Source organism: Streptomyces caeni (assembly GCF_042678285.1).
Taxonomy (GTDB): domain Bacteria; phylum Actinomycetota; class Actinomycetes; order Streptomycetales; family Streptomycetaceae; genus Streptomyces; species Streptomyces caeni.
Genome location: NZ_JBHUDX010000085.1, coordinates 13,065 through 63,574, shown reverse-complemented (window position 1 = coordinate 63,574; position 50,510 = coordinate 13,065). Strand labels below are relative to the sequence as shown.

The 50,510-nt window shown below is 71.3% G+C and carries 46 protein-coding genes and 3 pseudogenes; 23 read left to right on the top strand and 26 right to left on the bottom strand.

The features are described 5' to 3' along the window. Positions 1-178: 178 nt before the first annotated feature. From ACFSL4_RS28635 to ACFSL4_RS28620, 4 genes and pseudogenes are all read left to right on the top strand, one after another. Positions 179-467: pseudogene (locus ACFSL4_RS28635) on the top strand (ArsR/SmtB family transcription factor). After that, positions 464-856 (top strand): annotated as a pseudogene (locus ACFSL4_RS28630) (VOC family protein). Before ACFSL4_RS28635 ends, ACFSL4_RS28630 begins: the two co-directional pseudogenes overlap by 4 nt. A gap of 372 nt (positions 857-1,228) precedes the next feature. Then, the gene (locus ACFSL4_RS28625; protein ID WP_381088991.1) at positions 1,229-1,750 is read left to right on the top strand and encodes a hypothetical protein; all 522 of its coding nucleotides are present in this window, start codon (positions 1,229-1,231) and stop codon (positions 1,748-1,750) included. A gap of 422 nt (positions 1,751-2,172) precedes the next feature. Next, positions 2,173-2,253, top strand: a pseudogene (locus ACFSL4_RS28620) (transposase); the annotation flags it as partial. A gap of 25 nt (positions 2,254-2,278) precedes the next feature. Here ACFSL4_RS28620 and ACFSL4_RS28615 read toward each other — a convergent pair. The 8 genes from ACFSL4_RS28615 to ACFSL4_RS28580 form a co-directional block, all read right to left on the bottom strand. Then, entirely contained in the window at positions 2,279-2,668 is a 390-nt protein-coding gene (locus ACFSL4_RS28615) for a GntR family transcriptional regulator (RefSeq protein ID WP_381088988.1), read from the bottom strand. After that, complete coding sequence (locus ACFSL4_RS28610) at positions 2,665-3,423, bottom strand: hypothetical protein (protein ID WP_381088985.1); 759 nt, start codon at positions 3,421-3,423, stop codon at positions 2,665-2,667. The genes ACFSL4_RS28615 and ACFSL4_RS28610 overlap by 4 nt, the downstream gene beginning before the upstream one ends. Before the next feature lie 340 nt (positions 3,424-3,763). Continuing rightward, a complete protein-coding gene (locus tag ACFSL4_RS28605; RefSeq protein WP_381088983.1) occupies positions 3,764-4,795 on the bottom strand; it encodes a BMP family lipoprotein in 1,032 nt (343 codons plus the stop codon). A 307-nt stretch (positions 4,796-5,102) separates the two neighbouring features. Continuing rightward, complete coding sequence (locus ACFSL4_RS28600) at positions 5,103-6,323, bottom strand: amidohydrolase (RefSeq protein WP_381089109.1); 1,221 nt, start codon at positions 6,321-6,323, stop codon at positions 5,103-5,105. A 608-nt stretch (positions 6,324-6,931) separates the two neighbouring features. Next, positions 6,932-8,128 carry a hypothetical protein gene (locus ACFSL4_RS28595; RefSeq protein ID WP_381088980.1) on the bottom strand — a complete coding sequence of 399 codons (1,197 nt, stop codon included), beginning with the start codon at positions 8,126-8,128 and terminating at the stop codon, positions 6,932-6,934. Positions 8,129-8,154: 26 nt separating this feature from the next. Beyond that, a complete protein-coding gene (locus ACFSL4_RS28590) occupies positions 8,155-9,093 on the bottom strand; it encodes an N-acetylneuraminate synthase family protein (protein ID WP_381088977.1) in 939 nt (312 codons plus the stop codon). A 14-nt stretch (positions 9,094-9,107) separates the two neighbouring features. Next, the gene (locus tag ACFSL4_RS28585) at positions 9,108-10,415 is read right to left on the bottom strand and encodes a cytidylyltransferase domain-containing protein (protein WP_381088974.1); all 1,308 of its coding nucleotides are present in this window, start codon (positions 10,413-10,415) and stop codon (positions 9,108-9,110) included. 41 nt (positions 10,416-10,456) lie between these two features. Continuing rightward, entirely contained in the window at positions 10,457-11,800 is a 1,344-nt protein-coding gene (locus ACFSL4_RS28580) for a DUF6716 putative glycosyltransferase (RefSeq protein ID WP_381088971.1), read from the bottom strand. A gap of 198 nt (positions 11,801-11,998) precedes the next feature. Between ACFSL4_RS28580 and ACFSL4_RS28575 the strand changes: the two genes are divergently transcribed. The 3 genes from ACFSL4_RS28575 to ACFSL4_RS28565 all read left to right on the top strand — a co-directional run bounded on the left by ACFSL4_RS28575 (position 11,999) and on the right by ACFSL4_RS28565 (position 15,740). Next, positions 11,999-12,979, top strand: a complete 981-nt coding sequence (locus ACFSL4_RS28575; protein WP_381089107.1) for a glycosyltransferase family 2 protein — start codon at positions 11,999-12,001, stop codon at positions 12,977-12,979. Beyond that, on the top strand, positions 12,979-14,319 hold the full coding sequence (locus ACFSL4_RS28570) for a polysialyltransferase family glycosyltransferase (RefSeq protein WP_381088968.1): 1,341 nt from the start codon (positions 12,979-12,981) through the stop codon (positions 14,317-14,319). The genes ACFSL4_RS28575 and ACFSL4_RS28570 overlap by 1 nt, the downstream gene beginning before the upstream one ends. A 224-nt stretch (positions 14,320-14,543) precedes the next feature. Next, positions 14,544-15,740: an acyltransferase family protein gene (locus ACFSL4_RS28565; RefSeq protein WP_381088965.1), complete on the top strand. Its 1,197-nt coding sequence runs from the start codon at positions 14,544-14,546 to the stop codon at positions 15,738-15,740. A gap of 80 nt (positions 15,741-15,820) precedes the next feature. Here the strand turns inward: ACFSL4_RS28565 and ACFSL4_RS28560 are convergent, their stop codons facing one another. Both ACFSL4_RS28560 and ACFSL4_RS28555 read right to left on the bottom strand, forming a co-directional pair. Then, positions 15,821-17,161 (bottom strand): polysialyltransferase family glycosyltransferase, encoded by a 1,341-nt coding sequence (locus ACFSL4_RS28560; RefSeq protein WP_381088962.1) that lies wholly within the window; start codon positions 17,159-17,161, stop codon positions 15,821-15,823. Next, on the bottom strand, positions 17,158-18,144 hold the full coding sequence (locus ACFSL4_RS28555; protein WP_381088959.1) for a glycosyltransferase family 2 protein: 987 nt from the start codon (positions 18,142-18,144) through the stop codon (positions 17,158-17,160). Before ACFSL4_RS28555 ends, ACFSL4_RS28560 begins: the two co-directional genes overlap by 4 nt. A 561-nt stretch (positions 18,145-18,705) precedes the next feature. Between ACFSL4_RS28555 and ACFSL4_RS28550 the strand changes: the two genes are divergently transcribed. Continuing rightward, positions 18,706-19,803, top strand: coding sequence for a S1 family peptidase (locus ACFSL4_RS28550; RefSeq protein WP_381088956.1), 1,098 nt, complete (start codon positions 18,706-18,708; stop codon positions 19,801-19,803). Between the two features lie 219 nt (positions 19,804-20,022). Here ACFSL4_RS28550 and leuE read toward each other — a convergent pair whose 3' ends face one another. Continuing rightward, positions 20,023-20,679 carry a leucine efflux protein LeuE gene (gene leuE / locus ACFSL4_RS28545; protein WP_381088953.1) on the bottom strand — a complete coding sequence of 219 codons (657 nt, stop codon included), beginning with the start codon at positions 20,677-20,679 and terminating at the stop codon, positions 20,023-20,025. Positions 20,680-20,743: 64 nt separating this feature from the next. Beyond that, positions 20,744-22,324, bottom strand: coding sequence for an acyl-CoA mutase large subunit family protein (locus ACFSL4_RS28540; protein WP_381088950.1), 1,581 nt, complete (start codon positions 22,322-22,324; stop codon positions 20,744-20,746). Between the two features lie 246 nt (positions 22,325-22,570). Here ACFSL4_RS28540 and ACFSL4_RS28535 point away from each other — a divergent pair, with 246 nt between their 5' ends. Continuing rightward, positions 22,571-23,395 carry a L,D-transpeptidase family protein gene (locus ACFSL4_RS28535; protein WP_381088947.1) on the top strand — a complete coding sequence of 275 codons (825 nt, stop codon included), beginning with the start codon at positions 22,571-22,573 and terminating at the stop codon, positions 23,393-23,395. A 235-nt stretch (positions 23,396-23,630) separates the two neighbouring features. Here the strand turns inward: ACFSL4_RS28535 and ACFSL4_RS28530 are convergent, their stop codons facing one another. The 5 genes from ACFSL4_RS28530 to ACFSL4_RS28510 form a co-directional block, all read right to left on the bottom strand. Continuing rightward, complete coding sequence (locus ACFSL4_RS28530; RefSeq protein WP_381088944.1) at positions 23,631-24,713, bottom strand: hypothetical protein; 1,083 nt, start codon at positions 24,711-24,713, stop codon at positions 23,631-23,633. Then, positions 24,713-25,387: an RNA polymerase sigma factor gene (locus tag ACFSL4_RS28525; RefSeq protein WP_381088941.1), complete on the bottom strand. Its 675-nt coding sequence runs from the start codon at positions 25,385-25,387 to the stop codon at positions 24,713-24,715. Before ACFSL4_RS28525 ends, ACFSL4_RS28530 begins: the two co-directional genes overlap by 1 nt. A 518-nt stretch (positions 25,388-25,905) precedes the next feature. Further along, positions 25,906-26,748 carry a hypothetical protein gene (locus ACFSL4_RS28520; protein ID WP_381088938.1) on the bottom strand — a complete coding sequence of 281 codons (843 nt, stop codon included), beginning with the start codon at positions 26,746-26,748 and terminating at the stop codon, positions 25,906-25,908. After that, positions 26,745-27,377, bottom strand: a complete 633-nt coding sequence (locus ACFSL4_RS28515; protein WP_381088936.1) for an RNA polymerase sigma factor — start codon at positions 27,375-27,377, stop codon at positions 26,745-26,747. The genes ACFSL4_RS28520 and ACFSL4_RS28515 overlap by 4 nt, the downstream gene beginning before the upstream one ends. A gap of 124 nt (positions 27,378-27,501) precedes the next feature. Continuing rightward, complete coding sequence (locus ACFSL4_RS28510; RefSeq protein ID WP_381088933.1) at positions 27,502-27,897, bottom strand: hypothetical protein; 396 nt, start codon at positions 27,895-27,897, stop codon at positions 27,502-27,504. Positions 27,898-28,068: 171 nt separating this feature from the next. Between ACFSL4_RS28510 and ACFSL4_RS28505 the strand changes: the two genes are divergently transcribed. Further along, the gene (locus ACFSL4_RS28505) at positions 28,069-28,557 is read left to right on the top strand and encodes a DUF1877 family protein (protein ID WP_381088930.1); all 489 of its coding nucleotides are present in this window, start codon (positions 28,069-28,071) and stop codon (positions 28,555-28,557) included. A gap of 13 nt (positions 28,558-28,570) precedes the next feature. Here the strand turns inward: ACFSL4_RS28505 and ACFSL4_RS28500 are convergent, their stop codons facing one another. Further along, positions 28,571-29,140: a hypothetical protein gene (locus tag ACFSL4_RS28500; protein ID WP_381088927.1), complete on the bottom strand. Its 570-nt coding sequence runs from the start codon at positions 29,138-29,140 to the stop codon at positions 28,571-28,573. Between the two features lie 161 nt (positions 29,141-29,301). Then, positions 29,302-30,957 carry a beta-N-acetylhexosaminidase gene (locus ACFSL4_RS28495; protein ID WP_381088924.1) on the bottom strand — a complete coding sequence of 552 codons (1,656 nt, stop codon included), beginning with the start codon at positions 30,955-30,957 and terminating at the stop codon, positions 29,302-29,304. Positions 30,958-31,338: 381 nt separating this feature from the next. On the opposite strand from ACFSL4_RS28495, the gene ACFSL4_RS28490 reads away from it, so the two are divergent. The 7 genes from ACFSL4_RS28490 (at position 31,339) to ACFSL4_RS28460 (ending at position 36,534) form a co-directional block, all read left to right on the top strand. After that, positions 31,339-31,851, top strand: a complete 513-nt coding sequence (locus ACFSL4_RS28490; RefSeq protein ID WP_381088921.1) for a 2-oxo-4-hydroxy-4-carboxy-5-ureidoimidazoline decarboxylase — start codon at positions 31,339-31,341, stop codon at positions 31,849-31,851. Positions 31,852-32,109: 258 nt separating this feature from the next. Next, the gene (gene sdhC, locus ACFSL4_RS28485) at positions 32,110-32,490 is read left to right on the top strand and encodes a succinate dehydrogenase, cytochrome b556 subunit (protein WP_381088918.1); all 381 of its coding nucleotides are present in this window, start codon (positions 32,110-32,112) and stop codon (positions 32,488-32,490) included. A gap of 5 nt (positions 32,491-32,495) precedes the next feature. After that, positions 32,496-32,978, top strand: coding sequence for a succinate dehydrogenase hydrophobic membrane anchor subunit (locus ACFSL4_RS28480; protein ID WP_381088915.1), 483 nt, complete (start codon positions 32,496-32,498; stop codon positions 32,976-32,978). A gap of 19 nt (positions 32,979-32,997) precedes the next feature. Then, positions 32,998-34,752, top strand: a complete 1,755-nt coding sequence (gene sdhA / locus ACFSL4_RS28475) for a succinate dehydrogenase flavoprotein subunit (RefSeq protein WP_381088912.1) — start codon at positions 32,998-33,000, stop codon at positions 34,750-34,752. Then, a complete protein-coding gene (locus tag ACFSL4_RS28470; protein WP_381088908.1) occupies positions 34,752-35,522 on the top strand; it encodes a succinate dehydrogenase iron-sulfur subunit in 771 nt (256 codons plus the stop codon). The genes sdhA and ACFSL4_RS28470 overlap by 1 nt, the downstream gene beginning before the upstream one ends. A gap of 86 nt (positions 35,523-35,608) precedes the next feature. Further along, on the top strand, positions 35,609-35,740 hold the full coding sequence (locus ACFSL4_RS28465; RefSeq protein WP_381088905.1) for a hypothetical protein: 132 nt from the start codon (positions 35,609-35,611) through the stop codon (positions 35,738-35,740). A 110-nt stretch (positions 35,741-35,850) separates the two neighbouring features. Next, positions 35,851-36,534, top strand: coding sequence for a TetR family transcriptional regulator (locus tag ACFSL4_RS28460; protein WP_381089104.1), 684 nt, complete (start codon positions 35,851-35,853; stop codon positions 36,532-36,534). A gap of 16 nt (positions 36,535-36,550) precedes the next feature. Here ACFSL4_RS28460 and ACFSL4_RS28455 read toward each other — a convergent pair whose 3' ends face one another. Continuing rightward, positions 36,551-38,965 carry an MMPL family transporter gene (locus tag ACFSL4_RS28455; RefSeq protein ID WP_381089101.1) on the bottom strand — a complete coding sequence of 805 codons (2,415 nt, stop codon included), beginning with the start codon at positions 38,963-38,965 and terminating at the stop codon, positions 36,551-36,553. A gap of 157 nt (positions 38,966-39,122) precedes the next feature. On the opposite strand from ACFSL4_RS28455, the gene ACFSL4_RS28450 reads away from it, so the two are divergent. Both ACFSL4_RS28450 and ACFSL4_RS28445 read left to right on the top strand, forming a co-directional pair. Beyond that, complete coding sequence (locus tag ACFSL4_RS28450; protein ID WP_381088902.1) at positions 39,123-39,890, top strand: response regulator transcription factor; 768 nt, start codon at positions 39,123-39,125, stop codon at positions 39,888-39,890. Next, positions 39,887-41,350 (top strand): sensor histidine kinase, encoded by a 1,464-nt coding sequence (locus tag ACFSL4_RS28445; protein WP_381088899.1) that lies wholly within the window; start codon positions 39,887-39,889, stop codon positions 41,348-41,350. The genes ACFSL4_RS28450 and ACFSL4_RS28445 overlap by 4 nt, the downstream gene beginning before the upstream one ends. A gap of 7 nt (positions 41,351-41,357) precedes the next feature. Here ACFSL4_RS28445 and ACFSL4_RS28440 read toward each other — a convergent pair whose 3' ends face one another. Beyond that, positions 41,358-42,914: an ABC transporter substrate-binding protein gene (locus ACFSL4_RS28440; protein WP_381088896.1), complete on the bottom strand. Its 1,557-nt coding sequence runs from the start codon at positions 42,912-42,914 to the stop codon at positions 41,358-41,360. Positions 42,915-42,953: 39 nt separating this feature from the next. On the opposite strand from ACFSL4_RS28440, the gene ACFSL4_RS28435 reads away from it, so the two are divergent. Then, positions 42,954-43,265, top strand: a complete 312-nt coding sequence (locus tag ACFSL4_RS28435; protein ID WP_381088893.1) for a DUF397 domain-containing protein — start codon at positions 42,954-42,956, stop codon at positions 43,263-43,265. 12 nt (positions 43,266-43,277) lie between these two features. Here ACFSL4_RS28435 and ACFSL4_RS28430 read toward each other — a convergent pair whose 3' ends face one another. Both ACFSL4_RS28430 and ACFSL4_RS28425 read right to left on the bottom strand, forming a co-directional pair. After that, positions 43,278-44,603, bottom strand: coding sequence for a metallophosphoesterase (locus ACFSL4_RS28430; protein WP_381088890.1), 1,326 nt, complete (start codon positions 44,601-44,603; stop codon positions 43,278-43,280). Between the two features lie 21 nt (positions 44,604-44,624). Further along, positions 44,625-44,867 (bottom strand): SCO4848 family membrane protein, encoded by a 243-nt coding sequence (locus ACFSL4_RS28425; protein ID WP_381089098.1) that lies wholly within the window; start codon positions 44,865-44,867, stop codon positions 44,625-44,627. Between the two features lie 148 nt (positions 44,868-45,015). Here ACFSL4_RS28425 and ACFSL4_RS28420 point away from each other — a divergent pair, with 148 nt between their 5' ends. Then, positions 45,016-46,278 carry a D-alanyl-D-alanine carboxypeptidase family protein gene (locus ACFSL4_RS28420; RefSeq protein WP_381088887.1) on the top strand — a complete coding sequence of 421 codons (1,263 nt, stop codon included), beginning with the start codon at positions 45,016-45,018 and terminating at the stop codon, positions 46,276-46,278. Here the strand turns inward: ACFSL4_RS28420 and ACFSL4_RS28415 are convergent. Next, positions 46,226-47,134, bottom strand: a complete 909-nt coding sequence (locus ACFSL4_RS28415; protein WP_381088884.1) for a YihY/virulence factor BrkB family protein — start codon at positions 47,132-47,134, stop codon at positions 46,226-46,228. The two genes, ACFSL4_RS28420 and ACFSL4_RS28415, sit on opposite strands and share 53 nt — an antisense overlap. A 196-nt stretch (positions 47,135-47,330) precedes the next feature. Here ACFSL4_RS28415 and ACFSL4_RS28410 point away from each other — a divergent pair, with 196 nt between their 5' ends. Continuing rightward, the gene (locus ACFSL4_RS28410; protein WP_381088881.1) at positions 47,331-48,095 is read left to right on the top strand and encodes a decaprenylphospho-beta-D-erythro-pentofuranosid-2-ulose 2-reductase; all 765 of its coding nucleotides are present in this window, start codon (positions 47,331-47,333) and stop codon (positions 48,093-48,095) included. A 31-nt stretch (positions 48,096-48,126) separates the two neighbouring features. Here ACFSL4_RS28410 and ACFSL4_RS28405 read toward each other — a convergent pair whose 3' ends face one another. After that, on the bottom strand, positions 48,127-48,711 hold the full coding sequence (locus ACFSL4_RS28405; protein ID WP_381088879.1) for a 2'-5' RNA ligase family protein: 585 nt from the start codon (positions 48,709-48,711) through the stop codon (positions 48,127-48,129). A 195-nt stretch (positions 48,712-48,906) separates the two neighbouring features. Beyond that, positions 48,907-49,920, bottom strand: a complete 1,014-nt coding sequence (trpS, locus tag ACFSL4_RS28400; protein ID WP_381088876.1) for a tryptophan--tRNA ligase — start codon at positions 49,918-49,920, stop codon at positions 48,907-48,909. A gap of 92 nt (positions 49,921-50,012) precedes the next feature. On the opposite strand from trpS, the gene ACFSL4_RS28395 reads away from it, so the two are divergent. After that, positions 50,013-50,510, top strand: a 498-nt coding sequence (locus ACFSL4_RS28395; RefSeq protein WP_381088873.1) for a hypothetical protein, incomplete at its 3' end; no start/stop codon positions are given.

Sequence of the window (50,510 nt, the reverse complement as noted above, 5' to 3'; positions counted from 1 at the left end):
GTCGTCGGCTCGCCCTGCGCGCCTTGGAGGAAACTGCCCGGTGGCCGGTCCGCCCCCGCCGCCTGCGCGCCTGGGGAGGCGCCCGGCCGTCACCACCCCGACCCGATCAGGCGCAGGCAGCGCAGAAAGCAACAGGCCCGGCCGTGGGCCGGGCAGTCCCTGTTCGCTGTGCGGTGGCCTGGGCGAGTCGAGACCTCGGGCAGGGGCCTCGGGCACGGAACGGCCGGGTGCTGGTGCAACCGGCGCGGCGGCCGGCGGGTCTCATCTCGTAACACGGCTGAAGCGTCGGCTCGGGACCTCGCGCCAGGCAGTCTCCCAGCACCTCGCCGTGCTGGAGGCCGCCGGGCTCGTCGAGACCAGGCGGGAGGGCCGCTGAGTTCCACGACCTGAACACAGCCCCGCTGCGGCAGATCACCGAGCGACGGCCCGTGCCCGACACATCCGGACCGGAGGAGAGCACCCCATGAAGATCCAACTGACCAGTGTCTTCGTCGACGACCAGGCCAAGGCCCTGCGCTTCTGCACCGGGATCCTCGGCTTCGTGAAGAAGCACGACGTCCCGGTGGGCGGCAAGGACCGGTGGCTGACCGTCGTCTCGCCCGACGAGCCCGGCGGCACCGAACTCCTCCTGGAGCCCGTCGGCCACCCGGCCGCCAGGACCTAGCGCGACACACTCGTCAAGGACGGCATCCCGCTCGCCCAGTTCGCCGTCGAGGACGTGAAGGCGGAGTACGAGCGCCTGCGCGGCCTCGGCGTCCGATTCACCCAGGAGCCCCTGGAGTCGGGCCCCGTCACCACCGCCGTCTTCGACGACTCCTGCGGCAACCTGATCCAGATCGCGACACAGCCGCAGTAGCAGCCCGGCCGCGCGCGGAGATCGGCCTGAGCGGCGACAAGACCAGGAACCGCAGCTGGCGTGTTGTGCGTGTATGAGACGCGGGCACGCGAACGGATGGCACACGCCTGACTGGCCTCGAAGGGATTCTCCATGATGAAGAAGCGGCTCAGACACCTGCTGCTGGCCGCTGCGAGTCTGACCGTGGCCGTCGCCGCGAGCGCGTGCGGCCCGGCCTCCAAAGGGGACGCGTCGGCGAAGCCCACAGCCGCCGGCACCCAGACGGCCGGGTCACCCACGGCTGCCGGGACATCAGCGAGTTCGCCGGCGACCGTATTGCCGAGCCCCGCCCCGGCCCGCGCCACGTCTACAACCACCTCGAAGCCGGCACCCGTGAAAACCGGGCCCGCGCCCCGCACTCGCAGCTCCTGGCCCCATGTCACCTTCGCCCGCCTGACGTTCGAAATACCCCCGGGCTGGACGCTGACGGAGTACGGCAGCGACGCCTGCCTGCAACCCGTACACCGGGCCGGGCTGCCCACGGTGTTCGGCTGCGCCGGAATCGCCATCATGTCCGGCTCCATCACCGGCAACGAGCTGCGGCCCTACGAGGCCCGTCAGCCCGGCGGCTGGTACGCGGCCACCGACGTCCAGCCCTGTCCGGTCCACCCGACCCTCGCGGACGGTTCCTTCAACGGCATCATCAGTGGCACCTCGTCGCCGCCGGTCGAGTCCGGCGTGCGCCCAGTGGGCAGCCACAAGGCAGCCTACGACCGCTGGACGGCCGCCTGCGCGAGCGGCTACCGCTTCTCACCCCAGGCGTGGCACCTGCCCGTGTCCCGGGTGCTGTTCCTGGACTACACGGGGCACGCGGAGACGGCTCGGGTGCTGGAGTCGGTCCGCTTCCCCGGCTGATCGTCAGGGTGGTCGGCCCGGGTGATGGGCGTGCCGCGGTCGGGTCTTCTTCGTCCAGCCGGGGGCGGGCTTCTTCCGGGTCGGGCGTTTTGCCTGAGCCGCCGTCAAGACCTGTGGACCATTGATCAGAACCAGTCGATCGTGTCTTTCGGGAGCGGCCGGATTCCGGGCGAGCAATGAGCAGTGTGCATCGTGAGAACTGCACGTCAGATGGTCTGGTGTGCAGTCTTCACGGTGCACACTGCTCAGTGGGCGACGGGGGTCAGGGGACGGTGCCGTGCAGGGCTCGGCGGTCGCCGGACATGACGTAGCGGCGGGCGGCGGGGCCGTGCTCGTCGAGGGGGGCTCGCCCATCTCCTCGCGCAGCAGCGCCAGGACCTCGGCGGCGTCGGTGTCGGACAGGCAGACCGGCGCGAGTTCGAGCCCGCACACCGACCGACAGCTCCCGGCTCAACCGCATAGAAGCCCAGTTCACCGCCCTGTGCCACTTCACCCTCGACGGCCCCGGGGCGGCAGCAGACCATCCGTTCAGGCCGTGTCGATGCTTGCCAGAGCGTGCCGAATCGCCGCGAGCGCCTGTTCGTCGGTGGCGCTGAGCTGTCTGGCTGCAGCCGCGTAGCTGTTCGCATGTTCCTGGAGCTTCGCCTTGACATCGGTAGCGGGTGCCGGGGCGATGACCTGTGTGCCGGAGCCTCGACGGCTCCTGACGAGGCCTGCGGCTTCCAGTTCGCGGTAAGCCCGCACCACCGTGTTGTTGGCCAGTCCGAGGTCGGAGGCGAGCTGGCGCACGGGCGGCAGCCTGTCTCCCTCTTGCAGTCGGCCGACGGAAATCAGGTCGGCCAGTTGTGCGCGGATTTGCTCGTAGGGGGGCAGAGGGGAAGGGTGGATGACCCTGATGCTCACGTGGTTCGCGTTCATGGCTGCGCCCTGACGTACACCTGCGGGAGCAACGAGACACACAGGCAGTGACCTGCGGTCACGGCAGCGATGAGGGCAGTGATGACCAACGCCCACAGCGCCACGACTTTCATCACTCCCCCACAGACCAAGCTCAGTACCACGACGCCCATCGTCACGGAGACAGCGAAAAGAGGGGCACTCACGACTACTCCCCATGCGCCGATCGCAGCCCGGGCCACAGTGCGTCGTTGATCATCACTTCCGGACCGGGTGGTGATGCGGCGCAGGAGTAGTGCGCAGCCAACGGTACCGAACGTAAGGCCGCCGAGAATCGGCCAGGCGTAGTACGGGCCGGGCCAGGGCGATAGCAGCTGGGCTCCCGACGGGCACGTGACGGACAGAGCACGCCCTGAGTGACCGGCAGCATCCGGCGAGGCCGTTGCTACGGCGATCGCCAGCAGGATCACCAGGACAGCGGCTTGTCCGGCCACGGCAGCGGTGAGGCCGTGCGGCACATAGTCCCGGATCCGGCGCGGAGTCACGCTGGCCACTCGTAGCCGGCCAGGGCTCTGGCGCGCGACTACGTCGGCTGCGAACGCACCCGCCATGACACCCAGGCCGAAGACAGAGAATTCACACAGCAGGTTCACGTCTGACTCGGGGCTGAAGGAGACCAGCGCGTTGACGGCCAGGCCGGCCGCCGCACCGGCCCATCGCACGGGGGTCTCAAGCCATTTCCGCCACGCGTGATCCCGTCCTGCGACAGCAGGCATGCTGACCCCTTCCCCCCAAATGTATCAACCACTTGACACAATCCCGCAACGGGGCGAAGTGTGTCAAGCAATTGATACGCATGGCTCCGTGGCCGATGGACGGCCGGCCGCAGCTGCAGAGCCGAGGTCGGCGTAGCGGCCTTGGCCGGGAGCTGCTTCGGCGCGAGCGATCACGCCCCCTTCCACAGTCGAAACAGGATCCGGTCCTGCCGGCCTGACGAGATGGCCTTACCGCGGTACTCCGACAACGGCGACGAGGCGCAGCCCGTGGGACAAAAGCGCCCCCGGCCGGTTCCTTCCCGGCCGGGGGCGCCCCGGGTCGTCAGCCCGTCCCGCACACCTACTTCGTGTTGACGGTGACCTTGCCGTCGATGATGTCCTGCTTGGCCTTGTCGACCGCCGCGACGACGTCCTTCATCGCCTGGTACTTCGGGTTGGAGTCCGCGAAGCCGACACCGCCCGACTTGAGGTCGCCGCGCTGCTCGCCGGACAGCGGCTTGCCCTCGACGACCGACTTGGTCAGTTCGTAGACCGCGCCGCCGACGTTCTTCAGGGCCGAGCCGAGGATGTAGTCCTTGTACTTGGCCAGGGCACTCTGCGTGTACTGGTCGGAGTCGACGCCGATCGCCCACACCTTGTGCGCCGCGGCGGCCTGGATCACGCCCTGACCGGACAGGCCGGCCGCCTGGTAGATCACGTCGGCACCCGCCTCGATCTGGCCGTTGGCCGCGTCCTTGCCCTTGTCGGGGCTGGAGAAGCCGCCCTCCGCGGGCGTCTGGGTCAGGTACTGCGACTCGATCTTGACCTTCGGGTTGACCGACTTGGCGCCCTGGACGAAGCCCGCCTCGAACTTGTGGATCAGCGGAATGTCGACACCGCCGATGAAGCCGATGTGGTTCTTCTTGGTGGTCTTCGCCGCCGCCACACCGGCCAGGTAGGAGGACTGCTCCTCGTGGAAGACCATGTCGGCGACGTTCTTCAGCTGGATCGTGTTGTCGTCGATGATGCCGAAGGTGACCTTCGGGTACTTGGCCGCCACCTGCTTGACGGCGGGCGCGTAGGCGAAGCCCACGCCGATGACCGGGTTGTAGCCCGACTTGGCCAGCGTCTCCAGGCGCTGCACCTTGTCGGCGTCCGACTCGCCGTCCTGCGGCTCGATGTCCCGGCCGCTGATCTTGAAGTCCTTCTCCGCCTTCTGGAAACCGGCGTACGCCGCATCGTTGAAGGACTGGTCGCCCTTGCCGCCGATGTCGTACGCGAGGCCGATGCCCTTACCGTTGTAGCCGGAGGAGCTCTTGTCCGAGCCGCTGCTCGCCTCCGTGCTGGACTTGCCGCACCCCGCGGCCGCGAGGGCGATGACCGCAACGGTCACCGCAGCTTGGGAGAACCTCGTCCTCCGAGAGATCAGACGCACAGCAAAGCACCCCTTCATCCCCACGGCACCGTCACCCGGTCCGCTTGCCCGACGCGCCGCACCGCAGCGGTCCGGCGCACAGTAACGCGCGTAGAAGCGGAGCGGTACGGGGTTCGTCGCGGCCGTTATCGATTCGTGCCGACGCCGGGTTACGTCTGGGCACCGACCGTTACGGGCGGGTGACGCGAGCGGACGAAGGGGCGCCAATCAGGCACCCCTTCCGGCCGCGCGGACACCCCGGTGCCCACGGGGTGCGGCTGTGCGTCTACCGCTCCGCGTCCAGCAGCGCCGCCGCCGTGAACAGTTCCACTCCGACGGTGATGGCGTGCTCGTCGGCGTCGAAGTCGCCCTGGTGGAGGTCGCGGACGGTGCGGTCGCCGGGCCGGCGGACGCCGAGGCGGGCCATGGCCCCGGGGACGTGCTCCAGGTACCAGGAGAAGTCCTCGCCGCCGAGGCTCTGCTCGGTGTCCTCGACGGAGTGGGCGCCGCGGCGGGCGGTCATGGCCTCGCGCAGCAGGTCCGCGACGTCGGGGTCGTTGACCACCGGCGGCACCCCGCGGATGTAGTTGATCTCGGACTTCGCCTTGTACAGGTTCGCGATCTCGTCGATCGCCGCGTGGACGACGTCCGGCGCCTGCCGCCAGGCGTCGAGGTCGAGGCAGCGTACGGTCCCGGACAGTTCGGCGTGCTGCGGGATGACGTTGCAGGCGTGCCCGGACTCGATGCGCCCCCAGGTGACGGCGAGCCCGCTGCGGGCGTCCACGCGGCGCGCGACCAGCGCCGGCACCTCGGTGGCGACGCGCGCGGCGGCCATGACGAGATCGGTGGTGAGGTGGGGGCGCGCGGTGTGGCCGCCGGCCCCGTCGAGCGCGACCTCCAGCCGGTCGCACGCGGAGGTGATGGGGCCGTGGCGCAGTCCGATGCGGCCCGCCTCCACCTTGGGGTCGCAGTGCACGGCGATGATCCGCCCGACGCCGTCGAGGACACCGGATCCGATGGCCTCGGTGGCACCGCCCGGCAGGACCTCCTCGGCGGGCTGGAAGATCAGCCGCACCGGCCGCGGCAGCCGCCCCCGGCGGTGCAGTTCGGCGAGGACGAGCCCGGCGCCGAGGACGACCGTGGTGTGCACGTCGTGGCCGCAGGCGTGGGCGCGGTCGGGCACGGTGGAGCGGTAGGCGCAGCCGGTCTTGGTGTCGGGGATGGGCAGCGCGTCGATGTCGGCGCGCAGCGCGAGCACGGGACGTACGCCGTCCCGGTCGCCGATGTCGCACAAGAGCCCGGTGCCGGTGTCGAGCACGCGCGGAGCGAGTCCCGCCTGCTCCAGGCGGGCCTTGATCGCGGCGGTCGTGCGGAACTCCTGGTTGCCGAGTTCCGGGTGCATGTGCAGGTCGCGGCGGAAGGCGACGAGTTCGGCGCGCAGCGCCTCGGGCAGCGCGCCGGGGAGCACCGCGTCCCCGGGGTGATCGGCCTCGGACTCTCGGGACATCAATTGGTTCACCCTTTGAAGGGTAGGGCGATCGGGCGGCCGGCCTCCCCACGATCAACAAAACTTCAACCCGTCAGGGGGAGAAAAACTGGCCGCTCGCCGCATGGCCGACGATGAGGATGGGTAAACTCGCCCGGCTTTCCGGACGAAGGGGATACCGGGGGAGTCCGGAGCGGCCCGCCGGGGTGTGAGCGGAGCCGTCCCGGCACCGCCGAGGGCGCCCGGTGATCCTGCACGGGACCGCTCCCGTGTCCGAGCGCTCCCGACCCTGGGAGTCGCCCGGACGACCCGGGCGACTCCCTACCCCTCACGGATACCACGCCGGGGGGCCGTCCGGCCTCCCGGAGGGCGTCGCACGGTCGTGGGAGACCCCCCGGACTCCGCCGCGCCGACGGCGAAACCACGACGGCGAAACCACGACGGCGAAACCGCGGCTCCGGCATACGGGTGGGCGGCCGGCCGGTGTGCTGAGCGAGGTGACGACGGTGACGCCCCCTGGCGGCGCACGCCGGGCGCCGGTCCGTCGGCGGGGCCGCGAACCCCTCTCCCCGTGCGGTGCCGGCCGGCTCCGCACGGGGAGAGGGGGGACGCGCCGGGGGACCCCGCCCCTATCCCGTGGTGATGTCCTGCTCCGCGGGCGGCGGCACCCGGTCCACGCCCCTGGCCGTCCCCGTCACCCCCGACAGGAAGCCCTGCGCCCGCGGTGACGCGCGGTCGGTCAGCCAGGCCGGGTCGATGTCGCACACCGCCACGCGGACCTGCGTGCCGGCCAGTGCCAGCGGCAGGGTGTGGACGACCGTGGACGGGAAGCTGAGGATGGTGCGGCCGATGGGGCCCCGGCGCGCGATCAGTTCCAGCGGGAGGTCCGGGCGGACCACCTCCAGGCCCGTCTCGGCCGCCACACGGTGGAGTTTCTCCGAGCTCTCGCGCCGGTGCGCGAAGTAGCGCCCGGCGCCGTGCGCCTCGGCGAGGGCCCGGACCGCCTGCAGGTAGCGCTCCCCGTCCACCACGCCGGTCTCCACGAGGGAGGTGCCCACCAGGTCCGCGCCCTTGGTCAGGCGCGGCGGACCGAAGCGGGCGCGGGTCCAGGCGAAGTCGTTCGCCGTGACCGCGACCCCGGTGGGGGCCTCGTGGATCGGCATCGAGGAGAAGACCTCCACCCTGCGGCGCGCGCCGGGTGTCAGGCGTCGGCGCGCCGACGAGGACACCGGGGCGAACAGCAGGTCACGGGCGCCCGGGCGGCCGCCCTTGCGGTGCCAGCGCACCAGCCGTTCGCCCCGGACGAGCTGGGCGACGAACTCCATCGTCGCCGTGCCGTCGTCCACCACGACCAGGTCGTGGGCGCGGGTGATCGTCAGCAGCAGCTGGACGTAGCGGGAGAAGGGATCCCCCATCATCACGCAACCGGCCCGGCGCAGCAGCGGAGCGAGGCGGCCGACGGTCTGGAAGGGTGCCGTCGCGCCGCCCCGGGCCTCCTCCCAGCGGACCTCGTGGCCCTCCTCGCGGGCGAGTTCCGCCATGCGGCGCAGTTGGCCGCGGGTCATCGGGTCGGTGGGCGCCAGCACCACGAGAGTGAGCCCCGCGGGCGTCTGACCGCCGGCCGCGGCCGCGCCGCTCACCGCCGTGCGCCCCGCGCCGGACCGCCGGCCGCCCCGTACGGGGATCGCCGCCCGGCGGCGGGGCGCGCCGGGCCCCGTCGCGCCCAGCGCGTGCGTGTGCGCCCACTCCAGCACGTTCAGGAGCTGTACCGGGCTCTCGACGAACGCGAGCGCGCGGGGGCCGCCGGTTGCGGCGCGGGGGCTCATCGGCGTGGGACCGTCCCGTAAGGCACTCAGACCGACACCGGCTCACCGGCCGCCGCGGCGATCTCCGCCTCGGCGACCACGCCGGCGACCCGGCGCAGCTTCTTCATCGGGCCCAGCTCGGAGTCGTAGACCTTCTTCAGGCCGTCGCCGAGCGACGCCTCGATGGTGCGGATGTCGCGCACCAGGCGCTGCAGGCCCTGCGGCTCCACGGACGCGGCCTGGTCGGAGCCCCACATGGCGCGGTCGAGCGTGATGTGCCGCTCGACGAACGCGGCGCCCAGGGCGACCGCCGCAAGCGTGGTCTGCAGGCCGGTCTCGTGGCCGGAGTAGCCGATCGGGACGTTCGGGTACTCCTTCTCCAGGGTGTTGATCACGCGGAGGTTGAGCTCCTCGGCCTTCGCCGGGTACGTCGAGGTGGCGTGGCAGAGAAGGATGTTGTCGCTGCCGAGGACCTCGACCGCGTGGCGGATCTGCTTCGGGGTCGACATGCCGGTGGACAGGATGACCGTGCGGCCGGTGGCGCGCAGGGTGCGCAGCAGTTCGTCGTCCGTCAGGGAGGCGGAGGCGACCTTGTGCGCCGGGACGTCGAACTTCTCCAGGAAGGCGACCGCCTCGGTGTCCCACGGGGACGCGAACCAGTCGATGCCCTTCTCCTTGCAGTACGCGTCGATCCGGCGGTACTCGTCCTCGCCGAACTCCACGCGGTGGCGGTAGTCGATGTAGGTCATCCGGCCCCAGGGGGTGTCGCGCTCGATGTCCCACTGGTCGCGCGGGGTGCAGATCTCGGGGGTGCGCTTCTGGAACTTGACGGCGTCGCAGCCGGCCTCGGCGGCCACGTCGATCAGCTTGAAGGCGTTCTCCAGCTCACCGTTGTGGTTGATGCCGATCTCGCCGCAGATGTAGACCGGCCGGCCGGGGCCGGCGGTGCGCGAACCGAGCTGGCGGATACGGGAGTTGCTGCTCATGGCGGGGGGATTCCTTACCTGTCGAGGGAGTCGAGAGAGGGGCCGAGGATCCAGCTGGCGATCTCTCGGATCGCGCCGTCACCGCCCGGGGCGGTGGTGACCGCGCGTGCGGCGCCGCGCACGACGTCGTGGGCGCTCGCGACCGCCACGGGCCAGCCGACGAGGGCGAAGCACGGGAGGTCGTTGACGTCGTTGCCGACGTAGAGCACGCGCTCGGGCGCGATGCCCTGCTCCTCGCACCACTGCTTGAGTGCGAGGTCCTTCCGGTCGATGCCGTGCAGGACCGGGATGCGCAGCTTCCGGGCCCTGGCGGCGACGACCGGGTTCTGCTCCGTGGACAGGACGAGCATCGCGAGGCCGCTCCTGCGCAGGGCGGCGATGCCGAGGCCGTCCCCGCGGTGCACGGAGACGAACTCGTGTCCGTCGGAGTCGATCAGCACCCTGTCGTCGGTCTGGGTGCCGTCGAAGTCGAGCACGACCGCGTCGAGGTCCGCGCGGGTCGGGAGGGCGCCGGGCCGGGCCGCGTCGAACAGCGGTGCCAGGGCGCGGGCGCGGGCCAGGTCGTGCGGGTCGTCGATCTCCAGGACCCGGGCCGGGTCGGTGCGCACGAGGTCGGTGCGGCCGAAGAAGCGGTGCCGGTGCTCGCGCAGTCCGGCCGCGTCCATGGCGTACGCGGCGCCGGTCTCCAGCAGGTCCTGGGGGCGGTCCTGGCGGCGCGGGCGGAACGACTTGTCGTGGTTGACGCCGTATCCGCCCTCGGTGGCGGTGGTGCCGGCGACCCGGGTGCCGCCCGTCCCGGACACCTCGCCGGCGTGCCGCGCGCCGATGACGGGCGCGGGCTCGTCCGCGGCATCGCGCCAGAGGAAGCCGTGGAAGGGGGCCACGGTCAACGCCGTGTCCGCGCCGTTCTCGACGACCGCGGCGGCCACCCCGTCGATGTCCTCGCGGACCAGGAAGGGGCTGGTGCACTGGACCAGAAGCACCACGTCGGCCGGTGAGCCGTGCAGCGCCTCGTGGGCGTCCATGGCGTGCAGGACGGCGTCCTCGGAGGTGGCGGTGTCGCCGGCGATGGCGGCGGGCCGCAGCACGACCTCGGCGCCGGCCTCGCGGGCGGCGGTGGCGATCGCCGCGTCGTCGGTCGAGACGACGACGTCGGTGACGAGCCGGGCGGCCCGGCACTCGCGCACCGCGCGGGCCACCAGCGGCACCCCGCCGACCGGGGCCAGGTTCTTCGCGGGCACGCCCTTGGAGCCGCCGCGCGCGGGGATCACCGCGAGCACGCGGCGCGCCGGTGCCGCCTGTCCCGCTTCCGGGTTCGACATGGGCTGTACTCCTTGGGGTCCTTGGCGTGGGATCCGCCCGCTCACAGCTCCCCCATCCGCCGGATCACGGGCGCGACACGCTGCACGCCGTGCCGGTAGGCGCCGCGGGCCGCGCGGCGGACGATCTGGCGCACCGGGCCGGCGGCCCTGTCGGCGGCGGGTGCGCCGGGCAGCGGGCTGCCGTCCGGGGCGAGGTGGTGGCGGGCGAGGACGCCGGGCAGATAGCCGGGCGCGGTGACGGGCGTGTAGTAAGGCTTCAGCGGTGGGAGTCCACCGGCGGCGAGCAGCGCGGTGATGCGCCGGCGCGCCTCGTCGAAGGCGGTCGCGTACGCCCCGTCGGCCGCAACGCCCTGCCGCGACACCCACTCCGGGTCGGGCAAGGGCTCGTGTCCGGCGTCCAGCTGGTCCCAGGAGGCGAGGCAGCCGGAGCCCACGAAGTGGTGGTTGCCGAGCGCCTCCCGTACTCCGAGGTCGGTCAGGACGACGGTGGGGATGCGGCGGTGCAGGGATTCCAGGGCGGCCGTCGAGCTGACGGTGACCAGCAGATCAGTGCGGTCGAGGACTTCGCCCATGTTGCCGTACACCAGGCGGAAGTTGGCCGGCGGCTGCTGCTTCTGGGCCAGCTTCTGGTAGGGCAGTTCCTCGATGTGCGTGGTGTGTTCGCCCGGCTTGGAGCGGAGCTTGAGCAGTACCTCGCGCTCGGGGTGGCGGCGCGCGTGCTGGACCAGCCGGTTCAGCAGATACGTGCGGTCCCCACGGCTCTCGGGCACGGAGGGCTGCGCGGCGAAGACGACCGTGTACGGGTCCTTCTTCTCGTACGGGGCCCCGCCGAGGAAGGGCAGCGCCACCTCGGTGACCGACGAGGCGTCGGCGCCCACTCCCTCGTACACCGCGCGGAAACGCTCGGCGTCCTGGCGGGAGTTGGCGAGGACGAGGTCCGCCCCGTGCCGCAGCAGCAGGCCGTCGGCGAGCTTCTCGTAGACGACGCCCACATAGCCGGTGACGACCACGGGCCGCCGGGTGCGTTCCCGCCAGGCGTGGGCGAGCCCGTGCAGCATCGCCTGAACGCCGCCGCCGACGAGGGCGAGCACGAGGACGTCGTACGTCTCCTGCGTCATCTCGCGCAGGAACTCGACGGCGGTCACCTCGCGGAGGGAGTCCGCGCGGACGCCGACCTCGTGGAGCTGGCGCGCGGTGGGGGTGGCTCGGCCCCGTAGCAGGAAACCGTCCAGTCGTGTGTCCGGACCGGCCGTTTCAGGCGACTCGCCGGCTTCCTCGGGCCGTGTCGGTGAGATGCGGTTCGCGGTGAGCGCGCCCCATTTCCACCGGGTGTCGGAATCGGCGAGGACGGCAATCCGCAGGGTATTCGCGGTACTTGCTGGCACACCGAAGACGCTAGGAAGCGATTCCGATGCCCAGCCCAACCAGAATCCAACAAATGGTTAACAGCACTTCGCCGAATGGCGAATCGGGCCGCGAAACACGTCGGGAACAACTGGGTTCACTATTCCGCCACGCGTCGTTCACCCGGAATCAAGCCGACGGTCAAGACGAATGCCGGGCCGCCCCCTAACGTCACTCTGGTGGTCAAGCTCTCCGTCATCGTGCCGTTCTACGACGTGCAGCAATACGCGCCCGACACCCTGAAGAGCCTGCGTGCGAACGCACGTGAGGACTTCGAATTCATTCTCGTCGACGACTGTTCGCGCGATGAGACACCGGACATCCTCGCGCGCGCGCGGCGCGAGCTGCCGGGCGCGGTGCTCGTCCGGCACGAGCAGAACGGAGGGCTGGCGACCGCCCGCAACACCGGGATCGACGCGGCGCGCGGCGAGTACCTCACGTTCCTCGACGGGGACGACTGGCTCGCACCCGGCTACTACCCCCGGCTGGTGGCCGCCATCGAGGAGTTGGGGTGCGACTTCGTCCGCACCGATCATGTGCAGTGCACCGGGCGGGCCCGCACCGTGCACCGGGTGCCGCACGGCCGGCGCGGCGTGGTGATGACCCCGCGGGACGCGATCCTGCCCGCAGACCGCTCCACCTCCGTCGACTACCCCTACGCGTGGGCGGGCGTCTACCACCGCCGGCTGGTCGACCGCGGCCTGCTGCACTTCACCCACGGGCTGCGCACCGCGGAGGACCGGCCGTGGATCTGGCGGCTGCACCGTGAGGCGGAATCGTTCGCGGCGGTGAGTCTGCTGGGCGTCTTCTACCGGCGTGGAGTCGCCTCCTCGCTCACCCAGATCGGCGATGCACGACAATTGGACTTCATTCGCGCGTTCGACCAGGTAATCGAGGAAACGACGCGCGATCCCGAAGCCGCTAAGCTGCTTCCCAAAGCAGTGCGCACTTATTGCGCGATCATGGCTCATCACCTCGGATCAATCGAGAGGTTCGAACCCGCAGTGGCTCGAAAATTGCGCTCACTGAGCTCCGCCGCCCTGAAACGCATGCCGCAGAGCCTGCTCACGGAGGTACTGGACACGATGGACCCGCATCGGGCGAGCCGGCTGCGGAGGCTGCGGCGCAGGCCGGCGGTGACCCGGACGGCAGCCGCCTGATGCCACGCACCACCCGGATCTTCTGCGCGTCGACCCTGTATGGTGCCGCAACCCTCGCCGCCGCCCTCGACGCCGGACTCTTCGAGCCGACGGATCGACGCCTGCTGCTCATCACCAACAACGCGACCAATCCGGAGACCACCCCCGCCGTGGACGCCATGCCGGGCTTCGCCCGGCTGCGGGAGCGCTTCGACGAGGTACTGTCGTGGAACGAGACCATCTCCCCGTTCCACCCCAGCGGCTGGGGTCCGCGCGCCGACGACATCCCCATGTGGGAGCGGCACCTGCGACTGCTGTGGGGGCTAGGCGACGACGAGGTCCGGCTGGCCGTCGAGTCCGTCCACGTCAATCCGTCCCTCGCACTGTGCCAGCTGTTCACCGGCGCTCCCGTCGACGTCTACGCCGACGGCCTCATAAGTTACGGTCCCACCCGGGAGAAGATCGACCCGCTGGTGGGTACGCGCGTCCGCCGGCTGCTGCACCCGGACCTCGTGCCGGGTCTCACCCCCCTGCTGCTCACCGAGTTCGGTGTGGCGCCGGAGGTGGTCCCGGCCGAGGCGTTCCTCAAGGTGCTGGGCGAACTCGCCCAGGGGGAGTGCGCCCCGCCCTCGGCCGATGAGCGGTCGGCGCTGTTGCTCGGCCAGTATCTGGCCGCGCTCGGCGTCCTCACCGACGCCGAGGAGGAGGAACTGCACCTGAAGATGGTGCGCGGAGCTGTGGCACTCGGCCACCGCCGGCTCGTCTTCAAACCGCACCCCGTCGCGCCCGCGCGCTGGTCACGCCTGCTGGAGGAGGAGGCTGACCGGCTGGGCGCCGAGCTGACCGTGCTGGACCGGCCCGTCCTGGCCGAGGTGGTGTTCCAGCGGATGCGGCCCGCGCTCGTGGTCGGCTGCTTCTCCACCGCGCTGCTCACGGCGGCCGGTCTCTACGGCATTCCGGTCGCACGGGTCGGCACCGACGCCCTGCTGGCCCGGCTCAGGCCCTATCAGAACAGCAACCGGGTGCCGGTCACCATCGTCGACGCGCTGCTGCCCGATCTTGCGGACCGGGCGGCGGTGGACGGGTGGACCATGCCCACGCAGGAGCAGGTGGACATCCTCGCCGACCTGCTCAAGGCCGTGGGCTACGCCATGCAGCCCAAGATCTACCCGGGGCTTCGGCCGGCCGCCGAGAGCTATCTCTCGCGGCGTCTCTCTGCGCACACCTGGCGCTATTTCAAGCGCAAGCGCCTCACCGCGCTCGCCCTGCCCGGCGCGGTCCCGGCACACCTTGCGTTCATCCCGCGGAACACGACTGTACGCCGCATCGCTCGCCGCGCCCGGGCGCTGTCGCGGCGCTGACGGCCGCCGTCCACTCGTCCCGCGCGTCGCTCCCGTAGCCCAGGGCCGGGAGCGACGCGTTTTCCCGTCGCCCGGCGGCCATGCGCCAACACGCAGTTCATCCAAGCGATGCCTGTGCGATGCCCGTATGCCAGCGATGAATCCCCTTCCCTCCGCCGGACGTTCGTAACGTCCCGTTCGCAGACCGTCCAACGACCTCATGAATCCGCCGAGAAGGGCTCACCATGAAAGCGGCCGACCAGGCACCGGCATCCACGAGCTCGGCTCCAGCGCCCACCGCGCGGATCCCGACTCCGGACAGGGCCCCTGCCAAGGGCGTCCACCGCCCGGCAGTCGACCGTCTGCGCGCCCTGGACGGGCTGCGGCTGCTGGCCGCGCTGATGGTGTGTCTTTACCACGTCGCCGGCAAGAACGGCGAAGTCGCCGCGTCCTGGCACCAGTCCCCGGGACACATGTTCCCCACCTTGTCGCGGGTGGCGACCTACGGCTCCCTCGGCGTCCAGTTCTTTTTCGTCATCAGCGGCTTCGTGATCTGTATGAGCAGCTGGGGTCGCAGCCTGGGCGACTTCTTCCGCTCCCGAATAGCCCGGCTCTACCCGGCGTACTGGGTGGCGGTCTTCCTGGTCGGCACCGCCGCGGTCGCCCTGCCCGTGGTCGTCCGCCCGCTCCGGGCGGACGAGTACCTGGTCAACCTCACCATGCTCCAGCAGCCGATGGGCGTGCCGCGGGTATTGGGCGTGGACTGGACACTGTGGGTGGAAATGCGCTTCTATGTGCTTTTCGCGCTGTTCGTGATCTGGAGGGGCGTCACCTACCGGCGGGTGGTGCTTTTCTGCATCCTGTGGACGCTGGCCGGCGCCCTCGCCCGGGTCGCCGACAACCCGCTGACGGACGAGCTGGTGATGCGCGATCACGCGCCGTTCTTCATCGGCGGCCTGGCACTCTACCTGATCCACCGTTTCGGCGGCGACCTGCTGCTGTGGGGCATCGTCGGCATGTCGTTCCTCCTGGGGCAGCGCTACTCCGTCACGGCGATGTGGCACCCGGGCGCCCAGGGCGACTTCCAGCGCGACCCGCACGTCATCCAGCTGATCGTGCTGCTCGCCTTCGCAACCGTTGCGGTGGTGGCACTGGGCTGGGTGCGCTGGGCGAACTGGCGCTGGCTGACGGTGGCGGGAGCGTTGACATACCCGTTCTATCTGATCCACGAGCACCTGGGCTGGTTCGCCATCCGGGTGCTGCACCGCGGGTATGGACTCAGCCCCTATGAGACGCTCGCCCTGACCGTGCCGGGCCTGCTGTGCCTGGCCTGGTTGATGCACCGCTTCGTGGAAAAGCCGTTCGGGCCACGGCTGAAGCGGACGATGAGCGCGCAGGCGGCGCGGCTGAAGGCGGTGACGACGACCTGGCCCAAGGCTTGAGGGAACGCCGGTGCACAGGCCCGGGCCTGTGCACCGGGAGAGGGACCCGGCCACTGCGTCACGGCATGCGCCCGCTTCGGTCAGGACTGTGTGGCGCGGATCCTGCGCACGACGCGCCGTACCGTGGGATTGCGGCGCAGCGACTCGGCGCGGACCGGACTGCCTCCGGGCAGGTGCAAACGGCCCAAGCGTCGCTTCTTGAAGTACTGCGGGTACTCATCGAGGTGGGCGGCAAGCCACGCGGCCGCTTCGTCGTGCAGCCCGGGATACTTGCGGGACTGCATGCAGTATCCGACGGTCCGTACGAGTTGACCCAACTCGTCGGCAAGGAGACTGAGTTGCAGCGGACTGCCGATCGGCTCGTGCTCCGCGTCGGGCAGGGCGGCGTCGATGACCGTGAGCGGGATGCGGTTGCTGTTCTCGTACGGCGTGATGCGCTCAAGCAGCAGGTCCGTACCGACGCGGGCCACGGGGATGCCGTAGAAGGCCGCCGCCGTCATCAGGGCAGTGGAGAAACAACCGATGACGAGCTTCGGTTGCAGGAAGGCGAAGACGGTCTCCGCGAGCACCGGTTCACTCAGGACGGTCAGCCGCACCTCTAGTTCCCGGGCCGCCTCCTCCAGCGAGCGGGAGTACGCCGCAGGAGCGCTGGGGTGGGGTTTGAACAGCACGTCCTCGTGGCCGGCCCGGGCCGCCGCGCGCAGCATGCGGATGTGCAACTGCTCCTCTTCTGCCCGGGTGATGAGGTCGATGGCGGAGAGGTACTGGCCGAGCAGGACGGCCGTGGGGCGGTTCCCCTCGGGTATGCGTTCGGCGAGGATCCCACCCCCCTCCTCGCCGATCCGGGCAAGGACGTCGACCATCGCTCCGCCGGGGACAGGTTCGGGCTCGACACCGTATTCGGACAGGAGCATCGGACGCAGTCCGGGTACGAGGTCCAGGTGCAGTACGCGTGCGATGCGGCTGCTCATCCCGTGCGGGATCCGGTTGCGGGTGGGGCCGTAGCTCATCAGGCCGTCCGCATAGACGTGGATCGGGCTGTCGGCGAAGATCTCGGCGACCGCGCGGGAGGGGTTGGCCTGAATGGACTCGCAGGCGATCTCGACGGGGTCGTCGCCCAGGTCCCAGGCGAGGCGTGCGGCCTTCTCCCACAGGCAGGCGTCCTGGGCACGCGGCGACCAGCCGGCCGGGTGGTGCGGGGCGATGAACTCGTTCCAGGAGCGGACCTCGTCGAACTCGGGGCGCAGACTCGTGAAGCCGGCCATCCTGTCCAGCGGGGTGCCGACCTCCGGGACGGCGGCGGTGTCGCTGACGACGAGGATGCGGCGGTGGTTCTCGCGCGGGCCGAACAGGCCGGCGCGGATCGCCGCGGTGACCGTCGCGGCCGCGTACTGCGTCGCCGAGAAGAAGATCTGTGTCATGCCGCGACTCCCTTCATGCCGCCGCGTATGCGCCGCAGCATGTGTACACGTTCCTCACCCATGCCGACGAGCGCTTCGTTGAGCTCCTCGTCCGACATCCGGCCCAGCGCCTCGGCCGCCATGTGCCGGAGCTTGCCGGCCACACTCCGCTCGAAGCGGCGCCGGTCGAGCAACTGATGGGCGATGACGACGCAGTAGTTGCGCAGTGCCTTCTTGCGCAGCCGGTCGGCCTGGGGATCCTTGGCGAGCTCGGCCAGGACGATGTCGAACGAGCGGAAGAAGTCCAGCTGGCGTACGTCGCCGATCTGGGTCAGCGAACTGGCGATACCACGGCGGTAGAAGACGCCGCGGAGGCTGGCGACGGCGTAGGAGTCCGCCCTGCGGTGCAGCTCCCAGATCCAGGGGCGGTCCTCGGCGGTGCGCAGCCCGTCGTGGAAGCGCAGCAGGCCGCGGTCCAGCAGCCGGCGGTGGTAGATGCCGGCCCAGGCGTACGGGTAGTCCACCATCGTCGTGTCGTCGACGGGCAGGATCGAAGTGCGGGGGTCGAGCGGCGTGTGCCGACGTCCTTCCGGGGCGCGGTGAACAGCCCGTTCGACGCCCGTCACCTGCACGTGGTCGGTGCGCACGAAGTCGACGTCGTAGCACTCGATGGCATCCACCAGGGCCGCCAGATAGCCCGGGGCCAGCCAGTCGTCGCCGTCCAGGAAGGTCAGGTAGCGGCCCTCCGCCGCGTCGATACCGGTGTTGCGCGCGGTGGCCAGCCCGCCGTTCCGTTCGTGCCGGATCACCCTGCTGTTCTTCAACCGCTTCGTCAGCTCGAGCAACGCCTCATAGGTCTTGTCCTTGGTCGACCGGTCCTCGACGAAGATGAACTCGAATCCGTCCTGGTCGTTGTTGACCAGGCTGGTCACGGTGTCCGAGACGTAGGTCTCGATATTGAAACAGGGAACGATCACGGACAGTTTCGGGGGGTGGTCGGTCACGCGTACACCTGGGCTCTCTCAGGGGCAGATCCCTGTGACCGTAGAGCCTGTGCGACGCCGCACACCAACCTCCTTGCGGCTACCAGGTGAACGTAGGGTGGCGGCACGGCCTCTGATTGCGGCGGTCGGCACCCACGCACTCGCAGCGGACCGGCTGCCGGCCCGGCCGGCCTCCTTCGGCGGAGGGACGGGGAAGGCTCACACCCTCCGCCCCCTCCTTCTGCCTGCCCCGGCCGGGATCGGTACCGGTACTGCTCGGCGCCGCCGTTGCAGGTCCACTGGATGACCTCGGTGCCGTTGGCCGTGCCGCCGCCGCGCCCGTGATCACCGCAGCCCAGGACATCTTGCGCACGTGAAGAATTCCTCCCGCCCGTCGCACCGCCTCGCGCCGCTCGCCGAAACCGCTCCCGGATGCCCGCGTACCACATCCCCGCAAGGCACCGAAGCCGCCCCCTGGAACGTGAATTAATCACTCCGCCATCTGGACTCCACATCCCAATGCTCTGATCGGGTCCCCACTCGCCGAAAAATCGGCGGAAATTCTGGAAGGACCCGAGAGACATGTCCGGAAAATTCCTTCCCACCGCCAGGTTTTTGCTGATCGTCTCGCTTCTCAGTAGCGCCCTGGCTGTGACACCGAGTGCCGGCGCCCAGGCGGAACCCGCTCTCCAGACGCATGACGTACCGGTGGCCGGTGGCCCGAGTGGTGAAGCGGCGCAGAGACTCGCCGACCGCCTGGGCAGATCCCACACGGCCGGAATATACCTCGACCGCACCGAGCACCGGTTCGTCATCACGGCCACCGACGAAAGGACTGCGGAAGCGGTCGAGAACGCCGGCGCCATCCCGAGGCGCGTAACGTATGACACCGCCTATCTGGACTCCATCAAGAAGCGCCTCGACACCAACTTCAAGACGCCTGGAACGATGTGGGGTATCGATGTCCTCGCCAACCGGGTGGTGGTCCGCGCGGACAGCACGGTCGGCAAGAAGGATTTCGCGGCCCTGAAGAAGTTCCTCGCACCCTACGGCAGTGCCGCCCGCGTCATCCGGGTGGGAGGGAAGACCGAGAGGACATCATCCGCCATCAACGGTGGCGACTACATCGAAAACGGCGTTGTCTCCTGTTCGTATGGTTTCACCGTACGAAAGAAGACGGATCCCACCTACAAGGCGATTCTCACCGCAGGACACTGCACCATCACGTCAGGAACCGACTGGCGGAAGTCGGACGGCACGTACATCGGGTACACCACCGGGCACAATTTCTCCAACGGAAACGACTTCGGTCTGATCCGGGCCTACAACAGCAGCGTGACGTACTACGGAAACGTCGAAGCCGAGGGCGGCACGGCCCAGGACATCTCCTACTCGCGGGACAGCAGACTCTACGAGACCGTCTGCGCCTCCGGTTACAAGAGCAAGTACGCCTGCAACTCGGTGGGACTCAAGAACCAGACCATCAACTACACCGACGGTTCGCAGGTGACCGGCATGGATGTGGCGTTCATCTGCCGCGACCACGGCGACAGCGGTGGACCGCTCTTCGCCGGCGATGCCGCGTTGGGCCTGCTCTCGGGGAGCAACAACAGCGCGTGCTACAGCTACTACCAGCCGGTCAACGAGGCGCTGGCCTGGTACGGGATGGAGGTGTTCTGACCCCGCTGCCGCCCAGCGGCGAAACATCACGGGCGTCCGAGGGGCACCCCTGTCCGGGTGCCCCTCGCCCTCCGGGGCCGGTCGGCAGAGTCCTCGACCGTGCACCGTGACGCCCTGCGCGGCACCCTCAGGTCCGGACGCACCCCTGCCCGCTGCGGCTCGGCATCGGCCTCGCCGCCCCAGCCGCCCGGCCCCAGCCGCCCGGCCGCAGCCGACAGGTCACGCGCCGGCCAGCGACAGCTTCACCGCGAAACCCAGGAAGAGGACGCCCGCGGCCGACGTGGCACCCGCCGACAGCCGCCTGCGCCGGTGGAAGGCCGCCGCCAGGCGCGTGCCGCCGAATATCAGGGCGCTCAGGTACAGGCCGCTGGCGATCTGGGCGAAGACGCCGAGCACGACGAAGGGGAGCGCCGGGTGTCCGTACCCGGGGTCGACGAACTGCACGAAGAAGGCGACGAAGAAGAGGATCGCCTTGGGGTTGAACAGGCTGATCACAAGGGCGCGGCGGTAGGGCCGCTCCGCGGCCGCGACGAGCGGGGCCGGGGCCTGTGCGGCCGCGGTCCCCTGCCGCCGGCTCCGCCACATCCCCCATGCGGCCCGCAGCATGCCGACCGCCAGCCACGTCAGATAGCCGGCCCCGGCGTACTTCACGATCCCGAACAGCACGGCGTTCGCCTTCAGCAGCGAGGCCACTCCGGCCGCGGACAGCGTCATCAGCACCGTGTCCCCGCACCACACGCCCGCCGCCGCCGTGTAGCCGGCCCGCACCCCGCGGCGGGCGGCGACGGACAGCACATAGAGGGAGTTGGGCCCGGGCAGCAGGACGATGAGGACGAGACCCGCCAGGTAGGTGGGGAGATCGATGACGCCGAACATGGGAAGGAGTGTCGCACGGTGGTACGACACTCCGGTCCCGGGTTCCGCGGGGCGAGACGGCAGGTCAGAAGGCGTCGCTCGGCACGTACGTCCCCCACACCTCGCGCAGTGCGTTGCAGACCTCGCCCACCGTGGCGCGGGCCTTCAGCGCCTCCCGCATCGGGTACAGCACGTTGTCGGTGCCCTCCGCCGCCTTCTTCAGGTCCGCGAGCGCCGCGTCCACCGCCCGCTGGTCGCGCTCCGCGCGCAGCTTGGCGAGGCGTTCCGCCTGCTGGGCCTCGATCGCCGGGTCGACGCGCAGCGGCTCGTAGGGCTCCTCCTCGTCGAGCTGGAAGCGGTTGACGCCGACGACGACCCGCTCGCCCGCGTCCGTCTCCTGCGCGATCCGGTAGGCGTTGCGCTCGATCTCGCCCTTCTGGAAGCCGCGCTCGATCGCCGGGACCGCGCCGCCCAGCTCCTCGACCTTGCCCATCAGCTCCAGCGCCGCGGCCTCCACCTCGTCCGTCATCGTCTCGACCACGTAGGAGCCCGCGAAGGGGTCCACGGTCGCCGTCACGTCCGTCTCATAGGCGAGCACCTGCTGCGTGCGCAGCGCCAGGCGCGCGGACTTGTCCGTCGGCAGCGCGATCGCCTCGTCGAAGGAGTTCGTGTGCAGCGACTGCGTGCCGCCGAGCACCGCCGCCAGGCCCTGCACGGCGACCCGCACCAGGTTCACCTCGGGCTGCTGCGCCGTCAGCTGCACGCCGGCCGTCTGCGTGTGGAACCGCAGCATCATCGACTTCGGGTTCTTCGCGCCGAACTCGTCCCGCATCACACGCGCCCAGATCCGGCGGGCGGCGCGGAACTTGGCGACCTCCTCCAGGATCGTCGTCCGGGCGACGAAGAAGAACGACAGCCGGGGCGCGAAGTCGTCGACGTCCATGCCGGCCGCGACCGCCGTGCGCACGTACTCGATGCCGTCCGCCAGCGTGAACGCGATCTCCTGTGCGGGGGACGCCCCCGCCTCCGCCATGTGGTAGCCGGAGATCGAGATGGTGTTCCACTTCGGGATCTCCGCCTTGCAGTACTTGAAGATGTCCGCGATCAGACGCAGGGACGGCTTGGGCGGGAAGATGTACGTCCCCCGCGCGATGTACTCCTTCAGCACGTCGTTCTGGATGGTGCCGGTGAGCCGGTCGGCCGGCACGCCCTGCTCCTCGGCCACCAGCTGGTACAGGAGGAGCAGCAGGGCCGCCGGCGCGTTGATCGTCATCGACGTGGACACCTTGTCCAGCGGGATCCCGTCGAACAGCACCCGCATGTCGTCGAGCGAGTCGATGGCGACGCCGACCTTCCCGACCTCGCCGTGCGCGATCGGCGCGTCGGAGTCGTGGCCCATCTGGGTGGGCAGGTCGAAGGCGACCGACAGGCCCATGGTGCCGTTCGCGATCAGCTGCTTGTAGCGCGCGTTCGACTCCACCGCCGTGCCGAAGCCCGCGTACTGACGCATCGTCCACGGACGGCCCGTGTACATCGTGGGATACACACCGCGTGTGAACGGGTACGCCCCCGGCGCGCCCAGCTTCCCGTCCGGGTCCCAGCCCTCCAGGGCATCCGGCCCGTACACCGGCTCGATGGGCAGTCCGGACTCCGACTCGCGCGCCATGGTGTGTGCCTCCGCGTTGCTTCGTTTCTCGGCCCGGTGGACCCGACTACGTTACCGGCCGGTACAGACGACCTCGCCACGGACTGTAGCGGCGGCCGTGCGCCCGGTGGAGGGCCGCACGCTGGGACCTTGCTCACAACCATGCCCTGTTGTTCCCTTGGGGGCACATGCGGGGAGGATCTCAGGTGGCATGACCGGGCATCGGGGACCGGCGGGACGACCGGGGGGCGAATGCGTACCAGGGGGATGGGGAGATCGCTTGCCGTACTCGCGGTGACGGCCGCGCTCGCCGCGGTCGCAGCGGTCGCCGGATGCACGGCACAGCCGGCGGACGGGCAGGGCGGGGGCGCCGAGCACCGTCCACCGGTGCACATCGAGGTCCCGCACACGCCGTCAGACGGCGCGACGCAGGGCGCCACGCCCGCCCCGAAGCCTTCCGCCGCCGTCCTGTGGGCACGCGGTGACTCCGGCCGGCAGGTCCGCGAGCTGCAGGCCCGGCTGCGCCAGCTGGCCTGGCTGTTCGACGGGCCTACGGGGACGTACGACGATCTGACCGAGAACGCCGTCAAGGGCTTCCAGGGCAAGCGCGGGCTGCCGCGGACGGGCGAGGTCGATTCCGTCACCTGGCAGCGGCTGCTGAAGATGACCCACGAACCCGGCACATGGGAGCTGTATCTGATGGGCGGGCAGCCGGCCGCCGCACCGGACCCGCGCTGTATGACGGGCCGGGTGCTGTGCATCAGCAAGACGACCCGGACGCTGCGCTGGATGATCGGCGGACGGACCGTCTCGACGATGGCGGTCCGGTTCGGCACCCAGTACACACCCACACGGGAGGGTGTGTTCCACATCTACTGGAAATCACGTCACCACGTGTCCACGATCTACCACTCGCCCATGCCGTACGCGATGTTCTTCAGCGGCGGCCAGGCGGTGCACTACTCGTACGACTTCGCGGCGCGCGGATACGCCGGTGGCTCCCACGGATGTGTGAACGTACGGGACGAGGCCGCGATCGCGGCGCTGTTCTCGCAGGTGCGGACCGGCGACAAGGTCGTCGTCTCCTGGTGAGACGGACCGGAGGAGGTGTGCGGGGCGCGGGCGGGACCGGGGGAACGTGTCCCGCCCGCGCCGGGTGCACGGAGCCGTGGGTACGGGGGGAACCCCGGCTCTGTGCGACGGCCGATGACCAGTCGGCTCACTCATTACTGCGCCACCGGGGCCGAAAACGTCACACCCCCGTCGAACGAAGTCACACGCAGCACGAAACCCCGGGTCAAAGGGCATGCGGTCGGAGTGCGACGGGTCAGTGGCCCTCAGGCGCGCCCAGCGCGCTGCAGGTGGGGCCCGGGGACGCCGTCCGCGGGGGCAGGAACCGCGCCACGGCGTGGGGGGTGGCCGGCCCTATGTCGCCTTCGCCGTCGTCGCCGTTGCCGCCCTGGTCGCCGGCGTTCCCGTTGCCGTTCCCGGTGCCGTTCCCGGTGCCGTTCCCGGTGCCGTTCCCGGTGCCGTTCCCGTTGCTGTTGCCCTTGCCGGTGCCGTTCCCGGTGCCGGTGCCGTTCCCGGTGCCGGTGCCGTTCCCGGTGCCGTTGCCGTTGCCCTTGCCGCCGAGGACACCCCTGCAGAACTCGTTCACCCGCCCGCTGCCGCCGGCAGCGTCCTCCAGAGCGCGCCGCCGTTCCAGGCCCAGTCCCTTGCCGTCGGCCAGATCACGGCAGGAGGAGTACACCACGGCCCACCGCTGCCCGGCCCCGCCTCCGGCGTGCTCGTCACCTGAGCCCGGCCGGCCGCCCGGCGCGGAGCCGTTGCCGGCCTCGGGGTGCGAGGAGCCGTCCCGGGCGCCGCCCGTGGCACCGGGCGCCGGCGTACGGGAACCGCGCGCCCGGGGTCCGCCCGGCGTCGGCGTGCCCTGCGGCTGCCGCGGCGTCGCGGTGGCCGACACGGACGCGGCGGGTCCCGGTTCGTCGTGGAACGGCGTCGGCAGGACTCCGGTTCCGGCCGCCACCGCGGCCCCGCCGATCACCCCGGCCGCCACCGCGGCGGCGAGGCCGAAGCGCACGGGACGCCCCCACCAACACCGGCGCCCGGCGGCGACGGGGCGCCCGAGGCGGATGAGCCCGGCGTCGGCGGACGGGGCAACGGCGGACGCCCCAAAGCGTGCTCCCTCGCCGTCGGCGCCGGTGCGCGCGGCCCGGAAGGCGGCCAGTGCGGCGGCCTCGCCCGGCGGTTCCTCGGTGGTGGGCGCCGGTGTCGCGGCAAGTGCGGCAAGGGTCTCGGCGAGCCGGGCGGCGCGTGCGCGTGTGTCGGGGTCGGCGGCGTCCAGCGGCTCTCCGCGCAGCAGACGTTCCGCCGCGTCCTTGTCAAGCCACCCGTACTGCTCGTCGGCCATCACATGTCCTTCTGCGTCCGCGAACGCACGCGCGTCACACCCGCGGGCGACACCGCGCGCCTGCGCGCATCTGGCTGGGGAGGCATGGCGCGGAGGGCGCCAGCCGATTCGGGATCCGCCCCGGGGCCCGCGTCGAGCAGCTCCGCGAGCCGCTTCAGCCCGCGGTGCGCCGCCGTGCGGACGGCACCCGGGCGCTTGCCGAGCGTCTCGGCGGCGGACTTGGCGTCCAGGCCCACGACCACCCGCAGCACCACGGCTTCCGCCTGGTCCTGAGGGAGCTGGGCGATGAGGGAGAGGGTGCGGTCCGTGGCCAGGGCCTCGATGGCCTCGCCAGCCGTGTCCGACTCGGCGGCCTTCCCGGTCAGTTCCGTCTCGTCGCCGCCGATCGCGGGGCGCCGCCCGCGCATCCGTATGTGATCGAGCGCACGGTTGCGGGCGATCCGCGCCGCCCAGCCCCGGAACCGGTCGGCATCGCCGCTGAACCGCTCCAGGTCACGGGCTATCTGCAGCCATGCCTCGGAGGTGACGTCCTCCGCGTCGGGGTCACCGACCAGCGTCCGCACGTACCCGAGCAGCCGGGGATGCACCGCGCGGTACACGGTCCGGAACGCGGTCTCGTCCCCGTCCTGTGCCGCAAGCACGGCGGCCGTCAGCTCCGCGTCGTCCCCCAGCACCCCGAACTGCCCCTCTGTGCGCCTCGTCCGGCACCGCCCGCGCGGACCGGGTGTCGCTGTCGTGATTCCTCGTCGTTGCCCTGCGGTCTGATGCCGTGGTCTGCGGCGGTTCCCATCACCCGTTTTGCTGGTCGTCCGCGGTCGGCGCGAAAGGCACGTTACGGCCTGAAACAGGTCTGCGTCCACGGCCGTACAACGTGCAACCAATACGTGACGCGGTGAGGTGTGACAGAAAACGCATCCACGGCGCTGTAGAGAGTACGGGCCGCCGCGCGGCCCGTGCCGCGCGACGGACGGGGCCTCTCCTGTGGGGGGTGGCGGCCCCGGCCGTTGCCTTGGCGACGCCGTGACGCTTGTCGCGAGGCGCACTCCGGCGGGCCCTGAGACGGACGGCATCGGGGCGTCGGGCTCCTTTGGACATGTCCCTGAGCACATACTCCTGAGAACGAACCGGTTCGGGCCGTGCGGGCCGCGCGGGCCGACGGACGCCCGGCCGGCCCGCGGCAGCGGCCGGTGACCTACCGCCCAGGTCTCCTGGAGTTGCCGGCCGCGGGGGTCGTGGGCACGACGGCCCGCGTGGCGGGAGCGGCCGGAGCCGCGGTACCCGAGCCCGCCGTCACCTCGCTCCCGCCCTTGGTGCCGGACTTGCCCGTCTTGTCGGCCGACGGGGTGGCAGCGGCTTTCAACTGCTCCGCGCAGTACGCCTCGACGTTGTCCTCGCCCCCCGCGGCCGCCACCAGCCGCTGCCAGGCCGTGGCGTCCATCGCCCTGCCCCGGTCCTTGACCGCTTCGTAGGCACGGCAGTGGGCCACGGTGTCCTGCGCGGTCTCCGGGCGTTCCGGGGAGGCGGCGGTGCCCGGCGCGCGGGACTCCGTCGGGTCGGGCCGCACGGCCTGGCGGTCCGTGGCGCCGTGCGAGGGCTGCCCGTGGTCGCCGCCCGCGTCGCCGGAGAAGCCGGCCGACCCGATCCCGGCGACCGCGACGCCGCCCAGGGTGAGACTCGTGAGGAGCACGGCGACCGTCGCCTTCACCGAGCGTCGCGTGCGCCGTTGCTCTCGCGGCCGCCAGTCGTCCCGGCGCCGGGTCCGCGCCTGCCGGGCCCGGGCGTCCCGGGTGGCGCGGAACGCGGCCACCGCCCGCTGTTCGCCCTCGGCGTCCACGACGTCCTGGCGCAGTGCGGCGGCGAGCAGCGCCTCCAGCGCGGCGTTCTCGGCCTCGGCCCCAGGGGCGGGCACGGTGCCGCCGGGGTGCACGTGCCGACGGCCGGGGGCTCCGCCGCCGCTGTGCCGTTCACCCATGTCCGCATCCATCCCTGTCCGACGGCCGGTCTCGTCGCCGGGCGCGCCGCCGTTGCCGTTCATTTCGACTCCCCCAGCGCTCGGGAGCCGTCTTCCATCACACCCCGGCCCGTTCCGCCGTCGACGCCGAGCTGACGGGCCAGCCGCCTCAGCCCTCGGTGGGCGGCGGTGCGCACCGCGCCGGGCCGCTTGCCGAGGACGCGCGCGGCGGCCGGGCCGTCGAGTCCGACGACCACGCGCAGCAGCACGGCCTCAGCCTGGTCGCGCGGCAGCCCCCGGACCATTTCCAGGGCGCGCTCGGTGGAGATGGACTCCAGCGCCTGGTCGTGGGTGCTGTGGGTACCAGGCAGTTCGAGCGCGTCCTGCTCCAGCGCCGACGCACGGGGTCGCACCCGCTGCCGGCGCAGATGGTCGAGCGCCCGGTGCCGGGCGATGGTCGCCGTCCAGCCCCGGAAGCCCGCGCCGTCTCCCTTGAACCGCCCGAGGTCCCGCGCGATCTCCAGCCAGGCGTCCGACGCCACGTCCTCGGCGTCGCCGCCGACCAGCCCGCGCAGATAACCGAGCAGACCCGGCTGCACGATCCGGTACGCCACCGCAAAGGCGGCCTCGTCGCCCTCCTGAGCCCGCGCAACGGCCGCGCCCAGTTCCCCGTCGAACGCCTGTGTGCGGCGGGGTTCCCGTCGTTGGCCCAACACTGTCCTCGTTCGTACCGAGTGCGTAGCGAGCCGTGGTGAACCCGCACCGTGCGGGAACGCGTGGCGGCGCCCCCATGGTCAACAGCGTCACGCCCCGCCGAAGTGTCACAGGCGTCACCCCCTAGGTGGTCCGCGCCCCAGCCGTCGCGTCCCGGCACAGCAGCCGCAGCGAGCCGTGCCCGGCGAAGCAGCGGCGGGCCTCGTCGATCGGGTCCCACAGCGAGCCGTTCGGGGCGCGGACCCAGTGCTCGCCGCCGGACGCCCACCACTCGGCGCCGGTCTGACGGACGATCACCTCGCCCGCGTAGGCGCCGAATCCCCGCAGCGCGCTCTCCACGGCGTCGTACGGTGCCCCCTCCCGCCGTATCTCCTCGATCAACCGGTCCACGCGCCACAGGCTCTGCGCCGAGTAGTCGAGCCGCAGCCCGGCGCCCTCACGCATCGCCGCCACCGTGTCCGCCGCCCATCGCGCCGGCTTCGCGGCGGCGTGGGGCCTGGTCTCCTGCTGTGTCGTCACGTACGGGACAGCGAGGTCGGCGGCCTTTTCGTCACCGTGATCCGAGCGGGCGCCGCAACCGGCACAGGACCGGCCGCCTCCGCCCCATGGCTGCCACAAGAACCCCTCACCAGCGGGGTCTTCGCGGAAGTGACGGTTCAACCGCGGTGTGCGCTGCCTTCTGTGATGAGCATGTACTTCCATCTCCGCTCGGTGCCGGCCCCGGCACTGCGCAACAGCGCGAACTGGCTGCAGAGGCTCTTCGAGGACGACTGGGACACGGTGCGGCGGCGGGTCGACCGGCACCGCGAGGAAGTGCTCGACCGGCGCTACCTGGACCAGGAGTTGCTCTACGCCTGCGCCCCGTCCCACCCCGAGGAGAACGGTCCGCGGAACGACATCGTGCTCGGCGGCGCCCCGGTGTTCCCCGACGACCGGGAGGGTCCGCCCTTTCTGCTGCTCCCCGCGGCGCGGGCGGCGCGGGTGGCCGCGTTCCTCACGACGACGGACTTCGAGGCGTTGTGGCGGCTCGCCCGCGACCATCTGCTGCCCCGGTACGACGGGAGCGCCACGGAGGCCGAGACGCGGTGCGCCTTCGAGTCGGCGCACCGGGACCTGAGGGCCTTCTACACGCAGACCGCCGAGTACGGAGACGCGGTGGTGAAGCGGCTGATGCGGTGAACGCCGACGGGGCTCACGCCCGCCCGCGTGCCCGCCGCGACACGACGGCCCGCAGCACCCGCCGCCCCTCCGTGGACACCTCCAGGGCCTGGCGCAGCCCGTTCGGGCCGTGCCCGGCGAGCAGTTCGAGCACGGTGATCTGGCGGCGCAGTTCGGCGGCGACCAGGGACGGCATGCCCTCGGTGCGGCCCTCGCGGCGGGCTTCGACCGGGGAGGCGTCCTCGGCGGGGTCCAGCAGCTGGTGCACCTGCAGCGCGGCGACCGAGCAGGCGTCCGCCCACTGGCGCAGCGCCTCGGTGGTGGGTCGCGCGGGAAACGTGTCCAGCATGCGGCGGGCCAGCCGCGCGGCCTCGGCTTCGAAGACACGCTCGGCGTCGCCGTCGGACATCTCCTCGGCACCCAGTTCGGCCCGCGCCTTGGCGGCCCGCTCCTGCCACTCCTGCCCCGCGACGAGGCTCGACCACAGCGGCCGCAGGATCTCGTCGTCGCCTCCGAGGAGCGGAACACACCGATCCAAACAAGCCAGACCGCTCGCCGCGAGCGCACGTCTGTCCGCCTGTGCGATCAGGTCCACCAGGCTCATCACGCCTCCTCGAAACGCCTCGACGGGGCGCCTCATGCCAACGGAGCCCGCACTTCCCCTTACTGCGTGCAACCTACCGGGAGTGCCACCGGGGCACCACGCCCTGTCGGTGACTGATTGGGAACAACGGGTTTTCGGCCAACCGTGCCTCCGGCCCTCTCTCACCCCAGCCGGCCTGCCAGTTGCCGGAACTGCGCCCAGGGCAGCGCCGGCTTCCCCGCGTCCCACAGCTTCTGTGCGGTGGCCCGCAGCGGCATCCGGATCCCGGCCGAGACCTGGTTCTGCGTCTGCGCGGTCGCGCGATCGGACCACACCGCGAACACACCGCCGAGTATCTGCCGGTCGTAGCGCGCGGGCACCGCGGTGGAGCCCCGCAGCACGCGCGGGGTCCACTGCTCGTAGATCCGCTGCCCGGTGGGGTACACGAAGGTCTGCGGCTGGCCCAGCACGTAGTACAGGTAGGCGTCGTTGTAGTTGAGCAGCGTGCGGCCCGCGCCCAGGTACTCCGCCGGACGCCGGGCGCCGATCTCCTTCCCGGTCCAGTACGCGACCTCGAGGCCCTTGGCCGGCTGCACCGCGCTCGTCCGGTAGAACCCGTCGTTCCAGGCGCGCACCGTCCGGCCGTGGCGGCGCAGCACGGCCGCGCGGTCGTTGAGCCAGCCGGTCGCGAGGTCCGCGACGCCGGCGTTCGGCCCGTAGCGGGCCTTGGCCGCCGCGGCGAGCTGCGGGTAGGAGGCGGCCGGGTTCGACACCGCCAGCGCCTGGTACTCGTCGCCGCCCAGATGCCAGTAGGAGCCCGGGAACAGGTCCGCGTACTCGCCCAGCAGGTCGTCCACGATCCGCGCGGCCGCGGGCTTGGAGATGTCGACCGCCCCGCGGGCGGGGGTGCCGGATGCGCTTCGCAGCTGGAGGTCGGGGTGGGCGGCGATCACGGCGCCGAGGTGCCCGGGGGAGTCGATCTCGGGGACGACGGTGATGTGCCGGCTCGTGGCGAGGGCGACGATCCCGCGCACCTGCGCCTTGGTGAGGTGCTGCCGGGAGACGATCTCCGGATGCGTGCCGGACTCGATGCGGAAGCCCTGGTCGTCGGAGAAGTGCAGTCCCAGTTCGTTGTACTTCAGGTCGCCGAGCTCCCGTATGCGGTCCTCGATCCAGTCGGCCGTGTAGTACTTGCGCGCGATGTCGAGCATGAACCCGCGCCGTGGCTTGGCGGGCGCGTCGCGGACGACGCCCTCGGGCGCGGTGCCGCCGCCGTGCACCTCCTGCTTGAGGGTGCGGGTCCCGTAGAAGACCCCGGCCTCACCCGGTCCGGTGATCCGCACCCGCCCGGCGCGGACGGTCATCGTGTACGACTCCCGGTCGCCGCTGCCGGCCAGTCCCAGCTCGACGTCCCCGGTGCGGGCGGCCGTCCGCCCGGCGTACCCCATCTTCAGCTCTCCGGCCAGCAGCCGGCCCTCGTCGGCCAGGGCGTCGTCGTCGACGACCACCCGGGCCGCGGCGGCGGGCCGCCAGCCGGGGCCGCGCGCCGGGGTGTGCTCCCGGACGGCGGGGATGGTGCGGGGTGTCTGCGAGAGGGGGTAGGTGCGGGCCGGGGACGGGACGGAGGTGCCGGCGGACCCCATGGGGGCGACCGGCCCCGTGGGGGAGGCCGACGTGCCCGCGGAGGCACCGGTTCCGTCCGGCGAGCCGTCGCCGGACGGCCAGAGGGCCACGGTGGCCGCGACCGCACCCGCGACGAGGATCCCGCCGCCCAGCAGCAACCGGTTGCGCCTCCCGGACGTCTTCTTGCGGGAGACCCGCCGCCTGCGGCCGGTCACCACGCCCCTCCCCGCACCGCGCCCGGGTACGGCAACGCCGTACCCGGACGACCCGGCGGCACCTCACCCGGCCCGCCCGTCCGTATGCATCCGGCCTTCGATCGCACACCACTCACCTCCAGGCTCCGCTGCTCTCCCGAACCTACGGCCGCCACCCGCGCGGCCGTCCACCCAGTGCCCCAAAACTCTCCCATCCGGGTGAAAACCGGACAACGATTGGACATCCGCCCGACCGCCGTCGGTACCGTGACGGCGCACCTCACGCACCCTCCCCTGCCGATCCGCACGCGATGCCCACGGGACGTCACGCGCGCCTCCCGCCGAGGACCCACGCTGCATCCGCACCGTCCCCCTCACCTCCCCGGCCACACCGCCCTGCCGGTGCAACACCGCGCGGAGGCCACCACGGGCCTGGAGGTGTTCAACTCCGCGGCCTCCGACGACGCCCGGCGCGCCCTCCTCGCCTGCTGCCGCAGCCCGCGCTGGGCCCACCGCGTCGCCGAGCACCGCCCCTACCCCGACCTGGGCTCCCTGCTCGCCGCGGCCGACGAGGCGGCCTACGATCTCACGCCCGCGGATCTCTCCGAGGCGCTGGCCGGCGAGTCACTCATGGCGCTCCCGGACGGCGTGTACTCGGCGGCCCGGACCGCCCTCGACGCGGCACACGCCGCCTACGAGAGCAGATTCGGTCATGTGTTCGTCATCTGCCTGGACGACGTGGCGCCCGGGGAAGCCGCCGACCGGGTCCTGGCCGCCATCCGGTCACGATTGGCGAACGATCCGGAGGAGGAGCGGCCGCTGGCGGCGGAGGAGCTGCGGCGGCTCGCGCGGGGACGACTGACGCGGCTGCTGCGGGCACCCTGCGGGCGGCGGGCGCTGCACCACGCCCCCTGAGGAGCGGCGGACCTGCGACGACGCACGGCCGCGACCGCCCGCGCACGGGGGTCGCGAGCGGCCCCCACCCGGTCACCGGTAGGCCGACTAGCCCGTCCGTGCTCGTTTGATTGCCGGTTTGATCACATCGGTAGGGCCGCCGTAAGCGATTCGCCGAGTCGTCGCTACGATGCTGAGGGCCGGTGGACCGTACCCGGCCGGGCCCGACCGACCCAGAAGCCGGCGCGGCCCTAGTCCCCGCTCCCGGAGGGTTCTTCCGTGCCGGCTGGAACGCTGTACCGCGGCCGGGAAGGAATGTGGTCCTGGGTGGCTCACCGAGTCACCGGCGTCCTCATCTTCTTCTTCCTGTTCGTACACGTCCTGGACACCGCTCTCGTGCGTGTCTCCCCCGAGGCCTACGACAAGGTCGTCTCCACGTACAAGACGCCGATCGTCGCCGTGCTGGAGTACGGCCTCGTCGCCGCCATCCTCTTCCACGCGCTGAACGGCCTGCGCGTCGTCGCCGTCGACTTCTGGTCGAAGGGCCCGCGCTACCAGAGGCAGATGCTGTGGACCGTCCTCGGCGTGTGGATCGTGCTGATGCTCGGGGCGATCTACCCCGTCCTCGGTCACGCCGCTCGTGAACTGTTCGGGAGCTGACGCGCATGTCCACGACTGAAACCACCGCCTCCGCCATCGGCCCCGTCGAGGGCGCCCCGCTGTACGACGCCGACAACCCGGCGCCGGTGATCGAGGCCCCCCGCAAGCGGACCAAGAAGACCCCGAAGTCGACCCGCGGCAACTTCGAGATGTACGGCTGGCTGTTCATGCGCCTGTCCGGCATCGTGCTGGTCGTCCTGGTCGTCGGCCACCTGCTGATCCAGCTCGTGCTCGACGGCGGCGTCACCAAGATCGGCTTCGCTTTCGTGGCCGGCCGCTGGGCCTCCCCGTGGTGGCAGGCCTGGGACCTCGGCATGCTGTGGCTCGCGATGCTGCACGGCGCCAACGGCCTGCGTACCGTCATCAACGACTACGCCGAGCGGACGAACACGCGCCTGTGGCTGAAGGGCCTGCTGTACACCGCCACGGTGTTCACCATCCTGCTGGGCACGCTGGTGATCTTCACCTTCGACCCGAACATCCGCTAGGCACGGGGCTGCGAGAATCATGAAGATCCACAAGTACGACACCGTCATCGTCGGCGCCGGCGGCGCCGGCATGCGCGCCGCCATCGAGGCGACGAAGCGCAGCCGCACCGCCGTACTGACGAAGCTGTACCCCACCCGCTCCCACACCGGCGCCGCGCAGGGCGGCATGGCCGCCGCGCTGGCCAACGTGGAGGAGGACAACTGGGAGTGGCACACCTTCGACACGGTCAAGGGCGGTGACTACCTGGTCGACCAGGACGCCGCCGAGATCCTGGCGAAGGAGGCCATCGACTCCGTCCTCGACCTGGAGAAGATGGGCCTGCCGTTCAACCGGACCCCCAACGGGACGATCGACCAGCGCCGTTTCGGCGGTCACTCCCGCAACCACGGCGAGGCGCCGGTCCGCCGCTCCTGCTATGCGGCCGACCGCACCGGCCACATGATCCTGCAGACGCTGTACCAGAACTGCGTGAAGGAGGGCGTGGAGTTCTTCAACGAGTTCTACGTCCTCGACCAGCTGATCACCGAGGTCGACGGCGTCAGGAAGTCGGCCGGTGTGGTGGCCTACGAGCTGGCGACCGGCGAGATCCACGTCTTCCAGGCGAAGGCCGTGATCTACGCCTCCGGCGGCTGCGGCAAGTTCTTCAAGGTCACGTCGAACGCCCACACGCTGACCGGTGACGGCCAGGCGGCCGTCTACCGCCGGGGGCTGCCGCTGGAGGACATGGAGTTCTTCCAGTTCCACCCGACCGGCATCTGGCGCATGGGCATCCTCCTGACCGAGGGCGCGCGCGGCGAGGGCGGCATCCTCCGCAACAAGGACGGCGAGCGCTTCATGGAGAAGTACGCGCCGGTGATGAAGGACCTCGCGTCCCGTGACGTCGTGTCCCGCTCCATCTACACGGAGATCCGCGAGGGCCGCGGCTGCGGTCCCGAGGGCGACCACGTCTACCTGGACCTCACCCACCTCCCGCCGGAGCAGCTCGACGCCAAGCTGCCCGACATCACGGAGTTCGCCCGCACCTACCTGGGCATCGAGCCCTACACGGACCCGATCCCGATCCAGCCGACCGCGCACTACGCGATGGGCGGCATCCCGACGAACGTCGAGGGCGAGGTCCTGGCGGACAACACCACGGTGGTCCCGGGCCTGTACGCGGCCGGCGAGGTCGCCTGCGTGTCCGTCCACGGCGCCAACCGCCTCGGCACCAACTCGCTGCTGGACATCAACGTCTTCGGACGCCGGGCCGGCATCGCGGCGGCGGACTACTCGCAGAAGGCGGACTTCGTCGAGCTGCCGGAGGACCCGGAGCGGTTCGTGATCGAGCAGATCGAGCAGCTGCGGTCCTCGACGGGCACCGAGCGCGTGGCGGAGCTGCGGCGCGAGTTGCAGGAGACCATGGACGCGAACGTCATGGTGTTCCGCACCGAGCAGACGATCAAGACGGCCGTCGACAAGATCGCCGAGCTCAGGGCGCGCTACAAGAACGTGGCGATCCAGGACAAGGGCAAGCGGTTCAACACGGACCTGCTGGAGGCCATCGAGCTGGGCAACCTGCTGGACCTCGCCGAGGTCATGGCGGTGTCGGCCCTGGCCCGCAAGGAGTCCCGCGGCGGTCACTACCGCGAGGACTACCCGAACCGCGACGACGTCAACTTCATGCGCCACACCATGGCGTACCGCGAGGTGGGCGACGACGGCACCGATTCCGTCCGTCTCGACTACAAGCCGGTCGTCCAGACCCGCTACCAGCCGATGGAGCGTAAGTACTGATGGCTACCCCCGTTCTGGACAAGGAGGAGGCGGCCGCTTCCGGTTCCGCCGCCTCCCCCTACATCACGGTCACCTTCCGGATCCGCCGCTTCAACCCGGAGGTCTCGGCGGACGCGGTCTGGGAGGACTTCCGGATCGAGATCGACCCGAAGGAGCGCGTCCTCGACGGCCTCCACAAGATCAAGTGGGACCTCGACGGCTCGCTGACCTTCCGCCGCTCCTGCGCCCACGGCATCTGCGGCTCGGACGCCATGCGGATCAACGGCAAGAACCGTCTGGCCTGCAAGACGCTGATCAAGGACATCAACCCGGACAAGCCGATCACGGTCGAGCCCATAAAGGGACTGACGGTCCTCAAGGACCTGGTCGTGGACATGGAGCCGTTCTTCCAGGCGTACCGGGACGTGATGCCCTTCCTGATCACGAAGGACACGAACGAGCCGACGCGTGAGCGCCTGCAGTCGGCGGCCGACCGCGAGCGCTTCGACGACACGACGAAGTGCATCCTGTGCGCCGCCTGTACCTCCTCGTGCCCGGTGTTCTGGAACGACGGCCAGTACTTCGGCCCGGCGGCCATCGTCAACGCGCACCGCTTCATCTTCGACTCGCGTGACGAGGCCGGCGAGCAGCGCCTGGAGATCCTCAACGACCGGGACGGCGTGTGGCGCTGCCGCACCACGTTCAACTGCACGGACGCCTGCCCGCGCGGCATCGAGGTGACGAAGGCGATCCAGGAGGTCAAGAGGGCGCTGATCACGCGCCGCATCTGAGGCCGGTCGCAAGCGACCTCCGAGGGCCCCGTTTCCGCTGGATACGGGGCCCTCGGGCGTACCGGGCCACGATCGGGTGAAACCGTGTGAAGGGGACACCGGCGGGGCGTCCGGCCTACGATGATGCTCTCGGCGCCAAGGCCGCCGTGGACGTGGCCGAGATCCTCGAAGCGGGCCGGTCGAAGCGGTCCGCCGCCGCTCCTCGCACCGACGAGTGACCCGTCCTCCGGCCTCTCCCCGCCCCGGGACGGCGGCCGGCCACTCGTTAGGCTCTCCTCCCGTGCCCACCAAGTCCGAACAGACCCGCGCCCTGATCCTGCAGACGGCGATGCGGCTGTTCCGGGAGCGCGGGTACGACCGGACGACCATGCGGGCCATCGCCCAGGAGGCCGGGGTCTCCGTCGGCAACGCGTACTACTACTTCGCCGGCAAGGAACATCTGATCCAGGGGTTCTACGACCGCATCGCCGCCGAGCACCGCGCGGCCGTCCGGGAAGTCCTGGACCGGGAGACCGATCTGACGGCCCGGCTCACCGGCGTGCTGAAGGCGTGGCTGGACGTCGCGACGCCGTACCACGAGTTCGCGGTGCAGTTCTTCAAGAACGCCGCCGACCCGGACAGCCCGCTCAGCCCCTTCTCCGCCGAGTCGGAGCACGCGCGCGCGGAGGCCATCGACGTCCACCGGGAGGTGCTCGCGGGGTCGGGGGCGAGAGTACCGGAGGAACTGCGGGACGTGCTGCCGGAGTTGATGTGGCTGTCCCAGATGGGCCTCGTCCTGTACTGGATCTTCGACCGGACGGAGGGCCGCGAGCGCAGCTACCGGCTCGCCGAGCGCGGCGCCCGGCTGACCGCGCGGGGCGTCACCCTGTCCCGGTTCCGGGTGCTGCGTCCCCTGGTCCACGACGTGCACGAACTGTTCACGGACTTCCTGCCCGGGATGGCCAGGGTCCTGCCGGATCCGGCGAGGGCGGAAGGGGCGCACGCGTCCGCCGACGCGAGCGCCCCCGAGTGACCACGGGCACGGCCTGTCAGTTCACCGCGTCCACCTCGTCACCGGTCAGCTCCACGTCGTACACGAGCGGCTCCTGCCCGAGCACCACGTGCCGGGCCCGGGATCCGTACGAGGACGCGGTCACCGCGACGAGGTAGGTGCCCGGCGCCGGGACCGAGAGGATGTACGAGCCGTCGGCCAGCGACATGACCCGGTCCAGCTGGCGGCCCCCGGTGGACAGCAGCGTCACGGCCGCACCCCCGACCGGGTCGCCCTCCGCGTCCCGGACGAACCCGTGCACGGCGCTCGCACCGCGCGGGCCCGCGCTCTCCGCCGGCTCCTTGCGCGGCTCCTCGGCCGGCTCCACCGCCAGGTGCGGCAGCCGGCGGTCCAGCCAGCGCGGCAGCCACCAGTTCGACCTGCCGAGCAGATGCATCGCCGCCGGCACCAGCGCCGTGCGCAGCACGAACGCGTCCAGCGCCACCGCCGCCGCAAGACCGACACCCGCCATCGCGGCGCCCGAGTTGCCGCTGAGGACGAAGGCGAGGAAGACGCAGACCATGATCAGGGCCGCGGAGTTGATGACCCGGCTGGTCTCCGCGAGACCGACGCGGACCGCGCGGGCGTTGTCCCCGGTGTGCACCCACTCCTCGTGCATCCGGCTCACCAGGAACACCTGGTAGTCCATCGACAGGCCGAAGAGCAGGGAGAGCATGATGATCGGCAGGAACGCCTGGATCGGGCCCTCCTTGCCCAGTCCCAGCAGGTCCAGGCCCCAGCCCCACTGGAAGATCGCCACGAGGGCGCCGAAGGACGAGGCGGCGGCGATCAGGTTCATCACGGCGGCCGTCAGCGGCACCACCAGCGAGCGGAACGCGATCAGCAGGAGCAGGAAGCCGAGTCCGATGATGGTCGCGACGAAGTACGGCAGCCGGTCGCCGGTGACGGACGCGAAGTCCTTCGACACCGCGGTCACCCCGCCGACGTGGGCCGTCGCGCCCGCCCGCGGGATCACGTCGTCGCGCAGGGTGTCGATGAGCCGGTCCGTCTCCTCGGACTGCGGCGAGGTGGTCGGCACCACCTGGATCACGGTCACGCCGTGCGCGGGCGGCAGCGCGACGGCCCGGGCCACCCCGTGGGTGTCGCCGATGTCCTTGACGAGTGCGGGGGTGTCACCGCGGGTGGACACCACCTGGAGAGGTCCGTTGAAGCCGGGGCCGAAGCCCTCGGCGAGCAGGTCGTACGCCTTCCGGGTCGTGGTCGACGCGTCGTCGTTGCCCTGGTCGGTGGCGCCGAGCCGCAGGGACAGCACGGGCAGCGCGAGCACCACCATGAAGACCACGGCGAGCGCGGCGATCACCCGGGGACGCCGCTGCACCAGTCCCGACCAGCGGGCCGCGAGCCCGCTCGCCCGCTCCGGCTCGGGGCCCTGAGCGGCCAGCCGCCGCCGCTGCCGGCGGCTGAGCACCCGCGGGCCGAGGAGCCCGAGCAGCGCCGGAAGCAGGGTGACGGCCGCGAGCACGCTCATCACGACCGTGAGCGAGGTGCCGATGACCACACCGTCGAGGAAGCGCAGGTTCGTCACGAGCATCCCGGCGAGGGCGATGCACACGGTGCCGCCCGCGAACAGCACGGCCCGGCCCGAGGTGTTCAGGGCGACGGCGGCCGACTCCTCCGGGTCCAGGCCGCGCAGGATGCCGCGCCGGTGCCGGGTGACGATGAACAGCGCGTAGTCGATGCCGACGCCCAGGCCGATCAACGAGGCCAGCAGCGGGGCGATGTCGGGCACGTCGGTGACATGGCTGATCAGCTGGGTGGAGAACAGCCCGATGCCGACGCCGAAGACCGCGACGGCGATCGGCAGCAGCATCGCGAAGAGCGAGCCGAACGCGAGGAACAGCACGACGGCGGCCGCGCCGATGCCGACCATCTCGGACAGGCCGGCGGGCGGCTGCTGGATCCGGGCGATCGCCTGGCCGCCCAGCTCCACCCGCAGACCGTCGCCGCGGGCGCCCCGAGCGGTGTCGACGACGTCCTGCACCAGCTCCTTGGGCACGGCGTTCACCCGCTCCGTGAAGGTGATCTGCGCGTAGGCGATGGTGCCGTCCCGGCTGATCTGCGCCGCCCCCCGGGCCCCGGTGTACGGGCCGGCGACCGCGCCGACCCCCTCCATCCGCCCGATCTTCGCCAGCGCCGGCTCGATGCGGTCCCGTACGGACCGGTCGCGGACCGAGCCCCGGTCGACCTTCCACACCACCGTGTCGGTGTCGCCCGCGGCCTTCGGGAACGCCTTCTCCATGAGGTCGTAGGCGCTCTTGGAATCCGTGTCGGGCAGGGAGAAGACGTTCGCGTAGTCCGCGCCCCTGACGGAGGCCGCCGCGCCCACTCCCAGCAACGCCACCACCCACAGCAACAGGACCAGCAGCCGGTGCCGGTAGCACCACCGCGCCATTGTCGTCACTCTCTACGCTCCTTCATCAGGGTCCCCCGGTCCTGGACCACCAGCATCGGCGCTGGCGTGCCCGGACGGACATGATCCGCCCCGACTCTCAAGGAACTCCAAAGCACACCCACGCCCACGGGTTCGGGCGGGTGCGGATACTGGGGGCATGACGGCCAACGAGGCAGCGCACGAGGGGGCACACCCGGGCACGCACGAGGGGGCGACCGTGCTCGTCGTCGAGGACGAGGAGAGCATCGCGGACGTCCTGTCCATCGCCCTGCGCTACCACCGCTTCCGGGTGATGACCGCGCGCACGGTGCGCGAGGCACTGGCGCTCACGGAGCGCGCCGGGCCCGACGCCGCCCTGCTGGACGTGATGCTGCCGGACGGCGACGGGCGCGCGCTGGGACGTGAACTGCGCGCCCGGCGGCCGGACCTGGCGCTGGTCTTCGTCACCGCGCGCGACGCGCCCGCCGAGATCGTCGGCGCGCTCGGCCTCGGTGACGACTACATCACCAAGCCGTTCAACATCGACGAGGTGGTCGCCCGGGTACGGGCCGTGCTGCGCCGCACCCTCCCCCACGCCCGAACGAGCTCGCGCGGGGGCACCCCCACCGCCGCCGACGTCCTGCCGCAGCGCCCGCCGCTGCGCTACGGCGACCTGGAGCTGGACGAGACGACGTACTCGGTGCACCGCGCGGGGCGCACGGTCGAGCTGACCCCCACCGAGTACGCGCTGCTGCGCTTCCTGGTGCGCAACGGCGGACGGATCGTGCCCAAGGACCAGTTGCTGCGCCATGTGTGGCAGTACGAGCACACGCCGGCCGAGTCGACGGTCGTGGAGACGTACATCAGTTATCTGCGCCGCAAGCTGGAGCCGCTCGGACCGCCGGTGATCACCACCCGGCGGGGCGTGGGATACGGGCTGGCATGACCCTCCTCCGGCTCCCCCGGCCGCGCGGCGTCCACTCCCTGCGGGGCAAGCTGACGCTGGCGAACGTGGGGCTGCTGGCGCTCGGCATCGTCGCGGCCACGGCGTTCAGCCTGATGGGCATGCGGCACTACGTGCTCGGACAGATCGACGCCGAGCTGACCAAGTCGCGTGCCTCGCTGGCGGCTTCGCACCTGACCATGCGGGAGATCGACTCGCTGGCCGCGCTCGCGCTCGTCCGCGACCGGCTGCTGCCGCACAGCGGCGACGCGCCGAACCCGGACAGCATCTTCGTGGCCGTCGGCGGGGACGGCACGGTGCTCCCCGTCGCCGGGCTGAAGCCCACCGCCATCCAGCAGACACTCGCCGCCGAGGCCGGGGACCCGGCCGCGCTCGTCCGGGACGGGACGCCGCACGACCTCCGGCTGCGCGGCGACCCCTACCGGGTGACCGGGGTGCGGCTCGCCGACGGCGCGTACGTGCTGCTGGCCCGTTCCACCGCGGTGCTGCACAAGGGCGTCGCCAAGGCGCTCAAGCTCGATCTCACCATCGGCAGCCTGCTGCTGGCGCTGCTCGCCGCGCTGACGATGATCAGCGTGAGCCGCCGGATGCGGCCGCTGGAGGACATGGTGGAGACGTCGTCGGCGATCGCGGAGGGCGATCTGACCCGGCGCATGCCGTCCAGCAAGGACACCTCCCTGGAGGTCGAGCAGCTGCGTACGGCCCTCAACTCCATGCTCCATCAGGTGGAGTCGGCCTACCGGACGCGGGAGCGCAGCGCCGCCCAGCTCCGCCGCTTCGTCGCGGACGCCTCGCACGAGCTGCGCACGCCCCTGTCTGCGATACGCGGCTACCTCCAGCTCTACGACCAGGGGATGCTGACCGACCCGGACGAGAGGAAACGGTCCTGGGAGCGGATGATGGCCGAGGCGGACCGGATGGGCCGGCTGGTCGACGAGCTCCTCACCCTCGCCCGCCTCGACCGGCAGCCGGAACTCCGCTTCCGCAACGTCGATCTGAGCCGTCTGGTGCGGGACGCGGCGGAGGATCTGCGCGCCCAGCAGCCGGAGCGTCCGGTGACGGTGGCCGCGGACGGCGCGCTGCTGGTGCGGGCGGACGAGTCGGGGCTGCGGCAGGTGCTCGGCAACCTCGTGGGCAACGTCCGCACCCACACGCCCGCCGATGCGCCGGTGCGGCTCGGTCTGGAGCGCGCGGACGGGGTGGTGCGCCTGTGCGTGGCCGACGAGGGGCCGGGCCTCGCCGAGCAGGACGCTGCCCGCGCCTTCGACCGGTTCTTCCGCGTGGGCCCCGGCGCGGGCAGCGGGCTGGGGCTGGCGATCGTGCAGGGCGTGGTGGCTGCGCACGGTGGCGAGGTGGGGGTGCGGACGGCGCCGGGCGAGGGGCTGGCGGTGACGGTGACGCTGCCGGCGCGGGGACACGGCAGGGACATGGACGACGGGTGACCGGGCGTCAGATCCAGGTCAGCCGCCAGAGGCGGAAGACGCCCGTGCCGTCCGACAGGTACTGCCCGCCCCCGACGTCCTCACTGCCGACGACGTACTCCTTCGCCTGCCACAGCGGGATCAGCGGCACGTCCCGGGCCACGAGCTGCTGCACCTGCTCGAAGTCGGCGGTGACGCGGCTGCGGTCCGAGTACTGCTGGCTGTCCCGGATCAGAGCGTCGACGGCCTTGCTGCTGTAGCCGTTCTTCATGCTGTTGCCGGTGCCGACGAGCGGGCCGCTGAAGTTGTCCGGGTCGGGGAAGTCGGCGACCCAGCCGACCGCGTACGCGTCGAGCCTGCCGCTCGCGTACCGCTTCTGGAAGTCGGTCCACTCGTAGCCCTCGATGTCCACCTTGAACAGCCCGCTCGCCTCCAGCTGCCGCTTCAGTTCGGCGGCCTCCTCGGCGGCGGCGCCCCGGCCCCGGGCGTAGCCGTAGCTGAAGCGGACGGGCGTCTTCACGCCCGCCGCGGTCAGCAGGGCGCGGGCCTTCGCGGCGTCGGGCTTGGGATAGGCGTCGAAGAAGGACGTGGTGTGCCCGGTGATCCCCGCCGGGATCAGCGAGTAGAGCGGGTCGGTGGTGCCGTCGTACACCGTGCTGACCAGTTTCTCGCGGTCGATGAGCGCGGCGACGGCCTGGCGGACGCGGCGGTCGTGCAGCGGTGAGCGGGCGGAGGTGTTCAGCACCAGGTTGCGGGTCTCGGCGCTGTCGGACTCGCTGACGCGCCGGCCGGCATCACTGGGGTTGAGGCCGGCGAGCACGGCGGGCGGCAGCTGGCGGGTGGCGACGTCGACGTCCTTCGCCTGCCACGCCTTCTCCAGGGCTGCGGGGTCCTCGTAGTAGCGCAGCACCACCGGCCGGCCGGTGTCCTCGACGGCGCCCCGGTAGCGGGCGTTCGGCCGCAGGACGGCCTTGTCGTCCTTCGTGTACGACGTCAGGGTGTAGGGCCCGGTCCCGTCGACACCGTTGTCGGTGCGCAGCGCCTTGCGCGGGTACCGGGTGCGGTCGACGATCGACCCGGCGCCGGTGGCGACCTTGAACGGGAAGGTCGCGTCGGGCGAGGACAGGTGGAAGGTGACGGTGAGCCCGGCGGCGTCGACCGAACCGAGGGTGTCGAGCAGGGTCGCGGGGCCCACGTCGGAGTTGATGCGCTTGACCCGGTCGAAGGAGTACTTGACGTCCTCGGCGGTCATGGTGCGGCCGCTGGGGAACATGAGGCCCTTGCGGAGCGTGCAGCGGTAGGTGCGCAGATCGCTGCCCACGAAGGCGCACCGCTGGGCCGCGTCCGGTACGGGTTGCGCGCCGTCGGGTTCGAAGGTCAGCAGTGTCTGGAAGACGTTGCTGAACAGGGCCCAGGACCCGGCGTCGTAGGCCCCCGCCGGATCGAGCGACGTGACGGCGTCCGTCGTCCCGACCGTGATGGTCCTGTCGGTGTTCTCCTTGGCCGGCAGCAACTGCCAGCCACCCACTCCCGCGCCCGCCAGTACCAGCACGGTCGCGAGAATCCGCATGCGAACAGATCGCATCGGCGCCCTCCCCAGGCCCTCAGCGCACGCCACTCCCCTGTGGCACGGATCACCCAATCACAGCGTTTTGATCGAAGGAAGGAGAGATTCGTTGAAATAAGAAAGGTCTTACCAAGGGTTGTTACCGATCCGTTTCGGCCACTGCCTGGCCTCGGGAGTCAAGCGCCGCGCATCTGGAACCAGTCGGCGAGGGTCCGCGAGGCCCTCCAGCTACAGCAGCTCGGGGGTGAATGCGTCGGAGTCGCCCGCAACATCCCCGGCACCGTGGCCCTCCGCGACTCGAAGGACCCCAAAGGCCGCGTGCTTCGCCTCTCTCCCGCAGCATGGGCCTGCTTCGCCTCGGCGCAGTGACCGGGCTGCCCGTCATGCCCGGCGGGACGCCAGCTCGATCACCGTGATGTCCGACGGCGCGCCCACCCGCGTCGGCGGCCCCCAGGCGCCGGCGCCCCGGGACACGTACAACTGGGTGTCGCCGTAGCGGTCCAGGCCCGCGACCGTCGGGTTGGCGGCGGCCGCGACGAGGTTGCCGGGCCAGAGCTGGCCGCCGTGGGTGTGGCCGGAGAGCTGGAGGTCCACGTGGTGCCGTACCGCCTCGTGGACCTGGACCGGCTGGTGGGCCAGCAGGACGACGGCGCGCGAGGGGTCGCGGTCGGCGAGCGCCTTGGTGAAGTCGGGGCCCTCGCCCTCGCGCTCGCCCGCCAGGTCGTTGACGCCGGCCAGGTCGAAGGCGGGAAGTTCGGTGCGGGCGTTCTCCAGCGGGTGCAGGCCGAGATGGCGCACCTCCTCGACCCACTGGTCCGCGCCGGAGAAGTACTCGTGGTTGCCGGTGACGAAGTAGCTGCCGTGACGGGCCCTCAGCTGCGACAGCGGTGCGGCGGCCGGGCCGAGGTCCTTGACGCTGCCGTCGACCAGGTCGCCGACGACCGCGATCAGGTCCGGCTGTGTGGAGTTGATCGTGTCCACCACGCGCTGTGCGAAGCCCCGGCCCAGCACCGGGCCGAGGTGGATGTCGCTCACCACGGCGATCCGGTAGCCGTGCGCGGAGCGCGGCAGTCTGGCAAGCGCGACCGTGACGCGTTTCACGGCGGGGCCACGGAGCACGCCGTACGTGCCGTAGCCCACCGTGCCGGCCGCGGCGGCGGCCACGGCCCCGCCCACGACCCGGGAGACGAACAGCCTGCGGGACGGGGGGCCGGCGGCGTCCTCCGGAGCCGGGGACCGCGGGTCCTCGGGTGCCGCATCCACCTCTTCCGGCCCTTCCGGTTCCGTCCCGGCCGTTTCCGGGGCCACCGAGCGCGGGCCCACCGGCATCGCTGCCGGCCCCACCGGCACCGGTGCCGCGCTCGGCGCCGTCTCCCGCACCCTCGGCCGGCGCTCCACCAGCCGGCGCACCAGCGGCCGCAGGAGTTCCCCCGCCACCAGCGCCAGCAGCAGGTAGAGGGACAGCGCCATCCACAGGAAGCCCGGCCAGCCCAGGACACGCTGGAGCCAGAAGGGAGCTCCGGCGACCTCGGCCGCCAGGGCCCCGACGGCCAGCACGGGTCCGGCGGTGAGCACCGCCGTTCCGGCGCGCCGGGCGAGGCCCGGCCCGCGGGTCGTGTCACGGACGAGCCGGAGCCACGCGTACCGGTGCAGCGCCGCGAAGGCGGCCAGGACGGCCAGGGCGACCAGCCCGAAGACGACGACCACTGTGTCCCTGTCCCCCCGTCGCTATGGCGTACGTCGCAACGCGCGCAGTCCGCGGAACCCGATGACGCCGATGACGGTCCCCAAGACAAAGGAGACGACGGCGAGCGCCAGATGCACCCAGAAGTACGCCGTCGGATCCCCCGCGTCATCGAACGCGAGGCCGCTCGCGTCCTTCCACAGGTTCCTGACGAAAGTGATCCAGATGACCCAGCTCCACACCCCGAAGGCGAGCAGGAACCAGGAGACGGGACGGCTGAGTTTCACAAGACGGGGCCTTTCGTCACTGCGCCGGGCATCCGATGCCGGCATGCGTCCAGTATCGCCGCTTCCCGGTGGCCGTTCATCGCGGGGTGGGCGGCATCGGCCGGGATGCGGCGGGACTTCCGGCTCCGCACCCTGTACTTTCGCGTCCGTGTCCGCCTTGAAGAAGATCACCGGCCGCCGCCTCGCGGTCGCCTCCGCCGTCGTGTTGTCCCTCGCACTCGCCACCCCGGCGACCGCCCTCGCCGGCAGGAAGAGCCCGGCCGCCTCGCCGTCGGCCACTCCCCCGGCGGTGATGTCGACCGTCGGCGGGGAACTGCTCGGCAGGCCGGGCACCCAGGTGAACCTCGGCAGCGGTGCCCCGGTGCTTCCGAAGGACATCACCGCGCGCTCCTGGATCGTCGCCGACGCCGAGTCCGGTGACGTGCTGGCCGCCCACAACGCGCACTGGCGGCTGCCCCCGGCGAGCACCCTGAAGATGCTGTTCGCCGACACCGTGCTGCCCAGGTTCCCGAGGACCGAGCAGCACAAGGTGGCGCCCTCCGACCTGGCCGGCATCGGCGCCGGCTCCAGCATGGTCGGGATAAAGGAGGGTGAGACCTACACGGTTCACGATCTGTGGCTGGGGGTCTTCCTGCGCTCCGGCAACGACGCGGTGCACGTGCTGTCCGCGATGAACAACGGGGTCGAACAGACCGTCAGGGACATGCAGGCGCACGCCGAGGAGCTCCAGGCCCTCGACACCCATGTGGTCAGCCCCGACGGCTATGACGCCCCGAAACAGGTCTCCTCGGCCTACGACCTGACACTGTTCGCCCGGTCCGGGCTGCAGAAGAAGGACTTCCGGGAGTACTGCGCGACGGTGCGGACCAAGTTCCCGGGCGAGACCAAGGTGACGAAGGGCAAGAAGACCCGGGGGTCCTTCGAGATCCAGAACACCAACCGGCTGCTGGCCGGGGACTACGACATCACCCCCTACCGGGGCATCGCGGGCGTGAAGAACGGCAACACCACCAACGCGGGCGCGACCTTCACGGGTGTGGCCGAACGCGACGGCAGAGTGCTGCTCGTCACGGTCATGAACCCGGAGAGGCACGAGCACAACGAGGTCTACCGGGAGGCCGGCCGACTGCTCGACTGGGGCTTCGGCGCGGCCGGCAAGGTGACGCCGGTGGGCGAACTCGTCGCCCCGAGGAGCGCCGCCGGGCAGCCCGGCGCGAACCCGTCCGCCTCCGGTGCGCGCCGGAGCTCCGCCAAGCCGGTGGCCGCCTCGGTGAAGCAGGGCGGCTCCAGTGGCATCGGCGTGGCGCTCGCCCTCGTCGGCGGCCTTCTCATACTGCTCGGCGGGGGCGCGTTCCTGGTCAACCGCCGCTGGCCGCTGCCTGATCTGGTACGCCGCCGGACGCGCCCGTGACAGCGGCCCCCTTGTTCCGGGTGGCCGTCCAGGCGGCGCAGAACAGCACGAGTTTCGCGGTGAAGTTGATCCACAGCAGCAGCGCGACCGGCACCCCGAAGGCGCCGTACATGCTCTTCGAGGCGACCTGCTGGATATAGCCGCTGAGCAGCAGCTTCAGCAGTTCGAAGCCGACCGCTCCGATCAGGGCGGCGATCAGCAGGCGACGCCTGGGGGGCTCCACGCCGGGCAGCAGTGTGAGCACGTACAGCAGGACCAGGAAGTCGGCGCAGGCGGCGACGGCGAACGCGGCGACGCGCAGCAGCACGGCGCCCCAGCCGCCCTCGTCGAGGCCGAGTCGCCCGGCCGCCCGGCCCACCAGCGCGGAGGCGAGGGTGGACGCGGCGAGGGTGACCAGGACCGCGCCGCCGAAACCGATGAGCACCACACCGTCCTTCGCCTTGCGCACCAGCGGGTTCTCGTCGCCGTCCGGCAGTTCCCACACCGCGCGCAGGCAGTCGCGGACCTGCCCGACCCAGCCGATGCCCACGAACAGCAGTACGGCCGCGGAGATGGCGCCGACCGTGCCGGCGTTCTGGACCAGGCCGTGGATGTCGAGCTGTCCGGAGATGCCGGGGAACTGCTCGGCGATCTTGCTCTGCAGCTTGTCCTGCTGGGAGGTGCTGAGCGTCGCGGCGCCGATGGCGGCGGCCAGGGTGAGCAGCGGGAAGAGTGCCACGAAGCTGATGAACGTCATCGCGGCGGCGAGCCGGGTCCACTTCACGCGGTCGAGGCGTTCGTAGGACCGCCAGGCGTGCGTGGTCATGAGGCGGGTGACCAGCGGCCCGACGACGGGGAGCCTCTTCAGCCAGTCCATGATCCGACTCTCCCCTCGTGGCCCCTGGGCGCGGTTCCTCGCACAAAGCCGCGGACGATCGGTGTCCGGGTACCCCCGAAGCCGCCGGGCACCGCACCGTCGGCGGGACGCCGTGCGTCGCCCATTCCGGTGAGGCCCCGTAGTGAGTGGGGACATGAGAGCGTTATGCCCGTTTTGCGGCGATACGGTCACGATCATGCCTGCCCACAAGGACGCCCTCGGCACCCCGCAGTCCCTGCTGATCCTCGGCGGTACGTCCCAGATCGCGCTGGCCACCGCGCGCCGGCTCATCGCACGGCGCGCCCGCACCGTATGGCTGGGCGGGCGCCCCTCCCCGGAGCTGGAGCAGGCCGCCGAGCATCTGCGTGAGCTCGGCGCCGACACCCGTACCGTCGCCTTCGACGCGCTCGACAGCGAGAGCCATGAGAGCGCGCTCGGCAAAGTGTTCGCGGAGGGCGACATCGACCTGGTGCTGTTCGCCTTCGGCGTGCTCGGCGACCAGGCGACCGACGAGCGCGACCCGGTCGCCGCGGCGCGCGTCGCGCAGACCAACTACACGGGCGCCGTCTCGGCGGGCCTGGTGTGCGCCCGCGCCCTCCAGGAGCAGGGCCACGGCTCGCTGGTGGTGCTGTCGTCGGTCGCCGGCGAGCGGGCCCGCCGCTGGGACTTCATCTACGGCTCCAGCAAGGCCGGGCTCGACGCGTTCGCACAGGGCCTGGGCGACGCGCTGCACGGCACCGGCGTGCACGTCATGGTGGTGCGCCCCGGGTCCGTCCGCCGGCGCGGCAGCACGGGACGGGGGGACGGACCGCTGTCCACCACGCCGGAGCGGATCGCCGCCGCGATCGACCTGGGGCTGCGGAGGCGGTCGGAGGCGGTGTGGGTACCGGGGTCACTGCGGCTGGTCATGTCGGCGCTGCGGCATGTGCCGCGGCCGGTGTTCCGGTGGCTGCCGGTCTAGGGGGCGGGGTCCGGGGTCCGGGGTCCGGGGTCTACGCCCAGGGGGCGGGCAGGGAGGCGTCCTCCGACCGGGCCGCCTGCGGCGGCACCACCGCGCCTGCGAAGGCGAACTCCCGGAGCCTGCGCCAGACGCCGTCCGCGCCCTGCTCGTACAGCCCGAAAGCCGTGCACGGCCACTCGGCCTCGTAATCGGCGAGCTCCTCGTACGCCCGGTCCATCGCCGCGTCGTCGATGCCGTGCGCCACCGTGACATGCGGGTGGTAGGGGAAGAGCAGCTCGCGCGCCACCGGCCCGGAGGCGTCCCGGATCTGCTTCTGCAGCCACGCGCACGCCTCGGCGCCCTCGACGATCCGCACGAAGACCACGGGCGACAGAGGACGGAACGTGCCCGTCCCCGACAGCCGCATCGGGAAGGGGCGCCCGGCCGCCGCCACCTCGACGAGGTGCGCCTCGATCGCGGGCAGCACGGAGGCGTCGACCTCCGTCGGCGGGAGCAGGGTGACATGCGTGGGGATGCCGTGAGCCGCGGCGTCGCCGAAGCCCGCGCGCAGCTCCTGTAGCAGGCTGCCGTGAGGCTCCGGGACCGCGATCGACACGCCGATCGTTACGGTCCCCACGTCGTCTCCTGTCGTCGTGCTGGTGTCGTGCAGTGTTCTTCGGTGTTCTTCGGTGTTCTTCTGGGGCTTCGGGTTCTTCCGGCAACCGGTTCTTCCGGTAACCGGTTCTTCGGATGCTCGGCCTTGGTCGCGGGCAGGAGTGACTACCGACTGTACGGCGATGGGACGCGCCGCCGGGAGACCGGTCCTGCCGGATCAGTGCTTGGCGGGCAGGAACCCCACCCTGTCATACGCCTGGGAGAGGGTCTCCGCGGCGACGGCACGGGCCTTCTCCGCACCCTTGGCCAGGATCGAGTCGAGGGACTCGGGGTCGTCCAGGTACTGCTGGGTACGCTCCCGGAACGGGGTCACGAAGTCGACCATGGCCTCGGCGAGGTCCGTCTTGAGCGCACCGTAGCCCTTGCCGGCGTACTTCTGCTCCAGTTCCGCGACACCGGTTCCGGTGAGGGTCGCGTAGATGGTCAGCAGATTGCTGACGCCAGGCTTGTGCTCCACGTCGTACCTGATCACGGTGTCCGTGTCCGTGACGGCGCTCTTGACCTTCTTCGCGGTGGTCTTCGGCTCGTCGAGCAGGTTGATGAGGCCCTTCGGCGTGGACGCCGACTTGCTCATCTTGATCGACGGGTCCTGGAGGTCGTAGATCTTCGCCGTCTCCTTGAGGATGTACGGCCGCGGGATGGTGAACGTCTCGCCGAAGCGGCCGTTGAAACGCTCGGCGAGGTCGCGGGTCAGCTCGATGTGCTGGCGCTGGTCCTCGCCGACCGGCACCTCGTTGGCCTGGTACAGCAGGATGTCGGCGACCTGGAGGATCGGGTACGTGAACAGGCCGACGCTCGCGCGCTCGGCGCCCTGCTTGGCGGACTTGTCCTTGAACTGGGTCATGCGGCTCGCCTCGCCGAAGCCGGTGAGGCAGTTCATCACCCAGGCGAGCTGGGCGTGTTCGGGGACATGGCTCTGGACGAAGAGCGTGCACCGGTCCGGGTCGAGCCCGGCGGCGAGCAGCTGGGCGGCGGCCAGGCGGGTGTTGGCGCGCAGGTTCGCGGGGTCCTGCGGGACAGTGATCGCGTGCAGGTCCACAACCATGTAGAACGCGTCGTGGGTCTCCTGAAGGGCCACCCACTGGCGGACGGCGCCGAGGTAGTTGCCGAGGTGGAACGAGCCGGCGGTCGGCTGGATGCCGGAGAGCACACGGGGACTGTCTGAAGCCATGTTCACCATTCTCTCAGGTCTTCGGGACCGGTCAGGAACTGGTGGGGCAACAGGCGCGGGCCGAATCGGGCCCGGCGGTGTAACAAGGGGACATGACAAAGAACGGGGGCCGCGTGCGCACGCTCGGCAGGCTGGTGGCGGCGCTGGCGGTGACCGCCGGGGCACTGACTGCGGCCGCCGGGCCGGCGCGGGCTGCGGGCAAGGACATACCCGACCTGGCGCTGGTGATCGCGGCCGGCACGGGCCGCACGACGACACTGCGGGCCGGTGAGGGTGACTTCGCGCTGCTGTGGGAGCTGCTGGGGCCGACGGAGCGGCGGACCGAGCGGGTGCCGGACGCGTGGCTGCGGGGACGGTATCCACGCGTACGGGCCACCGTGGTGTGGGGGCTGACCGGGATCGGGGGGTGGCCGTACACCCGGCGGGCGCCCGGGGGCGACGTGGCGATCGAGCGGCAGGACCAGGTGTTCCTGGCCGGGGACGGCACGGCGTGGGTGCGGTCGGACCCGGCGCCGGACGTGGCCGACGACGACGTCCGGTGGCATCGGGTGCCGCGGCCGGTCTTCGACCGGCTGGCGAAGGGCGGGCTG

Bases quoted from the DNA above. Each gene is read 5' to 3' on its own strand.
- ACFSL4_RS28615 (WP_381088988.1), bottom strand. From the start codon at position 2,668: ATGAACGCGAACCACGTGAGCATCAGGGTCATCCACCCTTCCCCTCTG.
- ACFSL4_RS28610 (WP_381088985.1), bottom strand. From the start codon at position 3,423: ATGCCTGCTGTCGCAGGACGGGATCACGCGTGGCGGAAATGGCTTGAG.
- ACFSL4_RS28600 (WP_381089109.1), bottom strand. From the start codon at position 6,323: ATGTCCCGAGAGTCCGAGGCCGATCACCCCGGGGACGCGGTGCTCCCC.
- ACFSL4_RS28595 (WP_381088980.1), bottom strand. From the start codon at position 8,128: ATGAGCCCCCGCGCCGCAACCGGCGGCCCCCGCGCGCTCGCGTTCGTC.
- ACFSL4_RS28590 (WP_381088977.1), bottom strand. From the start codon at position 9,093: ATGAGCAGCAACTCCCGTATCCGCCAGCTCGGTTCGCGCACCGCCGGC.
- ACFSL4_RS28585 (WP_381088974.1), bottom strand. From the start codon at position 10,415: ATGTCGAACCCGGAAGCGGGACAGGCGGCACCGGCGCGCCGCGTGCTC.
- ACFSL4_RS28570 (WP_381088968.1), top strand. From the start codon at position 12,979: ATGCCACGCACCACCCGGATCTTCTGCGCGTCGACCCTGTATGGTGCC.
- ACFSL4_RS28565 (WP_381088965.1), top strand. From the start codon at position 14,544: ATGAAAGCGGCCGACCAGGCACCGGCATCCACGAGCTCGGCTCCAGCG.
- ACFSL4_RS28560 (WP_381088962.1), bottom strand. From the start codon at position 17,161: ATGACACAGATCTTCTTCTCGGCGACGCAGTACGCGGCCGCGACGGTC.
- ACFSL4_RS28550 (WP_381088956.1), top strand. From the start codon at position 18,706: ATGTCCGGAAAATTCCTTCCCACCGCCAGGTTTTTGCTGATCGTCTCG.
- leuE (WP_381088953.1), bottom strand. From the start codon at position 20,679: ATGTTCGGCGTCATCGATCTCCCCACCTACCTGGCGGGTCTCGTCCTC.
- ACFSL4_RS28540 (WP_381088950.1), bottom strand. From the start codon at position 22,324: ATGGCGCGCGAGTCGGAGTCCGGACTGCCCATCGAGCCGGTGTACGGG.
- ACFSL4_RS28535 (WP_381088947.1), top strand. From the start codon at position 22,571: ATGGGGAGATCGCTTGCCGTACTCGCGGTGACGGCCGCGCTCGCCGCG.
- ACFSL4_RS28530 (WP_381088944.1), bottom strand. From the start codon at position 24,713: ATGGCCGACGAGCAGTACGGGTGGCTTGACAAGGACGCGGCGGAACGT.
- ACFSL4_RS28520 (WP_381088938.1), bottom strand. From the start codon at position 26,748: ATGAACGGCAACGGCGGCGCGCCCGGCGACGAGACCGGCCGTCGGACA.
- ACFSL4_RS28505 (WP_381088930.1), top strand. From the start codon at position 28,069: ATGTACTTCCATCTCCGCTCGGTGCCGGCCCCGGCACTGCGCAACAGC.
- ACFSL4_RS28500 (WP_381088927.1), bottom strand. From the start codon at position 29,140: ATGAGCCTGGTGGACCTGATCGCACAGGCGGACAGACGTGCGCTCGCG.
- ACFSL4_RS28480 (WP_381088915.1), top strand. From the start codon at position 32,496: ATGTCCACGACTGAAACCACCGCCTCCGCCATCGGCCCCGTCGAGGGC.
- sdhA (WP_381088912.1), top strand. From the start codon at position 32,998: ATGAAGATCCACAAGTACGACACCGTCATCGTCGGCGCCGGCGGCGCC.
- ACFSL4_RS28470 (WP_381088908.1), top strand. From the start codon at position 34,752: ATGGCTACCCCCGTTCTGGACAAGGAGGAGGCGGCCGCTTCCGGTTCC.
- ACFSL4_RS28460 (WP_381089104.1), top strand. From the start codon at position 35,851: ATGCGGCTGTTCCGGGAGCGCGGGTACGACCGGACGACCATGCGGGCC.
- ACFSL4_RS28455 (WP_381089101.1), bottom strand. From the start codon at position 38,965: ATGGCGCGGTGGTGCTACCGGCACCGGCTGCTGGTCCTGTTGCTGTGG.
- ACFSL4_RS28450 (WP_381088902.1), top strand. From the start codon at position 39,123: ATGACGGCCAACGAGGCAGCGCACGAGGGGGCACACCCGGGCACGCAC.
- ACFSL4_RS28445 (WP_381088899.1), top strand. From the start codon at position 39,887: ATGACCCTCCTCCGGCTCCCCCGGCCGCGCGGCGTCCACTCCCTGCGG.
- ACFSL4_RS28440 (WP_381088896.1), bottom strand. From the start codon at position 42,914: ATGCGATCTGTTCGCATGCGGATTCTCGCGACCGTGCTGGTACTGGCG.
- ACFSL4_RS28415 (WP_381088884.1), bottom strand. From the start codon at position 47,134: ATGGACTGGCTGAAGAGGCTCCCCGTCGTCGGGCCGCTGGTCACCCGC.
- ACFSL4_RS28410 (WP_381088881.1), top strand. From the start codon at position 47,331: ATGCCTGCCCACAAGGACGCCCTCGGCACCCCGCAGTCCCTGCTGATC.
- trpS (WP_381088876.1), bottom strand. From the start codon at position 49,920: ATGGCTTCAGACAGTCCCCGTGTGCTCTCCGGCATCCAGCCGACCGCC.